Here is a 57,671-nt window from a genome sequence, read left to right as displayed (position 1 = left end):
GTTACTGGCCCATCAAGAAACAGTATTGTAGAACCAGCTTATACCTTTGTGGACGCCGGTGTGACATACCAGTTAACCGACAATACTCGTATTAAAGGCGCTATCTATAACTTGCTGGACGAGGAAATCAGTTACGAAGAATATGGATATATTGAAGATGGTCGTCGCTACTGGTTAGGTTTAGACGTCGCATTTTAATTATCTATCGTTGTAATAAGGTCGAGCATAGTCTCGACCTTTTTTAATCCTGCTTTACTTTGATTCAACAGGTGCGTTTGTCAGCCTGATCAGGTAGTATCTGTGACACGAAATTTTTGGTAGGGCGAAGGATAAATGCTAAAGGTTGCGATCAATGGATTTGGACGTATAGGTCGTAATGTTCTGCGAGCGGTGTATGAAAGCGGAAAACACCAGCAGATCAAGGTTGTGGCGGTAAACGAACTAGCACAGCCAGAGGCGATGGCACACCTACTGCAATATGACACCAGTCATGGTCGCTTTGGTAAAAAAATTTCCCATGACCAAGAACATTTGCATGTTCATCATGACAGCGGTGAATATGATTCCATTCGCATTCTCCATCTCTCCGAAATCGAATTACTTCCTTGGCGTGATTTAGACGTTGATATCGTCTTGGATTGCACTGGCGTATTTGGTTCGCAAGCGGATGGGCAAGCGCATATAGAAGCTGGCGCGAAGAAAGTACTGTTTTCGCACCCGGGTGCAAACGACCTAGATAATACGATTATCTATGGCGTGAACCACGAAACTCTGAAAGACGAGCACCGTGTTGTCTCCAATGGCTCTTGCACCACCAACTGTGTCGTTCCCATCATTAAAGTATTAGACGAAGCCTTCGGCATAGAGTCTGGCACCATTACGACAATTCATTCGTCCATGAACGATCAACAAGTAATCGATGCGTATCATAACGACTTACGCCGTACCCGCGCTGCAAGCCAATCTATTATTCCGGTGGACACTAAGTTGCATAAGGGGATTGAAAGAATCTTCCCGAAATTTTCCAACAAATTCGAAGCAATTTCTGTTCGTGTTCCAACGGTTAACGTCACTGCAATGGATTTAAGTGTCACAATTAGTACAAATGTGAAAGTTAATGACGTAAATCAAACCATTGTTAACGCATCTCAGTGTACATTACGTAACATTGTTGACTATACTGAATCGCCACTCGTTTCCATCGACTTTAACCACGACCCCCATAGTGCGATTGTGGATGGAAGCCAGACTAGAGTGAGTAACGGGCAACTCGTAAAAATGCTCGTTTGGTGCGACAACGAATGGGGCTTTGCTAACCGGATGCTGGATACTGCCTTAGCAATGCAAGCTTCTTCGCAAGTGAAACAGTAATGACGAAGAAGTGATGGAGAATTTTTATTTCAAGCCTTGAAATAAATCCATAATATCTCCATATCTATAACCAGTTTGAAGAATTAACAGGCTTGGCAGGGTTGCCGAGTTTTCAAAAACTTTAATTATTAAATATTTGAGAGGACACATCATGTCTGTAATCAAGATGACTGACCTGGATCTTGCAGGTAAACGTGTATTTATCCGTGCTGACCTAAACGTGCCAGTAAAAGACGGTAAAGTAACTTCGGATGCACGTATCATCGCATCTCTTCCAACTATTAAGCACTGCCTAGAAGCAGGCGCTAAAGTAATGGTTACGTCTCACCTAGGTCGCCCAACTGAAGGTGAATACGCTGAAGAGTTCTCTCTACAACCAGTTGTTAACTACCTAAACGACGCACTAGATTGCGAAGTGAAGCTAGCAAAAGACTACCTAGATGGCCTAGAGCTAAATGCGGGTGAACTTGTTGTTCTTGAAAACGTTCGCTTCAACAAAGGCGAAAAGAAAAACGACGAAGAGCTATCTAAGAAATACGCAGCACTATGTGACGTATTCGTAATGGACGCATTCGGTACGGCTCACCGTGCTCAAGCATCTACTCACGGCGTTGGTATGCACGCAGACGTAGCATGTGCTGGTCCTCTACTAGCGAACGAACTAGAAGCGCTAGGCAAAGCAATGGACAAGCCAGCTCGTCCAATGGTTGCTATCGTAGGTGGTTCAAAAGTTTCTACTAAGCTAACGGTTCTTGAGTCTCTATCTAAAATCGCTGACCAACTCGTTGTTGGTGGTGGTATTGCTAACACATTCATCGCAGCTGCTGGCCACAACGTTGGTAAGTCTCTATACGAAGCAGACCTAGTTGAAACAGCTAAGAAGCTAATGGACGAGTGTGCAATTCCAGTAGCAACTGACGTTGCATGTGCGAAAGCATTCGACGAGAACGCAGAAGCTGAAATTAAGCACGTTTCTGAAGTACAAGACGACGACATGATCTTCGACCTTGGTCCAGACTCAACTGCTGAACTAGCTGAAATCCTTAAAAACGCTAAGACTATCCTATGGAATGGTCCAGTAGGCGTATTCGAATTCAAGAACTTCGAAGCAGGTACTAAAGGTATCTCTGAAGCTATCGCAGCTTCTGAAGGCTTCTCTGTTGCAGGCGGTGGTGACACGCTAGCAGCTATCGACAAGTTCGGTATCAAAGCGGATGTATCTTACATCTCTACTGGCGGCGGCGCTTTCCTTGAGTTCGTAGAAGGTAAAGTTCTTCCAGCAGTAGAAATGCTAGAAGCGCGCGCTAAGTAATTAAAGCAAAGCGGGGGAGTGACTCTCCCGCTTTCTTGTTTGCTGCAACGTGTGAGGAACTCTGCTAGAATAGCCTCAGTTGTGAGCAAACGTTTGCAAGATTTTCAACTTAACAAGTTTTGTTTAAAAACGACAGATAAATAGGATTACATCCATGTCTAAGATCTTCGACTTCGTAAAACCAGGTGTTATCTCTGGCGATGACGTTCAGAAAGTATTTGAAGTTGCAAAAGAAAACAGCTTTGCACTTCCAGCAGTAAACTGTGTGGGTACTGACTCTGTAAACGCAGTACTTGAAGCAGCTGCAAAAGTTAAAGCTCCAGTTATCGTTCAGTTCTCTAACGGTGGCGCTGCTTTCTTTGCTGGTAAAGGTCTAAAACTTGAAGGTCAAGAAGCTCAAATCCTAGGTGCTGTTGCTGGTGCGAAATACGTTCACGCTGTAGCTGAAGCTTACGGTGTTCCAGTAATCCTACACACTGACCACGCAGCTAAGAAACTACTTCCTTGGATCGACGGTCTACTAGACGCTGGTGAAGAGTACTTCGCGCAAACTGGTAAGCCACTATTCTCTTCTCACATGATCGACCTTTCTGAAGAGTCTCTAGAAGAGAACATCGAAATTTCTGCTAAGTACCTAGAGCGCATGGCTAAAATGAACATGACTCTAGAAATCGAACTAGGTTGTACTGGTGGTGAAGAAGACGGCGTTGACAACTCTGATATGGATGCGTCTGAGCTATACACTTCTCCAGAAGACGTTGCATACGCATACGAGAAACTAAGCGCAATCAGCCACCGTTTCACTATCGCAGCATCTTTCGGTAACGTACACGGCGTATACAAGCCAGGTAACGTTGTACTAACTCCAACTATCCTACGTGATTCTCAAGCGCACGTTTCTGAGAAATTCGGTCTTCCAGCGAACTCTCTAAACTTCGTATTCCACGGCGGTTCAGGTTCTTCTCTAGAAGAAATCCGTGAATCTATCGGCTACGGTGTAATCAAAATGAACATCGATACTGATACACAGTGGGCTACTTGGGATGGTATCCGTAAGTTCGAAGCTGAAAACCACGATTACCTACAAGGTCAGATCGGTAACCCAACTGGTGAAGATGCACCAAACAAGAAGTACTACGATCCACGCGTATGGCTACGTGCAGGCCAAGCTTCAATGGTTACTCGTCTAGAGCAAGCATTTGCTGACCTTAACGCAGTTGACGTACTATAATCGTTACTGATTAAGTTACTTAAAAACCCGCTCTTTGAGCGGGTTTTTTTATGTCTATCATTTTCTTCCCGGCTGCTTTCTCCCGATATTTTTATGCGTTAGATTGTATTTGCTAGTGAGATATCTCACCTTTAACGTTTTTTTAAAGAAAACATGGGAATATCAGTCTTAAGAGTGGCGAAATCAGAGTGCATTGCGTAACCTGTAACAAGTCAGTGTCAGAAAGCTCTGATAAAGTCTTGTTTTGCATATCTTTGCGAAACTCTGACTTTGAAAAAAGTCAGAGTTGGGATATTGTGCCAAAAATCTGACACTGTTCAGTGGAGCAATAGGGATGTTGTTTTAGAAAAGAGCCTTTAAAAAACAAGGTTCATAAATTAACGGCAATTGGATTTATATCTCTTTATTTTTGAGGATAAGAATTATGGCAGGTGAATCGGTGGGTATCGATACCACTTTAACGGATGGTCTAACTCAGGCTGAAACTTGGCTGACAAACAATTCAGATCTACTGGTTCAGTACGGTGTGAACATTATCTCTGCGCTGCTTATTCTGTTTATCGGTAATCTTATCGTTAAGGCAGTCGCTGGTAGTGTTTCTAAAGTACTAGAAAAGAAAAACATGGATAAGGCCGTCGTTGAATTTATTCACGGTCTTGTTCGTTACTTGCTATTTGTAATCGTGCTAATCGCGGCTCTTGGTCGATTAGGAGTTCAAACCGCTTCTGTTGTTGCTGTGATTGGTGCGGCAGGTCTTGCTGTTGGTCTTGCACTACAAGGTTCACTATCAAACTTTGCAGCAGGCGTACTTATTGTTGCGTTCCGTCCATTCAAATCAGGCGACTACGTAGAAATCGGTGGTGTAGCGGGTAGTGTTGAAGCAATTCAAATCTTCCAAACCGTTCTAAAAACACCAGACAACAAAATGGTTGTTGTGCCTAACTCTTCAGTTATCGGCGGTGCCATTACTAACTACTCTCGCCATGCGACACGACGTGTCGACCTAGTGATTGGTGTTTCATACAAAGCAGACCTTAAACTAACGAAGAAAGTGATTCGTGAGACGCTAGAGAAAGATCCACGTATCTTGAAAGACCCAGATATCACAATTGGTGTACTTACGTTAGCAGACTCTTCAGTTAACTTTGTGGTTCGTCCATGGGTGAAAACTGCAGATTACTGGGGCGTATACTTTGATGCAATGCAAGGTATTAAAGAAGCATTGGATGAAAATGGTATCGAGATTCCATTCCCACAAATGGATGTTCACCTGAACAAAGTCGACGCTTAATCAAAAGCAGTCGATATTCAAAAGCGAGGCCAATAGGCCTCGCTTTTTTATACTTCGTAAAGGGTGTGATGACCAGCAAGTAAGAGGCGTTTTAGATGTTTACCTGCAAATCCAAATGTGAACTCAGGTAAGCCAGGCGTATAGAGCAACTCTTGATGTTGATAGAGATTGGTATCAACAATGATAGTGATGTATTCCGGTAAGCCTATTGGGCAAACCGCGCCGGGTACGCAACCTAACACTTCGACCATTTCATCGTCATTACAAATAGAGGGACGTTTACCTGTAATCGCTTTAATCTGCTTGGCATCGAGGCGCGAGTCCTTATCTGTCAGATAAACTGCGTAACCTTGTCCTTTGAGTGTTAAAAAGAGGCTTTTGGTATGCGTACCCGTCCAACCAAGCTTTCTCGCAATGCGTATATCTGTCTCAAAGTCTAAGATGGCTTCGTGCTGCCATTCCCGAAAAGGAATAGAGAGCGCGTTGAATCGCTCTCTATTGTTGTTATAAATACGTTTTAGTGACTCCATGTCTTTGCTGCCTTACTACCTTATGATTACCAATACTTATCAATAAGCTCACTCGCTAAGATATATGCGATTGTGAACATCATCATTGCGATTGCAATGTCGATGGTTTTTTTCACTTTTGGTTTAGAGAGTGTTGGACCTAGTTTGGCTGCTCCTATCGATAAAGTGTAGAACCAAACAAAGGAAGCCATAATCGTACCTAGTGCAAAAGCAATGCGATCATGGCCTTCAAATTGTCCACCGATCGAACCTAGAATAACGACTGTATCTAAATATAAGTGCGGATTAAGCACGGTGACGGCTAACGCACCTAGAATAACCGTTCGACGACCTCGAGCTACGATCTCCCCTTTTGATTCCGATTCACTCTCTGGCTTAAAAGCACTTTTTAGTGAGAGCAGTCCATAGAAGCTCAAGAAAGCAATACCACCAAGTGTCACCGACGTCAGTAAGATTTCATTTTGAGACAGAATTGCACCACCACCAAAAATACCTAGAGAGATGAAAATCATATCTAGCACGCTACAAATAGTGGCGGTTGTTAGGTGGTGGTTACGCTTTATGCCTTGATTCAAAACATACGCATTTTGCGCGCCGATCGGAATGATCATTGATGCTCCTAAACCAAAACCTTGCAATAGAACCCACAAGCTCACACTTCACCTCACTTCAAAATAACAAATACATTTACAGAAAAGGGAAAGATAAAGCGTTTATCTAAATAAGTATAATTAATGATTTTAATCTTACATTAGATAGACTAATTTAACGGGAGGCATTTGATCAGGAGTGAGAGGAAAGGTATGCGAGGGTTAGATTACAAATGGATTGAGGCATTAGACGCTATAGTTTATCAGGGTAGCTTTGAGCGTGCTGCCGAGCATTTATTTGTTTCTCAATCCGCCATTTCTCAACGTATCAAGCAGTTAGAGAAGTTTCTCGCGCAGCCTGTTTTAATTCGAAGCCAGCCACCTAAGCCAACGCTAATTGGTAAAAAATTGTTGGGTCTTTATCGGCGAGTACGCTTGCTAGAGCATGAAATTCTCCCCGAACTAAAAAATGATACCAGTACGCGACCTGTGCAACTCTCTTTAGCGACTAATGCAGATAGCCTTGCAACATGGCTACTGCCAGCGCTGCAAAATGTTATGAAGCAGCGTCAAGTTGAACTAAAACTGACTATCTATGGTGAATACCGTTCTATTGAAAAACTCAAAAGTGGCGAAGTGACAGGAGCGATCAGCTTGGAGTCCCAGCCAATCCCCGGATGCAGAGCAGACTATTTAGGTCGCATCGATTATGTTTGTGTCGCGAGCCCAGAGTTCTATCAGCGTTATTTTTCTAAAGGCGTAAATAATCAGACATTGGCAAAAGCACCGGCCGTTTCATATGACCAATATGATGATCTACATAAAACATTTCTTACCGAGCATTTTAACGTCAATCCTGACAGCGTTATTCATCACAACATCAGTAGTTCTGAAGCGTTTCTAAAAGTGGCGTTAGCTGGTGTAGCTTATTGCTTGATCCCCCGCTTGCAAATTACCGACGAATTAGACAGAGGTGTGTTGGTTGATGTGACTCCAGGTTTTTTAATGTCCCATCGGATTTATTGGCACCACTGGCAGTTAGAAACTGGGGTACTACAAGAAATCTCACATGCGATAGTGGGGTATGCGCAGCAGCATCTACCTCAATAAGTTCGTCAGAGCTGCATATCGTTCACTTAAGTGTGTTTTGTTTAAAAATTACGCCAATGTTACATAGTCAAAGTTGTGTTAGAAGTCACTATAGGTGCTTGGATAATCGGCGGAAGTTTCTATTATGAAACCACACGCTTTCTCAGCCATGATAGTGATGTTGGAATCTGAGATTAAGTACTTAATTTTGTATGGATGGATTTATTGAATGAAATTGTATTCATTTTTGCTGGCTTCAGCACTCAGCCTTACCAGTGCTTCAGTTTTGGCGAATACGCCAGAGTTTGCTCATGTTACGACAACGGGGTATGGCGAAGTGACGGCCACACCTGATATGGCTACGTTTTCTGTAAAAGTAGTCGATACGACAATGACGGCCGAACAAGCGAAATTGTCCGTAGATAAAACCGTTGAAGAGTTTCTAAAAAGCTTATCGGATGCCGGCTTGTCAAAAGACAATATTACTAGCTCGAATTTATACCTTGCTCCTCAGTACCATTACCCTAAATCAGGGAAAGCAGAACTTGTTGGGTATCGAGCATCTCGCAGTATTGATGTCACGGTGACGGATCTGAAAAACCTTAACCAATACCTAGATATGGCGTTAGAAGCGGGAATTAATCAGGTCGATAATATTCAACTTAAGGTAAGCAACCAAGCCGAGTATCAGCAAAAGGCACGAATGGCTGCGATTAAGGACGCAAGAGAAAAAGCAGGGTCATTAGCGACTGGTTTTGAGAAAAAGTTGGGCGATGTATGGCAGATCAATTACAGACAGATGCACGTTCAGCCTGTGTTAATGCGTTCAATGGCGATGGATAGTAAAGAAGGAGCGAATAGCTACCAAGATTCAACCATGATCATTCGCGATCAAGTCGATGTCATTTATAAGCTAAAGTAAGGCTTAGCAAACAGTAAAAAGCAAAAGGCAGGGAGTTACAACCCCTGCCTTTGTCATTTCTATTTCACAGTTTAATGCAGGATACGAGCACGGATTGTGCCTTCAATGTTTTTGAGCTTTGTTAGAGCTTCTTCTGCTCGTTCAGTTTCAACGTCGATCACTACGTAGCCTATTTCAGCGGCTGTTTGTAGGTACTGCGCGGCAATGTTAATGCCTTCTTCAGCAAAGATGGTGTTGATCTGAGTTAGAATACCAGGACGGTTCTTATGGATATGAAGCAGACGAGAGCACTCACCACTGTGTTCTGGCAATGACACTTCAGGGAAGTTTACGCTTGAAAGTGTCGAGCCGTTATCAGAGTACTTAGCCAGTTTGCCCGCCACTTCTAAGCCGATATTCTCTTGTGCTTCTTGCGTTGAACCACCAACGTGTGGAGTGAGAATGACGTTATCGAATTTTTGTAAAGGAGACTCGAACGGGTCAGCATTTGTTTTTGGTTCAGTTGGGAATACATCAATTGCAGCGCCGGCAAGGTGACCAGCTTCTAAGCTATGGCAAAGTGCAGGAATATCCACAACGGTGCCACGTGCCGCGTTGATAAAGATGGAACCTGGTTTCATTCGAGCAAATTCAGCTTCACCCATCATGTTTTTCGTTTCCGGTGTTTCGGGAACGTGCAAAGAAATCACATCACATTTGTTCAATAGTTCACTCATGGTATGTACTTGCGTCGCATTACCAAGGGACAGTTTGTTCTCAATATCGTAGTAGTAAACGCGCATACCTAAGTTTTCGGCAATAATACCAAGCTGCGTACCAATGTGACCGTATCCGATAATGCCAAGGCACTTACCACGAGCTTCGTAAGAGTTGTCTGCACTTTTCTTCCAAATACCGCGATGTGCAAGAGCATTCTTTTCAGGAATACCACGCACTAGTAAAAGGATTTGCCCAAGTACAAGCTCTGCCACGCTTCGAGTGTTAGAGAATGGTGCATTAAAGACAGGAATACCGCGTTTTGCTGCTGCGTCTAGGTTTACTTGGTTAGTGCCAATACAAAAACAGCCAATTGCAACCAGCTTGTTCGCCGCATTGATTACCTCTTCGGATAGGTTCGTACGGGAGCGGATACCAATGAAGTGCACGTCTTTTACCGCTTCAATTAGTTCTTCTTCCGGAAGGGAACCTTTATGGTATTCAATGTTGGTATAACCAGCTGCTTGAAGAACTTCAACTGAAGAAGGGTGGAGTCCCTCTAACAAGAGGATCTTAATCTTTTCTTTTTCCAGTGAAACTTTGGCCATTTTTTCTCGTCCTTAAAATGGAAAGGTGGGCTAATGTGGCGCACATTGGGCAAAACTATTAAAAAGGGGATAATTAACAGTTTTGTAGGAAGACAAGCGTTTCCCTGTGCGTCTTCTGTTCAATAAAGTAACAAAAAAAAATTGCTTTGGGTAAGAAAATTACGGAATAAGAGATAATTTTCTTATAGAAAGGAATAAAAAACGGTGCCTTGCAGCACCGTATGTAATGAAATAACAGAAAAGTGAACCAGATAGGTTCATTTTGGGCTGTTATTTATTCTTCAATTTTTGCACCTTCTGGTGTGCCAGTGATCACTATGTCTGCACCACGATGAGCGAAAAGACCCACAGTCACCACACCAGCGATGCCGTTTATTTTGTCTTCCATTTCTTTCGGGTTGGTAATTTGCATATTGTGCACATCCAGAATCACGTTGCCGTTGTCAGTCACAACGCCTTCACGGTAAGCTGGATCACCACCTAGTTTTACCAATTCACGAGCCACGTAAGAGCGTGCCATTGGGATTACTTCAACAGGCAATGGGAACTGGCCAAGTACGTCAACTGCTTTAGTGCCGTCAACGATACATACGAACTTATCAGAGATTGCTGCGACAATTTTCTCACGAGTCAGAGCCGCGCCGCCGCCTTTGATCATTTCACGTGCTGGGTTGATCTCATCTGCGCCATCAACATACACATCCAGCTTCATTACATCGTTACACTCGTATACTTCAATACCAAGCTCTTTAAGGCGCTCAGTTGAAGCGACAGAGCTAGACACTGCACCTTTAATATCATCTTTGATAGTGCCTAGTGCATCGATGAAGTGATTCACGGTAGAGCCAGTACCAACACCGACAATGCTGCCTTTCTCAACATATTTTAGTGCTGCCCAACCAGCCGCTTTTTTCATTTCATCTTGAGTCATGCCAATCTCCTGAATAGATGTTCGTTAACGTTTGCGGGCGTGATTATAGCGGCTTACTTGTCACTTTCCCATTGCCATATTTGGCTTGGGGTCACGATCTTAGGCAATGGAATGTCCCAGCTTTCAATTGGTAAGCGTTCTACATGTTGGCAGTCATGAGCGATACCGACAGGTTTAGCACCCTCTCCAGTTATAAACCAACGTGACAGAGTACGATCGTAGTACCCCCCGCCCATGCCTAAGCGGTGTCCGATGCTGTCGAACCCAACTAAAGGTGTGCAGATTAAATCAAGCTGGCGAACGGGTTTGAGGTGTCTTATATCGAGCTTGGGCTCTAAGATGCCGTACTTGTTGTAGACGAGCTGTTCATCACTTATATATTGAAGAAACAGTAACTGACCTTTAGAAAAGGGATGGATGACGGGCAGATAAACCGATTTTCCCTGTTGCCATAACCATTCAATGAGCGGTTTAGTATCAAGCTCACCGTCTGCAGAAAGGTAGATGGCAATATGTTGCGCCTGCTCGATTTCAGGAAGTTGGGAAAATTGAGTAATAAGGTCGATTCCCGCTTGGTATTGTGTATCACTGCACAGAGCGTTGCGCTTTTCACGAATCAGTTTGCGGAAGTCTTGTCGAGAGAGGTCTGACATAGAGAGAATACCCCAGGGTGCCGTTGAGGATTGTGGCCCTTGAACCAGCTGGTTCAAGGCGGATCAGCAATGACAACCGTAGGCTTCTCGGTGCATGCCGAGCTTGCTCAATAGTTACCAAATACTAACCCTTAGGTATTGCTTATCGGCTCAGGGACTTAAATCCTGCTGACGCACACCCCAGGGTAAATTTTGTATTTACTGCTGTCCTTGCGTAACTTTGCTTAGTGCGTTCTCTAAAGACGCGGTGAGCTTTTCCATTCGCTCAGTAATTTCTTGCTGTTGACCATTAGATTCGTATGACTTGGTGTGCAACTCATAGCAAATATTCAATGCAGCAAAGGTCAGCAGTTGGATTTCATTGGTTACCTTAGTACGTTCGCTCATTTCTTTCAATCGGCGATCCAGATCTTTTGCCGCTGCAACAAGAGACTCTTCTTGTCCTGTCGGACAATTCACTCGTGTAAGTTTGCCTAATATTTCAACGTCGATCGCTTGATTGCTCATGATGAATAAACTCTATATTCGCGCTATCTAAGGTGTTGCTTCATACAACTACCGAGGAGCAAACTATAGGAAAACCGCTATTAAGATTCAAGCATTTCCCATCACAGAAAGAGAAATGATGACGAGATCACACAGGAATTGGGCAAATTGAACAAATGCTGTCCAAAATTGAATTTGATAGCCGTTTCAGACCACTAACCTTGATGGTAGGATATACCAATACATTATTACGCAAGAATGAGCCAAGTTATGAGTGAAATCACCCTTCCTGAATACCAATCTATTGCTGCTGAACTGCAATCTGCAAGCCTAGCAGTAACACCTGCGGAATTACATGGCTTATTTGTCGGCATGTTAAGTGGTGGATTGGCGATTAATGATCAAACTTGGCAGCCTATTCTGTTTGACTACACCAATGATGGGATGGGTTGGCCTTCTACCGCGCTAGCTTTTGCTCAAAGCGTATTCACTGTTACTGTCAATGAACTAACTGGCACGTCGATGGAGCTGTCTTTATTATTGCCAGATGAGCCGGGCGAAGAAGGCTTATTCGCATTAGCCGACAGTGTGTCCGACTTTGTAAACCACTTTATTTCTGGGCTAGGTCTAGCAGGCGTTGCTCTTAATAAAGCATCTGATGACGCTAAAGAAGCACTGGCTGACTTAGAAGAGATTGCCAAATTAGGCATCGATGAAGATGACGATCTTGGTGAACAAGCGCAATTGCTAGAGCAAGTGATTGAGCACATCAAAGCTTGCGTACTAACGATTCATGCTGAATTTGGTGTTCGTCCTGAAAGCAGCGACAAAAAACCTACTATTCACTAATCGTAGACTGTCCAGAGGTTAGTATGAAGCAATATGATGTAGTCATTGCTGGTGGTGCCATGGCTGGTGCAACGTTAGCATTGGCGATTGACCATTTGTCTCAGGGAAAGCTCCGCATTGCAGTCGTTGAGCCTTTTAAAGCACAATCAGATATGCACCCTGGTTTTGACTCTCGCTCAATCGCATTGTCTTACGGTACTGTCAATCTGTTGCGTCAACTACAGCTCTGGACGTCAGTAGAACCGTTTGTCACCCCCATTGAACATATCCACGTTTCTGACCGTTCTCATGCTGGGATGACGGAGATTACCAAGCAAGAGGTTGGGGTTGAAGCTCTAGGGTATGTTGTAGAATTAGCCGATGTTGGGCGTGTATATCAAGAATTATTAGACAGCAGCGAATCCATTACGCTGTTTTGTCCTGACTCCGTTACCGATATCGAGCGCGAGCAAAACTGTACCCATGTGGCGTTGAAAAGTGGTGAGCAACTTGAAGCAAAACTGTTGGTAGCTGCAGATGGTGCTGTTTCGACCTGTTGTCAGAAAATTGGTCTAGAAATTTCTGAGCAAGATTTTGAACAAGTGGCTGTCATTGCCAATATTGTGACTCAAGAACCTCATCAAGGTAGAGCCTTTGAACGTTTTACTGAAAATGGCCCTGTTGCTTTATTGCCAATGAGTGACAATCGAATGTCCTTAGTTTGGTGTTTGCACCCTGAAGAAGCCCAAGCCGTTCTTGAGTTATCTGATCAAGCATTTCTCCAGCATTTACAGAACGATTTTGGTTGGCGTTTAGGCACGATGAAAAAAGTGGGGCGTCGTGCAAGTTACCCATTGCTTCTTCGCCATCGAAAGCAAAATATTTCACATCGCTTTGCAATTGTTGGAAATGCGGCGCAAACGCTGCACCCGATAGCTGGACAAGGCTTTAATCTCGGTATTCGCGATGTAGTCTCACTAGCAGAAGAAATTGTGCAGCAAAGTGAGGATGTGGGTCTTTATCAAGGCCTGATGCGCTTTAGTCAACGTAGAGAAGCAGATCGAAGCGAAACTATTTGGCTAACCAGTGCCTTAGTGCATGTTTTTTCAAATGATTTACCCGCGATGCGAATTGGCCGAAATACTGCCTTAGCAGCGATGGATAACCTTTCTATTTTTAAGCAGCCGCTACTACGCCATACACTTGGCTTGGTAAAACGATGAACGGCCGCACTGAATTAGGTAATAAAAAGCAATGATGCAAAGTGTAGATATCGCCATCATCGGCGGAGGGATGGTTGGGTTGGCACTTGCTGCCGCGTTCAAAGACAGTGATCTGCGTGTCGCCGTTATTGAAGGTAAAGTGCCAGATGATTCGTTGAAAGAATTACCCGATGTTCGTGTGTCTGCGCTGAGCCGCTCTAGTGAGACGATTTTGCGTAAACTTGGTGCTTGGCAGGGCATAGAACAGCGCCGAGCTTCACCTTACCATGGCATGGAAGTATGGGAACAAGATAGCTTTGCCAGCATTGAATTTAATGCACAAAGTATGGCACAACCTGATTTAGGGCATATTGTTGAGAATCGTGTGATTCAACTTGCGCTGCTTGAACAAGTCCAAAAGCTCGATAACGTCACTATGTTTATGCCTGCACGTTGCGCGACTCTCGCGGTCGGTGAGCAAGAAAGCTGGCTGACGCTCGATAATGGCCAAGCCATGACCGCTAAATTAGTGGTCGGAGCCGATGGGGCGAATTCGTGGCTTCGCCATCAAATGGATATTCCATTAACGCATTGGGACTATGGTCATCATGCTTTGGTCGCGAATGTCAAAACTGCTATGCCACACAACAGCATTGCGCGCCAGATATTTACTCCTCACGGACCGTTGGCATTTTTGCCAATGTCGCAACCAGATATGTGCTCTATTGTTTGGTCCACGGAGCCAAATCGAGCAGAGCAGTTAGTGGCGATGAGTGAACATGATTTCAATAAAGCGTTGACGAGTGAGTTTGATGCTCGACTTGGTCTATGTGAAGTAGTGGGAGAGCGTGCTGCGTTTCCTTTGAAAATGCGCTATGCGCGAGATTTTGTTGTCGAGCGAGTCGCGCTGGTTGGTGATGCGGCCCATACCATTCACCCATTAGCGGGGCAGGGTGTGAATTTAGGTTTATTAGATGCGGCCAGTCTTGCTCAAGAAGTATTAGCACTTTGGAAGCAGGGTCAAGATATCGGCAGTAAACGCAACCTAAGAAGCTACGAGCGTTGGCGAAAAGCGGAAGCGGCAAAGATGATCGCTACTATGCAAGGGTTTCGAGATTTGTTCTCTGGCGAGAACCCTGCTAAGAAGCTTGTTCGTGGCATTGGCTTGAGTTTAGCGGGGCAACTGCCGGGAGCGAAAGATGAGATCATGAAGCGCGCGCTTGGTTTAAAGGGACACTTGCCGGATCTGGCGCGTCAGTAAGTGCAAAGCGAACTTCAAATACACAAAAGGCTGGTTAATCCAGCCTTTGTTTTATCAACATTTTGCTAAGCATATGCGCATCGGAGTTTCATTATTTCTTGATTGATCTCTTTGACCGCTCGGAAATGGCGTTGCTCTGCTTTCTCCGGCAGTATTAACTTACCGTTATCAAACTCGAATCTACCGACCCCGTAAATATAAATTCTTCCTTTAAAAAGACGACTTATATGTTTAGCAATCATACTTGGTGTATAGCGCTTAAACAGTCTCATATTTACTTTCCTTTTATCTAACCTAGCCTAGGTATTCTACGTTCTGGACGCGAAAATTATTGTGACAGCAATAGTATTAAATACAGATGTAGGGTGTTGCGTCAGAGAATTGTGTTGTCTTAGACAATTTGACAGTGTCATCTCTTAAATAGCGTGAGGATTACCCCAAAAATAACCTCTCTAAAGGAACCCTTACGCCAATACACTCCTTTTTACGTGACGCATTAAGCAATAGTTTTGTTACAGAATTAAGAATAGAACGAAAACGGTTGTTTGCTAGTTGTTCCTATTAAGGTCGTGCCTCGCGCAACACACTTTACGTTCTAACGATTAGAGGAAATGAAAGAGAAAAAGTTCCACGTAAAAAAAAGCCCGCTTCAGCGGGCGAATAGTCACAGATGCATTACACAAAAGTGGATAACTAACTGCATGAATGCTGTCACTCAGCTAGCTGACTCACTTTATATCGGTTAAGTGCTTGTTTGAAACTTAACCAACAAATTCAGCATATACGAGTTTTATCTTTGTGACTATTTATGTTTTATATGTGATTAAAAATTCTCATGTCTATTTTTGTAGATATGAGCGAGATCACGCAGTGATAGAAACACTACATGTCATTACATTGTTTTTAGACGATTAACGACAGATCTCAGCTACGGTCGGCTGACACAATTGGATAAGATCTTTAATAGAAAGCGCCAGTCCAGCCATGCGATCGCCACTGCTGATCGTGACTTCCTGTTCTTCTAGTAAGCTAGGGTCGAACACGATTGGCATATGACGTTTGAGTAGCAGAGGAGTGACAGTACCAATTTTGTAACCAGTGATGGACTCAACATCGGCTTGATCAACACAAGTCATCCGGCGATATTTCAGTAACGAGCGCACTTTTTTGGGATCAACGCTACGATCACCTGGCGCACAGGCGAGTGCATATTGATTACCCATGTCTCGTAGCAAGATTGCTTTCACCATTTGAGAGGGGCGAATGCCGCGTTGGTGCGCGGCATCCTCAATGGTGGTTGCTGGTCTTTGATGCGGTAACAGACGAAACGGAATGTGTTGGTCTGTGAGAAATTGCATCAAAGGAGTATTGATTGTATTACTCATCATCAAGACTGTAAGGCAGTGATTCGATTGTCCATTCACATTCTGGTTGCGCAACCAAACGAAGACGAGTGTCCTCATCGAGATTATTAGGCAGTACGATCAGGCCAATCGCGTGATTGTCACTGAACTGGTAGTGATTTAATAAAGCACCTACTGAACGCCAGTTTTCACCTACGCTGCGTTCGAGCTCAATTGGTTCGTCACTGAATGGAGCAGAAGTTGCACCTTTTACGATATACATCGCACGTTTATTGGTACCGCGATACTTCGCTCGTGCTACCGTTTCTTGTCCCGTGTAGCAGCCCTTTGTGAAGCTTATGCCTCCTAAAGCTTGCACGTTAAGTGCTTGTGGAATGTGAGCATTCTGCGCGGATGCAGAGACAAATGGTAAACCTGCCTCAATATCGAAACGATTCCAAAGCTCATTTGTCGTAAAGACAGCGTCGGTAGTTTCAACGATTTGCTGTGCTTCTGGCGCACTTAATATCAGTAACCAGCGATCTTGTGCAACTTGCACTGCTGTGCCACCGTCAACTGGGCGAACGCTGCCAGTTGTCTTGCTCATTGTTGAAATGAATTCGTCGGCTTTGACGCCAGCAACACCTAAGATAACGTCATCAGAAGCTTCAATCGTTACTTTAGAGAAAATAGCGTATTTCTTTATTTCATTAAGTTCTACGTCAATCGCCGATTTTGGTTGGATCATGCCGTAGCCATCATGATGATGGAAAAGGCGGAACACGCTCCACACTTTTCCTTTCGCATCACAATGTGCGCCCAGTGTTGATTGGTCTTGTTCTAAAGAAACAACATCGCAGGTAACCTGACCTTGTAAGTATGATTTTTTATCATCACCGATCATGGTGATCATGCCGAAGTTATCCAGCAGTGAGATAGATAACTCTGGAAGTACGTCTTGAGTTGAGAGAGGTAATGCTGAAAAACGAGTTTGCCATTCCATAATTACAATGCCTTTTGAAGATATTTTTCCGCTATGGTATACCCAAATAACCTTGAGATACTAGGGGAGCGATTTACGAATCAACATTTGTCTGCTTTCACTATCGTATTGTGACCCGCACACTAGTGACGTAGCACATCCCTTGTTACACTCCGCACTAACAACAAGACATCTATGAAGGAATAGTGAATGTACACTCCGGAAGAAAAAGCGCGTATTAAATGGGCTTGTCGTCGAGGCATGCTTGAGCTTGACGTAGTAATTATGCCGTTTTTTGAAGAGTGCTTTGATACTCTGAGTGAACAAGAGCAGCGTGACTTTGTTTCTTTACTTGAATGCGATGATCCTGATCTGTTTACTTGGGTAATGGGGCATGGCCGTAGCGAAAATTTAGGTCATGCAGCAATGGTTGATAAAATTGTCGCCCATAACCTCAGCAAAGTTCGTTAATTTTACTGCTTCTCCCTCTCTGACTGCCCGAGTCTTCAATGTTGTACTTTTCTTATTGATGACTTGGGCTGTTATCCTCTCTAGCATTCCGCTCGTATTATCGACTTATTTGTTATTACTGATTGTTAAGGCTCTCTCAAGCCAAGGCCTTGTTCAACCTACAAGTCATGGGCATTGGTATGTGCACTGCGATGGCTCGGTTAGGTTTGATGCCCTTGAGTGTGGCGAATGCTCGGAAGATATTGAGTCCGAAAAGGGTCATTTACAGCGAGTCGATACATCGGCATCACCATTCAAGATAACATTCCAATTGCAATCTGGCCGTGTTGTTACGATTTGGCGTGATAGCTGTGACGATGAGCAGTATCGTCAACTATCTTTGGTATTACGCCAATGGGAAATGAAACAGGGAGCTAATGCTCCCTGCTGATGTAATAGTTTACTTGGTAAAGTTAAAGCTGTTTAGCTGGAACCAAAATCGTTGGGCCGCTGTTTTCCAGTTGGTTCGGATAGTCAAGCGTGTAGTGCAAACCTCGACTCTCTTTACGCTGCATCGCACAACGAACCATCAACTCTGCTACTTGTAAAAGGTTACGCAGTTCTAATAAGTTGTTCGACACTCGGAAATTGCTGTAGTACTCGTGTGTTTCTTGTTGCAACAGTTGGATACGGCGTAAGGCGCGCTCTAAACGCTTGTCAGTTCGCACAATGCCCATGTAGTCCCACATAAACAGACGAAGCTCGTGCCAGTTGTGCTGAATGATCACTTCTTCATCACTATTGGTTACTTTACTTTCATCCCAACATGGCACCTGTGAGGGTAGCTCAACGTTAGTGTGATGTTTTAGAATATCTTTTGCCGCAGACCAAGCATAAACCACGCATTCGAGAAGTGAGTTTGATGCCATGCGGTTAGCACCGTGCAGCCCGGTGTAGCTAACTTCACCAATCGCATACAAATTTATCAGATCGGTGCAGCCATTTCTATCCACCATGACACCGCCACAAGTGTAGTGTGCAGCAGGTACGATTGGGATTGGCTCTTTAGTCATGTCGATGCCCAAATCCATCAAACGTGAATAAATGGTTGGGAAGTGTTTCGTAATAAAGTCAGCAGGCTTATGACTGATGTCGAGATACATACAGTCGGCGCCTAAACGCTTCATTTCGAAGTCGATAGCACGAGCCACGACGTCACGCGGAGCAAGCTCTTTACGTTCATCGAAATCTGGCATAAAGCGAGAGCCATCTGGACGACGCAGGTAAGCACCTTCGCCACGCAACGCTTCAGTCAGCAAGAAGTTACGTGCTTCTGGGTGATATAAACACGTAGGGTGGAACTGGTTAAATTCCATATTCGCCACACGACACCCTGCACGCCAAGCAATCGCAATACCATCACCAGACGACACATCTGGGTTAGAGGTGTATTGATAAACCTTTGAAGCACCACCTGTAGCGAGAACCACAAATTTGGCTCGCACGGTTTCGACATGCTCTTCGTTGCGGTTCCAAATATAAGCACCGATAACTTTGTTTTTATCACCGCCAATTTTGTCTTCGGTGATTAAGTCCAGAGCATTGTGACGTTCGAGAACATGAATGTTTGGATGGTTATGAGCGTTATCTTGCAGGGAGGTTTGCATCGCCATACCTGTCGCATCTGCCGCGTGAAGAATACGACGACGGCTATGACCACCTTCACGAGTTAAGTGGTAGCGAGGTTCATCGTCAGAGTCATCTTCTTCACGATCAAATGGGACACCACCGTCAATCAACCACTGTACACACTCTTTTGAATGCTCAGCAATGAACCTTACGGTCTCCTCATCGCAAATACCATCCCCGGCGATTTGCGTGTCTTCAACGTGTGAATCAATGGTGTCTGACTCATCAAATACGGCAGCGATACCGCCTTGAGCATAGTAGGTTGCCCCTTCGCTGCGTGGTCCTTTACTCAGCACCATCACCTTACAGTGGTTAGCAACGCGCAAAGCCAACGACAAACCTGCCGCGCCACTCCCTACCACTAATACATCACACTCATGTTCACGATTTGTGTTCATATAACTTTTATAATCCCAAGCTAAGGTAACAAAGTTACCTTGTGTATTATTTGCACACCATGTGCATTCCATTATCGCGACATCTGTCGCTAAGGGCTAAGTTGGGAGACCTATCGACGTCCGTGTTACGGCGGTGACTGAGCCACTCTTCTTTTTCATGCAGAGCATGAGCATGCTTCCTAAGTTATAATTTGTAACGCGGTGTTCAGATAGCCATTAGCCATGCAAATGAAAAGTAATAGTTTGTCAATGCCATTGCTTTTCCATGCCCGACCCAGCACAATCTGGGACAGAGATCATTCATTATACCCATTTCCCTCCAAGATGCTCGCTTGTCAAACTTAGACTAAAGTCAGGCAGCGGTGGTCATTTGGGTACAGACATCACATTGTGAAAAAACAATGACAAAAAACTTGAGAAACCATGGAACTTTCTCATTCACGTTAGAGTCACAATAGTGCTCAAGTAAGCAGTGGTGTCAATACTACGTTTTGCATAATTAGTACCCATATCTGAGAAGAGTAGGGGCATAACAAATAGGAGTATCCGCTCGAATGAACGAGCAGCTGACCGATCAAGTATTGATTGAGCGAGTTCAGAATGGCGATAAGCAAGCATTCAACCTGTTGGTAACAAAGTACCAGAATAAGGTATGTAATCTTATTTCCAGATACGTTAGTAATCCTGGCGATGTACCAGATGTAGCACAAGAAGCGTTTATTAAAGCTTACCGAGCTATCCCTAGCTTTCGTGGGGAAAGTGCGTTTTATACGTGGCTGTATCGCATTGCAGTGAATACTGCGAAAAATCACATTGTTGCTCAAGGGCGTAGACCTCCAGCGACAGATGTCGATGCTGAAGATGCTGAATTTTACGAAACAGGTAGTGCACTTAAAGAAATATCGAACCCTGAGAACTTAACGTTGTCCAAAGAATTGCAACGGGTGGTGTTCAGTGCAATCGAAGCTTTACCTGAAGATTTAAAAACCGCAATGACATTACGAGAGCTCGACGGCTTGAGTTATGAAGAAATTGCAGAAGTGATGGATTGCCCGGTAGGAACGGTACGATCGCGTATCTTCCGTGCTCGTGAGGCGGTGGAAAAGAAAATCAGACCTCTTTTGCAACGCTAGTACAAGTAATAACTATGGTGAAAATAATGGCTGACAAAGAAAAACTTTCAGCTCTCATGGATGGAGAATTGGTCGATAAGGCTTTAATTCAAGAGTTAGAGCAAGACCAAGAGAGCCGTGATGCTTGGCAGAACTATCACCTGATTGGTGATGTGATGCGAGGCGAAGCGCCAGCAAAACCTGAGTGGAATATTGCTGAAAGCGTGGCGTTAGCGTTAGAAGATGAACCTGCACACCGTGCGTTTGATTCGCACAGTGCAAATGTTATCTCAATTGCGGATACGCCAAAAGAGTCGCAACCAGAACCGCAAAAAGCAAAACGTCACTTGCCAGGTTGGTTGACGCAGTTTGGTCAAGTTGCTGTTGCTGCATGTGTATCGCTTGTTGTTATTTTAGGTGTACAGCAGTACGGTGGTAGCGATTCAATGTCGCCGCAAACAGATCAATTACCTGTATTGCAGACGGTTCCGTTTGCTGGCAGCGCAGAACCAGTGAGTTTGACTCGTGAGTCTGTAGAACGTTCTGTAGGCGAGGCAAATATGCAAGAGCAGCGCAAGCGTGTTCATGCTATGCTGCGAGACTACGAATTGCAGTTACGAATTAACAGTGATGCATCTCAACAAGATGCAAATCTGAATCCGGATATTGAATGAAAAAATTTCTGATCAGCGCTTGCGCTCTGTTCAGTATGATGTCTTCTCAAGCCTTTGCTGGTGATAAGCCAGCGGAGGCTTTATTGCATCAAATGAGCGAGGCGAGTAAGAATTTAAGTTACGAACTCTCTTATATCCTTATCAAAAAGAACAGCATTGAGCCGTTGCTGTATCGTCATGCCACGCATGGTGACGATCAATATGCTCATCTTGTCTACTTAAGTGGCCCAGTGCGTGAAGTGATTCGTCGCGGAACTGAAGTAAGTTATATCGAAACGGGTTTAGAACCGTTCACCATCGAGTCAGGTAAAATGGTCGCTCCGACTATGCCTATGCTCAACACCAATATCGATGAGCTAAACTTGTATTACGACTATGTAAAAGTGGGTAGAGCTCGTGAAGCTGGTGTGGCAACACAAGTGCTGCGTATTGTTCCTAAAGACGGTCTGCGCTATTCATACGTACTATGGATCGATGAAAAGAGTAAATTGCCGTTACGTGCCGACCTTGTGGACCGCGATGGTGAAATGCTTGAACAATATCGCACTATTTCTTACACGGTAAACCCAAAAATCGCAGAGTTAATGAGTGGCCTGCAAGATGTTCAATTACCTGCTGTTCTCACCATGCCAAAAGGCGATATTGGGACCAGTAATTGGCAGGTTGGTTGGATCCCTGAGGGTTTCGAGCCGAACGAGCTCAACCGCTATCGTATGGCCGTTACTAACCAAATGGTGGAGAGTCAGCTGTATTCTGATGGTCTGTTTAGTTTCTCTGTTTACGTAGCAAACAAAGATGAGCATTCGTTAAAAGGGCAGCTGGTTCGCCAAGGCAGAAGAACGCTACACAGTTTTGTGAGCGGTCAACATGAAATCTCCGTCGTAGGAGACATTCCACCGACCACAGCACAGCGTATCGCCCAATCTGTCACATTTAATGTAACAAAGAGTAAATAACAATGATGACCGCGTTGGCTACCGTGACAGACGTGCATCGTCGCGGCAAGCAATTCGAAATTGATTTAAGTTGCGAACAGCAGACCAGTTGCAGTAGTTGCTCTTCACAGAAAAGCTGTGGAACGGGCGTTGTTACTAAAGCCATTGGTAACAAGAGTTTATCTTGGCATCTGCGCACGGATAAATCGGTGAAAATAGGTCAAGTCGTCGAGATTGGTTTTCCTGAGTCAAGCCTAATAAAATCAGCAATGGCGGTTTATTTACTGCCATTGCTTGGTTTGATTATCGGTGCGATGTTTGGTCACTTCCTATTAGCGCCGCTGACAGCCGGCGGGGAAGGCATCATCATATTGGCATCGGTATTGTTTGCCGCTGGTGGAATGTGGATCGCAAAATGTGTTTCTCGTCCGTTAGAAGATGAATCCAAGCGCCAAGTTACCCTCGTTCGGGTACTTGGAGAGCCAATCCAGTAAGTGCTGTCCCCCTCCACTAAAGGTTATTTGGGTATGTACTTTAAATTACGTGCGCCCGTTAACGAAATTCGGTAGAATCTGCCAACTTGATTGAAATGCCGTCAGTAGATGGCGTTTCTTACTGTCCCTATTTGTAAAGAGTTAGTCACCCTAAATCTATGAAGCACATTCGTAACTTTTCGATTATCGCCCACATCGACCATGGTAAGTCGACCCTATCAGACCGTCTAATCCAAGTTTGTGGCGGGTTAACCGATCGTGAAATGGCCGCACAGGTTCTGGATTCTATGGATCTTGAACGTGAGCGTGGCATCACCATCAAATCTCAGAGTGTGACGCTAAACTACACCGCTAAAGACGGTGAGACGTATCAGCTGAACTTCATCGATACTCCGGGGCACGTTGACTTTGCATATGAAGTATCACGCTCTCTAGCGGCTTGTGAAGGTGCGCTATTGGTTGTGGATGCGGGTCAAGGTGTTGAAGCTCAAACACTGGCTAACTGTTACACCGCGATCGAAATGGATCTAGAGGTTGTGCCAATCTTGAACAAGATTGACCTACCAGCAGCCGATCCTGAGCGTGTAGCGGAAGAAATTGAAGAAATCGTTGGTATCGATGCAATGGAAGCAACCCGCTGTTCTGCGAAGACAGGCATTGGTGTTGATGACGTTCTAGAGAACATTGTGTCAGCGATTCCAGCACCGGAAGGTGATCCAGATGCGCCACTACAAGCGCTGATCATAGACTCATGGTTTGATAACTACCTTGGCGTTGTTTCTCTAGTGCGTATTAAAAACGGCGAACTGAAGAAGAACGATAAGATCAAAGTGATGAGTACGGGCCAAGTTTGGGGTGTAGACCGCCTTGGTATCTTTACGCCAAAACAAGTAGATACCGATACCCTTCGTACTGGTGAAGTAGGTTGGGTTGTTTGTGGTATCAAAGACATTCTTGGTGCCCCTGTTGGTGATACGCTGACTCTAGCGAAGAATGGTTGTGATAAACCGCTACCTGGCTTTAAGAAAGTTAAACCTCAGGTTTACGCAGGTCTGTTCCCTGTATCTTCCGACGATTACGAAAACTTCCGTGACGCACTAGGCAAACTAAGCCTTAACGACGCATCGCTATTCTACGAGCCAGAAAACTCTGCGGCACTTGGCTTTGGTTTCCGTTGTGGTTTCCTTGGCATGTTGCACATGGAAATCATCCAAGAGCGTCTAGAGCGTGAATACGACTTGGATCTTATTACCACAGCACCAACGGTAGTTTACGAAGTTGAGAAGACAGATGGCGATCTGCTGTATGTTGATAGCCCAGCAAAACTACCAGCGATCAATGACATTGAAGAAATTCGTGAACCGATTGCACGTTGTAATATCCTTGTGCCTTCAGAGTACCTAGGTAACGTAATCACTCTGTGTGTTGAAAAGCGAGGCAGTCAAGTTGATATGGTTTACCACGGTAACCAAGTCGCTGTGACTTACGATATTCCAATGGCTGAAGTGGTACTGGATTTCTTCGATCGTCTGAAATCAACATCACGCGGTTACGCATCTTTGGATTACAACTTCCAGCGTTTTGAAGCTTCGAACATGGTACGTGTAGACGTTCTTCTTAACGGTGACACTGTTGATGCATTGGCGATGATCACACACAAAGATCAGTCTCAGACTCGCGGTCGTCAGTTGGTAGAGAAGATGAAAGAATTCATCCCTCGCCAAATGTTTGATATCGCAATCCAAGCGGCAATTGGTAACCACATTATCGCTCGTTCAACGGTAAAACAGTTGCGTAAGAACGTTATTGCGAAATGTTACGGCGGTGACGTAAGTCGTAAGAAGAAACTTCTGAAGAAACAGAAAGAAGGTAAGAAACGCATGAAGCAGATCGGTAACGTTGAGCTGCCTCAAGAAGCGTTCCTAGCCATCCTTCACGTAGGTAAAGACTAAAGTTGAACTTTGTCTCACACTTGTCGGTCTTAAGACGTTAGATATTAAAATAAGTGAAAGGGTTTCGGCTCTTTCACTTTCGTATTTTTAGATAAGGGAATTTAATGGCGAATACATTCTCACTGATGTTGGTTATTGCGACTTTGGTAACTGGCGTGGTTTGGCTATTGGAAAAGCTGGTTTTCGCGAAAAAGCGTCAGGAAAAACTGGCTGAGATTCAAGCTCAGACGTCTAATGGTTTGGATGCAGTGACCTTGCAAAAAGTTGAGCGTCAGCCTTGGTGGGTTGAAAATAGCGTCTCTATTTTCCCTGTGATCGCGTTCGTTTTAGTATTACGTTCTTTTATCTACGAACCATTTCAAATCCCATCAGGCTCAATGATGCCTACCTTGCTGGTTGGCGATTTCATTTTAGTTGAGAAGTACGCGTACGGTCTAAAAGACCCAGTATGGCGTACTCAGCTAGTGGAAACTGGTAAGCCTGAGCGTGGTGATATCGTGGTCTTCAAATACCCACCACAACCAAGTGTGGACTACATTAAGCGTGTAGTTGGTTTACCTGGTGATATCGTGCGTTATTCAAGTGATAAGCAGCTTTGCGTGCAAAGCCAAGGCGAATCGGCATGTAAGCCAGTTAAACTGAGCAATGTTGAAGAAAGTCAGTTTAGCTCGAACGGTATTCCAATGATCCAACTGGATGAGAAATTGGGTAACGTTGAGCACAATATTTTGGTTAACCCTCTTGTGCGTAACCGCGTGGAGCAATATTTCCCACGCAGCGGCACGACAGAGTGGGTTGTACCACAAGGTCAGTATTTTGTGATGGGTGATAACCGTGACAACAGTGCTGACAGCCGTTACTGGGGCTTTGTTCCAGAAGCAAACTTAGTCGGTAAAGCTGTCGCGATCTGGATCAGCTTCGAGTTTGATCGTGGCGCAGATAGTGTTCTACCTTCATGGATTCCAACTGGTGTGCGTTTTAACCGCATCGGTGGCATTCACTAACCATTCAAATATCGAGAGAGTATGAATTCTCCAATTGATAAACTAGAGAGAAAGCTCGGCTACCAGTTTCAAGATGCCGGGCTTATCAATTTGGCGCTGACGCACCGCAGCGCCAACAGTAAGCACAATGAACGTCTTGAGTTTCTGGGCGATTCAATTTTAAGTTTTGTCATCGCTGATGATCTGTACCATCGTTTCCCAAAAGTGAACGAAGGTGACATGAGCCGCATGCGTGCTACTTTGGTTCGCGGACATACATTGGCGGAACTGGGTCGTGAATTCGATCTAGGAGATTATTTAAAATTAGGTCCAGGTGAATTGAAGAGTGGCGGTTTTCGCCGAGACTCTATTTTAGCCGATGCGGTTGAAGCCATTATTGGCGCAATTTACCTAGACAGTGATCTTGAAGTTGTGCGAGGCATTGTACTGAGTTGGTATCAGTCACGCCTTGAAGCCATTAAACCAGGCGTTTCACAGAAAGATCCGAAAACTCGCCTACAAGAGTTCCTACAAGGCAGAAGAAAACCGCTGCCTGTCTACACAGTGACTAATATTAAAGGTGAAGCGCACAACCAAGAGTTCACGGTTGAGTGCGAAGTAGCAGGTGTGGATAAGCCTGTAATCGGTAAAGGCACCAGCCGCCGCAAGGCAGAACAAGCGGCTGCTGAAACAGCACTTGAGCAATTAACAAATGGCTGATAACGAATTCGATATCGATGCGTTTTTCGCATCACAAGGTGAGCCAAGCTCGCCAGAAAACCAACACTGTGGCTTTATTGCTATTGTTGGTCGTCCAAACGTAGGTAAGTCGACACTTTTGAACAAGATTTTGGGTCAGAAGATTTCGATCACCTCTCGTAAGCCGCAAACGACACGCCACCGTATTATGGGTGTGGATACGGACGGCGATTACCAAGCGATTTACGTCGACACGCCTGGACTTCACATTGAAGAAAAGCGTGCGATCAACCGTTTGATGAACCGTGCAGCTAACTCGTCATTGAGTGATGTAAACCTTGTGTTCTTCTTAGTCGATGGTACGCATTGGACTAAAGACGATGAGATGGTGCTGACCAAACTTCAAAAATCGAACTTCCCAGTTGTGCTTTGTGTAAACAAAGTCGACAACGTACAAGATCGTAACGACGTGATGCTACACATGGCGGAGATGTCGAAGAAGATGGACTTCGTGGATGTTGTGCCAATCTCTGCCAAGCAAGGTAAGAACATTGACGTACTGCGTAAGCACGTGCGTAATCACTTACCTAAAGCAACGCATCACTTCCCAGAAGAATACGTGACTGACCGTTCTCAGCGTTTTATGGCGTCTGAGATTGTGCGTGAAAAGCTGATGCGCTTTACTGGTGAAGAGCTGCCATACTCAGTAACGGTTGAAATTGAACGTTTTGATTACAACCCCGAAACCGACGGTTTCCACATCAATGCCTTGATTCTTGTTGAGCGTAATGGTCAGAAGAAAATGGTGATTGGCAAAGGCGGCGAGAAGATTAAAACCATTGGTCGCGAAGCGCGTTTGGATATGGAAGAATTGTTCGGTCGTAAAGTTTACCTAGAAACCTGGGTAAAAGTGAAATCTGGCTGGGCAGACGACGAACGAGCGTTGCGTTCGTTGGGTTATATAGACGATTTATAATCTTGGCTGCGAAGGTGCTTCGCTCCAACATCGATGAAAAATCAGTATCGATTAAAATAAGGAGCCGCTCGGCTCCTTATTTTTTATTTCACACTTTTTAGGCACAATGACTTAGATGAGTAATCTGTCTTCCGAAGGTTTACAGCGCTGTTTTGTATTGCACCGACGCCCTTACAGTGAATCGAGCTTAATCCTTGATGTATTTAGTGAGGAATATGGCCGAATGACTTTAATGGCCAAAGGCGCGCGCAGTAAGCGTTCGAACTTAAAAGGCGCATTGCAACCTTTTACCCCGCTATTACTTAAATGGTCGGGGAAAGGCTCGATGAAAACTTTGCGTCAAGCCGAGCCGATAAGTCTAGGTTTGCCGTTAACGGGCATTAATCTCTACTCAGCCATGTACGTCAATGAACTGATTGGCCGTATTTTGATGGCTGAAGTGCCGATGCCAGCACTATTTCATGATTATTTGCATGCGTTAACCGAGTTGGCGCACAACGAGAACCCTGAGCCTGCACTGCGTCGTTTTGAGTTAGCCTTGCTGTCTGCTATGGGGTATGGCGTGGATTTTTTGCATTGTGCAGGTACCGGCGAGCCCGTCGACCCAGAAATGACCTATCGTTACCGGGAACAGAAAGGGTTTATTGCTTCGGTTAGGCGCGATAACCTCACGTTTTTAGGGAATGAACTGATTGCTATCAGTGAGCGGCGGTTCGTCACTAAAGAGCAGCTAAAAGCGGCAAAACGCTTTACACGTATAGCCTTAAAGCCGTATCTTGGCGGCAAACCTTTAAAAAGTCGTGAATTTTTCATTCAGACCCCCAGAGCACGGAGTAACGGAAAATGAGCTCAATTTATTTAGGCGTCAATATCGACCATATTGCCACTCTACGTAATGCACGTGGTACAAAATACCCAGATCCTGTTCACGCTGCTGAAATTGCTGAGCGTGCAGGCGCGGACGGTATCACTATCCACTTACGTGAAGACCGTCGCCATATTTTGGATCGTGATGTACGTATTCTGCGTGAAACCATTCAAACGCGTATGAATCTAGAGATGGCAGTGACGGACGAAATGGTTGAGATTGCGCTGCAAACTAAACCAGAGTTTGTGTGTTTAGTGCCTGAAAAGCGTGAAGAACTGACGACGGAAGGTGGCTTAGATGTAGTAGGGCAGCTTGAAAAAATTAAAGCTGCGACGAAAAAGCTGACAGATGCAGGCATCAAAGTTTCGCTCTTTATTGATGCTGACCGTCAACAGATTGAAGCTGCGAAAAAGTGTGGCGCTCCGTTTATTGAGCTACATACTGGCCATTATGCAGATGCGACGACAGAAGACGAGCAACAAGCTGAACTGAAGAAGATTGCCGCTGGTGCTAGTTATGCACATGATCTAGGTATTATTGTTAATGCCGGGCATGGCCTGACTTATCACAATGTCGCACCAATTGCTGCATTACCAGAAATTTACGAACTCAACATTGGTCACTCAATCATTGGTCGCGCGGTATTTGATGGTTTAAATAAAGCGGTTGCTGACATGAAAGCATTGATGATTGAGGCTCGCCAGTCATAGGGCTATCTAGATGGCGATTATAGGGTTAGGGACCGACATTGCAGAAATTGAGCGTATTGAAAAAGCGTTAGCTCGTAGTGGTGAACCTTTTGCTCAGCGGATTCTTTCAGAAGAAGAAATGGCCAAATTCTCACAGCTTAAGCTGCAAGGTCGTTATCTTGCTAAGCGCTTTGCTGTTAAAGAAGCTGCCTCAAAAGCATTGGGGACAGGGATCGCAAAAGGGGTCACGTTTCACGACTTTTCCATCTCGAACGATGAGCTTGGAAAACCAGTACTCGCATTGACGGGCACAGCCAAGCAAATAGCGGATGCGATGGGTGTTAACCACATTCACCTGTCCATTTCCGATGAGCGTCATTACGCTGTGGCGACGGTCATTTTTGAATCCTAGCTTGTAAGTCTTAAACAAAATACTAAAAAGCCAGAGCATTTGCTCTGGCTTTTGTTTCTCTTCAATAGATCACTGTTCAAGGTATAACTTTGCGGTTGTTGTTACTTTAATCATTTCATCTTGCAGCTCGAACATTTCAGGCTCAACCTCCTCAAGACTGATCCCTGAGCGCAGTGCTTGCTCAAGCGTCGCACAGAGTGATTTCAGCCTTGGAACGCCACAATATGAACTACTGCCGTGCAGCTTATGGATGACATGAATTAGGTCATCACGAGAGATATCTTCTTGCTCCAGAGCTTGGTCAACGACTGCTTCTACTTCAGGGATGAACTCAATCAACATGCGTAGCATGTCTTTAGCGAGATCCTCTTTATTCGCGCTCTGTTTCAAGGCTGCTTGCCAATCAATAATCACATCCTGCTGAGGCGAAGAAACGGATTGTGGTGCGCTTCCTTCAGGTTCATCAACGTATGAAGGGGCGACTTTGCCAATGCTCTCTGTACAAGCATTTGGGTTCCAGTGAACCAAAACCTGTTGTAGCACATGCTCTTCAATAGGTTTGGTCAAGTAGTCATCCATTCCTGCCGAGAGCAAGCGGTCTCGTTCCCCTGCCATGGCATGTGCCGTTACCGCAATCACTGGCGTGTCTTTATTTAGCTCCAACTCTTTAATGTGCTTACAAGCGGTCACCCCATCCATTTGTGGCATTTGAATATCCATGAAGATTAAATCGTACTTTTTCTCTGTCGCCAGGTTCACCGCTTGCTGGCCATTGCTACAGGCGGTGACGGTTTCTACTCGTTCGCGGAGCAGTGCAGAGATCAGCTTCAAGTTTGCAGGGTTGTCATCCACTGCTAGTACAGTGAGAGGTAAACGGTCCCCTTCGCTTGGCGTAATTGGAGCGCTTAATACCGGTGGCGATTCTACATGTTCGCTAATCAGGCTTTGTAGCAACTTACGGCGAGACAATGGTTTCGTCAGGCACTGGACGTGATGCTCTGTCATTATTTGGTCCGCAAGCGCCAATTCGGTACTCGGTGTCCCTAGGAGAACACTCGGAGCCATGCGTTTCGCTTGTTCTATCCAAGGTGTAATAACTTCCGCATCGTGAGTCTGGTTGGCCGCTAAATTCAACAGTACATAATCATATTGTTCTTCGTTGTTTGGTAGCGAAGAGCGGTAGGTTACTAAAATACCCTCCTGACTTAGAATCTGTTGGGTTACGGACGCGGCTTGCATGTTTGGTTCAATCAGCAGTAACTGCTTCCCAGTCAGAAGTTCCACTTCAATCAGTTCGCTCATTGGCATCTCGGTTGAGTGCAAGCGCACCGTAAACCAGAAGGTTGAACCTTGGTGTAGACGGCTGGTTAAACTGATTTCGCCGCCCATCTGGCTCACCAGTTTCTGAGTGATAACCAGACCAAGACCAGTACCGCCGTAACGACGTGAAATACTTGCATCTGCTTGGCTAAAGGCTTGGAACAACTGCGCTTGCTGACGCTCAGAGATACCAATACCGGTATCACGCACCATGAATTGCAGTTCGACGGAGTCTCCTGATTGAGAGCGCATTTCTACGCTAACATCAATGTTGCCTCGCTCGGTAAACTTGATTGAGTTACCGACTAAGTTCGTCAAAATTTGCTGGATACGTAGTGGATCCCCAACTAAACCTGGTGGAATTTTAGGGTCCACTTTTAGGGTGATTTCTAACCCTTTCTCATGTGCACTTGTGGCTTGTAGGTTAATTACCTCTTCTAAGCTTTCTCGGAAATCAAAAGGAATGTTTTCGAGTGCCAGCTTACCCGCTTCAAGTTTCGAGAAGTCGAGAATGTCATTGATGATATTCAGCAGGTTGTTCGCCGATTTCTCAATCGTCTGTAGGTAATCCGTTTGGCTGTTAGAAAGCTGCGTTTTAAGCATTTGACGAGTAAAGCCAATCACCCCATTGAGCGGAGTACGCAGCTCGTGCGACATGTTCGCCAAGAACTCTGACTTAACCCTGGCCGCTTCTTGCGCGCGTTTCTTCGCGATATCCAACTCAACGTTCTGAATTTCTAGCTGCTCAAGCGTTTCACGTAAGTCGGACGTGGCTTGGTCTATACTGTGCTGCATCTCCACGTGATATTCTGATAACGATACCGCCATGGCGTTGATGCCATTTTTTAGCTGGTCTAACTCACCGTGCATTTTGCCTTCGATACGCACATCCAGATGACCACGGCGAATGCGGTCAACGACATTCTTCATGTGGGTGATAGGTTGGGTCACATCGTGCATTAGACGTGAAGCAAACACACTTGCTAAGCCAAGACCGAGAACCAGAACTAAAAAAGCAGAGAAGACTTCTTGATACTGTTGCAGCCTCAAGGAGGAGAGATCTAACTCGACGGCGATGTAACCAATCGCTTTTGTGCCTTGGCTTTCGTTCGACAACTCCGCTAAGTAGTGACCTTCTGACAAAATGGGGACACGCAATATCAGTGAGTTTTCGTAGATTTCCGAATTACCCAGTTGCGGGATCGGTTTATCTTTGGGAAACATCAAGGCTTCAAAATTAGGATGAAAGTTAGAGGTCACAAAGAGCTCATGATGTTCATCAAATACCGCGATACTACGAACCAGTTTGGAGTTTTTGCGGTGCGCGTAGCTTATCAAGCGACGTACCGCCTCTCGGCTTTCTGATAGTAGATGCGTTTCACTGGCAATCGCCAGCGGCTCAATAATGCTGTTACCAGTGGTGATAACTTGTTTCTCAAGGTCTTGGTAGCGGTTAAATGAGAAAAAGCCGCTCAGTAATAAACCAATAATGAGAGTGGGAGCGAGAGTTAGTGTAATTACACGTGCTCGTAAGCCATATCTGGTCATGTTATCTAATTACATCGGAGTCTGGATATGGGAAAATAACGCATTATTTCTCAAGCGCACGATAAAGCCTTGAGCAAAGAAGTGACGTCACCGAATAAACGGTAAGCATAATCAAGTCACTCGAATCACACAACGGCTGCAATCAAGAATAGTGAAGCCGAAGAGCAATTACACATAAATCAGGCATAGAGCATGGCACGCATCTTTCAACCGAAAAAGAAAACCCAACTCAATACTCGGCACCAAGCAGTGCAAGTAGAGCGTTTAGATCACCACGGCGCAGGCATTGCTTACCTCAAAAAGAAGCCATTGTTTATTGATGGAGCACTGCCGGGTGAGGAGGTGGTCACTCAATTGGTGGAAGAAAAGAGCAAATACGCTCGCGGTAAGTTGATTAAAATCCTTAAGCCGAGTGAAGCTCGTGTGGAGCCATTTTGCCCACATTATCATGAGTGCGGTGGCTGTGATTTGCAGCATCTAGATTATGACCAACAATTGACGTACAAACAGCAAACGTTGCGTCAGCTAATGCGAAAATTTTCAGGCAGTGACATTGAACTAGATGCCCCGTTATTGGGATATTCGCAGGCCTACCGTCGCCGTGCGAGAGTGAGCTTGTTTGTTGATAAAAAAACACGTCAGCTACATTTTGGTTTCCGTAAAAAGCAGAGTAAGCAAATTGCGCAAGTGACCGATTGCCCAGTGCTGGCACCGGAACTGAATGTTTTGCTGCCAGAGATTTACTCAGCCCTAAAAGCGTTCAAAAAGCCGGAACAATTAGGTCATGTAGAGCTGGTACTTGGTGATAATGGGCCGTGTATTACGCTGCGCCACTTGAGCGCTCTGACAACGAGTGAAACTCAATCTCTAACGGAGTTGGCAAAACGTCATGGCGCATCGTTGTACTTAATGCCATCGACAGAACAATTAGACCTTATCGAAGGCGATATGCCTTTTTATCAAGAAGTTGGAGTGAAAATCCCTTTTGCACCAAATAACTTTATTCAAGTAAACCAAGGTGTAAACCAACAAATGGTCAAACAAGCGGTTGAGTGGTTAGACCCACAAAAGAGTGACCGAGTGTTAGATTTGTTCTGTGGTTTAGGCAACTTTAGTTTACCAGTTGCGAAATTAGCTAAGTACGTGGTTGGAGTAGAGGGTGTTGCAGAGATGGTAGAAAAAGCCACAAACAATGCATCTTTGAACCAAATCAATAACGCGCAATTTTATCACGCTAACCTTGAGCAAGATTTTGAAGGCCAATCCTGGGCCGCAGAGCGGTTTGATAAAGTATTATTAGACCCGGCACGCGCGGGAGCGAGTGGGATCATCGATCAAGTTTCTGAGCTTGGCGCACAGCGTGTAGTTTATGTTTCTTGTAATCCTGCTACCCTTGCTAGGGATAGTCAAAGCTTGATAGAGCAAGGCTATAAATTAACGAAATTAGGTATGCTGGACATGTTCCCTCATACCAGTCATCTAGAATCGATGGCATTGTTTGAAAAGTCCTAACTTTAGGACTTTGACCCCTTATTTGTGGTGGGTGGTCATAAAGCCAGCGTGTACGCGCGGTAAAAAGAACTAACCTGGACGGTGTTAGTCAAACCACACGAATATAATAATTAGGATGATGAGATGGTTGCGGTAAGAAGCGCGCATTTAAACCAAGATGAACAGTTTGAACTCGAAAACTGGGTGGCTAGCCTAGGACAAGAGAAAAACACAGCCTCACGCTTAATCGAAGTATATCGAGATTGCCAGACGGTATTAGCTGATAACGAGCAAGCGGAGCTGTTGTTGTGGCGTGGACGAGAAATGATCGAAATTTTGATCACCTTGTCTATGGATCAAGCCACTTTAGTGGCTGCTCAACTGTTTCCTTTGGTTTCAAGTGGTGCTTTTAACAGAGAAATTCTGGAAGAGAAATACAGCAAAGAAATCATAAAATTAATCGACGGCGTTGAAGAAATGGCTGCTATTGGCCAACTCAACGTCAACATGGAAGGCAGTGCAGCGTCATCTCAGGTAGATAACGTACGCCGCATGCTGCTTGCCATGGTGGATGACTTCCGCTGCGTGGTTATCAAGCTTGCGGAGCGAATTTGTAACCTTATTGAAGTTAAAAAAGCGCCTGATGAAGTTCGACGTGCGGCGGCAAAAGAGTGTGCCAACATCTATGCGCCGCTAGCAAACCGATTAGGCATCGGTCAGCTGAAATGGGAAATTGAAGATTACGCTTTCCGCTACCAACAGCCGGAAACTTACAAACAAATTGCCAAGCAGCTTTCTGAGCGACGCATCGTTCGTGAACAGTACATCAAAGACTTTGTTGAAGACCTCACGCACGAAATGGAAGTGTCGGGCATCAATGCCGAAGTGAGTGGTCGACCTAAGCACATCTACAGCATTTGGCGAAAAATGCAGAAGAAGAGTTTGGCATTCGATGAGCTGTTTGATGTTCGAGCAGTACGTATCATCGCAGACAAACTGCAAGACTGTTACGCGGCTTTGGGTGTAGTTCACACCAAATACAAGCACCTACCGAGCGAGTTTGATGACTACGTTGCTAACCCTAAACCAAACGGTTATCAATCGATCCACACCGTAATTCTAGGGCCAGAAGGCAAAACCATCGAGATCCAGATTCGTACCAAGCAAATGCATGAAGAGTCGGAGCTGGGTGTTGCCGCGCACTGGAAATATAAAGAAGGGGCAAGCAGCCGAAGCGGTTATGATGAGAAGATCACGTGGCTGCGTAAGCTACTGGATTGGCAAGAAGAAATGTCTGACTCTGGCGAAATGCTCGATGAGCTGCGTAGCCAAGTCTTTGATGACCGTGTTTATGCCTTTACACCACGTGGTGATGTTGTCGATTTGCCAATGGGGGCAACGCCGCTAGATTTTGCCTATCACATTCACTCCGAAGTGGGACACCGTTGTATCGGTGCCAAAGTCGGAGGTCGTATTGTGCCATTCACGCATAAATTACATATGGGTGACCAAGTCGAGATTATCACTCAGAAAGAACCTAACCCATCACGTGACTGGTTAAACCCATCATTAGGCTTCGTTCATTCTGGTCGTGCGCGTGCCAAAATTAACGCCTGGTTCCGAAAACAAAGCCGTGAGAAGAACCTTGAAGCAGGTCGTGAAATCCTTGAGCATGAGTTAGCCAAAATTGGCGCAACGTTAAAAGATGCAGAGCATTACGCCCTCAAGCGGTTTAACGTCAAAACACCAGATGAATTGTATGTTGGTGTAGGTAGCGGTGATTTGCGTATCAACCAAATAATTAATCATATCAACGCGTTAGTTAACAAGCCAACGGCAGAGGAAGAAGATCAGCAAGCACTGGAAAAACTGCAAGAAGCTGAGCATAAATCACCCGCGCAAAGCCGACCGAAAAAAGACGCAGTTGTAGTAGAAGGCGTCGATAACCTAATGACACATCTAGCACGTTGCTGTCAGCCAATTCCAGGTGACGATATCTCTGGTTACATAACGCAAGGTCGTGGGATTTCAGTACACCGTAGTGACTGTGAACAGCTAGAAGAACTGCGCCATCATGCGCCAGAGCGCATCATCGATACAGTCTGGGGCAGCGGCTTTGTGGGGTCATACATCCTCACCGTGCGTGTTGAAGCGATGGAGCGAGGTGGTCTACTCAAAGACATTACGACACTGTTCGCCAATGAAAAGATCAAAGTGACCAGTATGAAGAACCGAGTCGACTACAGACGTCAACTTGCCATCATGGACTTTGACCTAGAAGTCACCAATATTGAGGTGCTTTCGCGGGTTTCGAAACGTGTGGAACAGATCAAGGATGTCATGACGGTGAAACGCCTCGGCTAAAACTCTCGTCATAGTTATCGTTGTAGCGTTGTTGACTGCACGCACTCGCTCCATCACATGGTGAACCATGCTCAGGAGTCTCGTTTGTTTGTCGCCTAGCTACAACTTCAACTATTTACAGAGTTACACTTGCGTCATATTTGGCTTTTTATCTGCGTTAGCTGCACTTATTCCGACGTGCCGGCTCAGGGGCATCACATAGTAGGCTATGCTCAGGAGTCGCGAAAACTTGTTGCCTTGTCAAAGTAACAATTACTTAGTGAAAGCTGCTGAGAAAATATAATGTAGAAGGTGAGTGGTTTTGGCTGCTCACCTTTTTCTTTAATAGAAAGGTTTAAAGGAACAAAAAATGAGTCATCCAATTGAACAGTTAGAACAAATCATGGCGAAGCTGCGTGACCCCGAAAACGGTTGCCCTTGGGACTTAAAACAAACCTTTGACACCATCGTTCCGCATACAATAGAAGAAACCTACGAGGTGGTGGACGCGATTCAAAATCGAGATTGGCTCAATCTAAAAGAAGAGCTAGGGGATTTGTTGTTTCAGGTGATTTTTTACAGTCAGCTAGCGAAAGAGCAAGAGCTGTTCGACTTTTCGGATGTCGTCGAAACCGTGAACGAAAAACTGACTCGTCGCCACCCGCATGTTTTTTCAGATGTTGAGTTTGAATCTGACGAGGAAATTAACGCGAACTGGGAAGCGGAAAAAGCAAAAGAAAAAGCCCTAGTAGGCAAAGCGGAAGAAAGTATCCTAGACTCAATACCAAACTCTTTACCGGCACTTTCTCGTGCTACAAAAATTCAGAAAAAATGTGCAAAATTTGGGTTTGATTGGGATTCACTTGGCCCGGTTGTCGATAAAGTACGAGAAGAAATTGACGAAGTCATGGAAGAGGCACTGCAAGTTCAGCCCGATGAAGAGAAAGTTGAGTTGGAGCTCGGTGATTTGCTATTTGCGACTGTCAATTTGGCTCGCCACCTTGATAAAAACCCAGAAGTCGCGCTAGGAAAAGCAAACGTAAAGTTTGCGCGACGTTTTAAACAAGTTGAAGGCAAGGTCCAGCAGTCAGGCAAAGTACTTACAGATTGTTCTTTATCAGAACTTGACCATTTTTGGGATGAAGTAAAACAAGAAGAATCGAGGCAGAGGTAAACTGGCAGAATACATAATATAAGGTCAGCTTGTTTGGTTACACGAAAACGGACTTTGGTTTGTCTTTGCTCACTTTGATTTGAAGCAAAAAATAAAAAATTACGGTGTGATAGATTTCACGTTGTGGCGGTAAGGAGCTTCTGGTATATTTATCTCCCGTCCAGAAGCACTCCATTTCCCTCATTCAACCAATTTCAGGTTAAACATGACGACAAATTACATTTTTGTTACTGGCGGGGTTGTATCCTCTCTAGGTAAAGGTATTGCAGCAGCATCTCTTGCGGCTATTCTAGAAGCTCGTGGTCTTAAAGTGACTATGATGAAGCTTGACCCTTACATCAACGTTGACCCGGGCACAATGAGCCCTACTCAGCACGGTGAAGTGTTCGTTACAGAAGATGGCGCAGAGACTGACCTTGACCTTGGTCACTACGAGCGTTTCATCCGTACCAAGATGACCAAGCGTAACAACTTCACTGCAGGTCGTGTTTATGCCGACGTACTTCGTAAAGAACGTCGTGGTGACTACCTAGGCGCAACTATTCAAGTTATCCCTCATATCACTAACGCGATCAAAGATCGCGTTATTGCAGGTTCTGAAGGCCATGATGTGGCTATCGTTGAAGTTGGCGGTACTGTTGGTGATATCGAATCACTACCATTTATGGAAGCGATTCGTCAGCTAGCTGTTGAGCTAGGCCGTGAGCGCGCAATGTTCATGCACCTAACACTTGTTCCTTACCTAGCGGCAGCGGGCGAAGTGAAAACTAAGCCGACGCAACACTCTGTAAAAGAACTTCTATCTATCGGTATTCAGCCAGACATCCTAGTTTGCCGTAGCGATCGCGTTATTCCTGCGAATGAGCGTAAAAAAATCGCACTGTTCTGTAATGTTCCAGAAAAAGCAGTAATTTCAATGAAGGATGTAGACTCTATCTACAAGATCCCTCAGTTGATTAAATCTCAAGGGCTAGATGACCTTGTGTGTGCTCGCTTTGGTATTACTGCTCCTGAAGCAGACCTTTCTGAATGGGAACAGGTTATCTACGAAGAAGCAAATCCTACTGGTGAAGTAACCATCGGTATGGTTGGTAAATACATTGAATTACCAGATGCATACAAATCTGTGAACGAAGCGCTTAAACACGCTGGCTTGAAAAACCGTCTAAGCGTCACAATTAAGTATGTAGACTCACAAGATATCGAAACAAAAGGCGTTGAACTTCTAGAAGGTTTGGACGCGATCCTAGTACCAGGTGGCTTCGGCGATCGTGGTATTGAAGGCAAGATCCGTGCGGCTCAATATGCACGTGAAAATAACGTGCCTTACCTAGGTATTTGTTTGGGTATGCAAGTTGCACTAATCGAATACGCGCGTAACGTTGCGGGTATGGAAGGTGCACATTCAACAGAATTTAACAAAGAGACTAAGTACCCTGTGGTAGGTTTGATCACAGAGTGGGTAGACGAATCAGGTAGCGTAGAAGAGCGTACTGAAAAGTCTGACCTAGGCGGTACGATGCGTCTTGGTTCACAGCTGTGTCACCTAGAGAAAGGGACTAAAGCTCGTGAACTGTACGGTAGCGCGACGATCCATGAACGTCACCGTCACCGTTACGAAGTGAATAACGTGCTTCGTCCGCAAATCGAAAAAGCAGGCCTAAAAGTATCAGGTCTATCTGCGGACAAGAAGTTAGTGGAAATGATTGAGAACCCAGCTCACCCATGGTTTGTAGCGGCTCAGTTCCACCCAGAATTCACCTCGACTCCTCGCGATGGACATCCATTGTTTGCAGGTTTTGTTAAGGCTGCGGGCCAAAACGCACGCGGCGAATTCGAGAAGTAAAAGGATACGGGCGGCGGCGAAGGTTGTGCTGCTGCCCTTTAAGATTGACATTTATATTTGAAACGAGAGGAAACATTAATGTCTAAGATCGTTAAAGTTCTAGGTCGTGAAATCATCGACTCACGTGGTAACCCAACTGTAGAAGCTGAAGTACACCTAGAAGGCGGTTTCGTAGGTATGGCGGCAGCTCCATCTGGCGCATCTACTGGTTCTCGCGAAGCTCTTGAGCTACGTGACGGTGACAAAGCACGTTTCCTAGGTAAAGGTGTTCTTAAAGCAGTTGAAGCTGTAAACGGCCCAATCGCTGAAGCTCTAGTTGGCAAAGACGCTAAAGACCAAGCTGCAATCGACGCAGTAATGATCGAACTAGACGGCACTGAAAACAAATCTAAATTCGGTGCTAACGCTATCTTAGCTGTTTCTCTAGCAAACGCTAAAGCTGCTGCTGCTGCGAAAGGCATGCCTCTATACGAGCACATCGCTGAGCTAAACGGCACTGCAGGTCAGTTCTCTATGCCTCTACCAATGATGAACATCATCAACGGTGGCGAGCACGCAGACAACAACGTTGACATCCAAGAGTTCATGATCCAACCAGTTGGCGCTAAGACTCTTAAAGAAGGTCTACGTATCGGTGCAGAAGTATTCCACAACCTAGCTAAAGTTCTTAAGTCTAAAGGCTACAGCACTGCAGTTGGTGATGAAGGTGGTTTCGCTCCTAACCTTAAATCTAACGCTGAAGCTCTAGAAGTTATCGCAGAAGCTGTTGCAGCTGCTGGTTATGAACTAGGTAAAGACGTTACTCTAGCTATGGACTGTGCTGCATCTGAGTTCTTCGACAAAGAAGCTGGCATCTACAACATGAAAGGCGAAGGTAAAACTTTCACTTCTGAAGAGTTCAACCACTACCTAGCTGAGCTAGCTAACCAATTCCCAATCGTTTCTATCGAAGACGGTCTAGACGAGTCTGACTGGGATGGCTTCAAGCACCAAACTGAACTACTAGGTGGCAAGCTTCAACTAGTAGGTGACGATCTATTCGTTACTAACACTAAGATCCTTGCTGAAGGTATCGAGAAAGGCGTAGCTAACTCTATCCTTATCAAGTTCAACCAAATCGGTTCTCTAACTGAGACTCTAGCTGCAATCAAGATGGCTAAAGACGCAGGTTACACAGCAGTAATCTCTCACCGTTCTGGCGAAACTGAAGATGCAACTATCGCTGACCTAGCGGTAGGTACAGCTGCAGGTCAAATCAAAACTGGTTCTATGAGCCGTTCTGACCGTGTTGCTAAGTACAACCAGCTAATCCGTATCGAGGAAGCTCTAGGTGAGCGCGCTCCTTTCAACGGTCTTAAAGAAGTTAAAGGTCAAGCTTAATTCTTAATTGAATTAACCGCTTAACTTAAAGCTTTTGAAAACGCCTCGCACTTGCGGGGCGTTTTTTATATGACGGAAGCTCTAAGTGAGCGCGCTCCTCCATGTTTCAAGGAAGTGGTCTCAAAGAAGTTAAAGGTCAGGCTTAATTCTTATTGAGTAAAGTTTCGCTAAATAGCTTTTTGAAACCATCGCTACGGCGGTTTTTTGTATTTATAGGTTTGTATTTTTGGCTCTTACTTTGGTCATGGGTAAGGAGCGCTTCCTATGAGCTTGTTTCATTTTGCTGCTTATTTCTTGTAAGGAGCGTGTGAGTCTCCCTTTCTCCCCTAGAGGCAACCTCGCATTTATGCTATATATGTCACCTTATCTAATTCCTTCCGGTACAGAATGTTAGCAGCGATATGCGAATCTTTGTTATAGCCCTTACGCTACTGTTTGGCTTGCTTCAATACACTCTATGGTTTGGTAAAAACGGAGTGTCTGACTACTACACAGTAAAAGATGAAATTGAAGTTCAGCAACAAGTGAACAGCAAGCTACAAGCTCGCAACAATGAAATGTTCGCTGAGATTGATGACTTAAGGCAAGGTCTTGATGCGATTGAAGAACGTGCGCGTCATGAGCTCGGTTTAGTTAAAGATGGCGAGACTTTTTACCGCATTATAGGTGAGGAAAACCATTAAAATGTTGGATATGAACTCATCGCATATCGCAATTGTGCCAGCTGCGGGTGTGGGTAGCAGAATGAAGGCAGATCGCCCTAAGCAATATTTATTGATCGAAGGTAAAGCGGTACTGGAACATACCGTAGAGAAACTGCTTTCCCACCCAAATATTTCTAAGGTTGTCGTTGCCATTACTGACGGCGACCCATATTACCCAGAATTGTCCATTGCTAAGCACCCAGATGTGATTCGTGTAGCTGGTGGTAAAGAAAGAGCAGACTCTGTGTTATCAGGGCTAAACTATGTCAATGAGCATCTGGAAAGCGAGTGGGTATTAGTCCACGACGCTGCGAGGCCATGTGTATTAACATCCGACATTGACCGTTTGATTGATGTTTGCTGCGCCCACTCAACGGGTGGCATTCTCGCATCTCCTGTGAGAGATACAATGAAGCGAGCAAACGCAGTACAAGATATCGATCATACGGTAGATAGAGAAGCATTGTGGCATGCACTTACTCCACAAATGTTTAAAACTCAGCAGCTTACTCAAGCACTGGCTGACGCATTAGAACAGGGTGTAACCATTACCGATGAAGCCTCGGCTTTGGAATGGTTAGGCGAGAAGCCAGCCTTAGTTCAAGGGAATGCGAACAATATAAAAATCACTCAGCCAGAAGATCTTGCGTTAGCCGAGTTTTATCTAAGCCGTGAGCGCGGCGAATAAAGAAAGGATAGAAAATGATTCGAATTGGTCATGGTTTCGATGTACATAAATTCGGTGGTGAAGGCCCAGTCATTATTGGTGGTGTAGCAATCCCTTATGAGCAAGGTTTGATTGCTCACTCAGATGGCGATGTAGCGTTGCATGCGTTAACGGATGCTCTGCTGGGCGCGATTGCTGCCGGCGATATTGGTCGTCATTTCCCAGATACGGATGATAAATGGAAAGGCGCAAACAGTCGTGAATTACTGAAAGACGTTTACCGTCGAGTTAAAGAGCAAGGCTACCGTCTTGGCAATGCTGATGTAACCATCATGGCACAAGCGCCTAAAATGGCACCACACATTGACGCAATGTGTGCGGCGATAGCCGAAGACCTAGAAACCGACATTAGTAACATTAACGTAAAAGCGACGACGACAGAACGTCTCGGTTTTACTGGACGCAAAGAAGGCATTGCAACGGAAGCCGTTGTACTTCTGTTTAAGCAATAACTAGCAATTTGCTCCTCTAAGCTGTGATATCAGCGGAAACACATCATGTCAGACATTTTATCTTCATTGGCTTACCTAACGGGTAAGCCAGTTGCATCGGCAAAAATTAAAGCGCAGCCAGAGCATTTTCAGGTTCGCGAAGATTTAGGTTTTGCCTTTACGGGCGAAGGCGAGCACTTAATGGTTCGTATCCGTAAAACGGGCGAGAACACCAGCTTCGTTGCTAACGAGTTAGCAAAAGCCTGTGGTGTTAAGTCGAAAGACGTTAGCTGGGCGGGTCTTAAAGACCGTCATGCGGTGACGGAACAGTGGTTAAGTGTCCATTTACCAAAAGGTGAAACGCCAGATTTTTCAGCGTTTTTGGCTCAATACCCAAGTATCGAAATCCTTGCAACAGATCGTCACAATAAAAAACTGCGTCCTGGTGACCTAGTAGGGAACGAGTTCGTGGTTACTTTGTCTGAAGTGACAGATATAGCGGATGTAGAGCAACGTCTTGAAAAAGTGAAACAAGTTGGCGTGCCAAACTACTTTGGTAGTCAGCGTTTTGGTAACGATGGCAACAACCTTGAAGAAGCACGTCGATGGGGACGCGAAAACGTTCGTACCCGCAATCAAAACAAGCGAAGCATGTATTTATCAGCGGCTCGTTCGTGGATTTTCAACCGCATCGTTTCAGCTCGTCTAGAGAATGGTGTGTTTGATAAGTTCATTGATGGTGACATTGCACAGACGAATTCTGGCACTCAGTTGATTGATGCAAACAACATCACTGATTTGCAAGTGCAATTTGCACAAGGTGAAGCGGCAATTACCGCTGCGCTTGCTGGCGATAATGCACTGCCTACTCAAGCCGAGGCTCTGGCATTAGAGCAACCGTTTTTAGACGAAGAGCCTGACCTCATGGCGCTGATTCGTGGTAATCGCATGCGCCACGATCGTCGCGATATTGCGCTGAAGCCAAAAGATTTAGCTTGGACGGTTGAAGGTAACAACATTACGCTGACTTTCTCACTGGATGCGGGATCTTTTGCGACCTCTATTGTTCGTGAGTTAGTTAATGAGGTTGAAGTAGAAAGAGAATACTAATGGAACAGGATTCACGAAACCCGAAGCCCTTAAGAGTCTTAATCAGCAATGATGATGGTGTTCATGCACAAGGGATTCATGCCCTCGCTGATGAGTTGAGAGATATCGCCGAAGTGACCATTGTCGCACCTGATCGAAATCGTTCAGGTGCTTCGAATTCACTCACATTAGAACAACCATTACGCGTGACTGAAATTGCCCCAAATATCTACTCAGTGCAAGGCACGCCCACGGATTGTGTGCATTTCGCGCTGAATGAGCTAATGAAAGATGATTTGCCTGATCTTGTTCTGTCAGGAATCAACCATGGCGCTAATTTGGGTGATGATGTTCTTTATTCTGGAACAGTAGCAGCCGCCATGGAAGGTCATTTCCTTGGCGTTCAGTCGGTGGCTTTTTCACTAGTGGGTAAGCGACATTTCGAATCCGCCGCTAAAATTGCACGTCAAATTGTACAACAGCATTTAGCGTCGCCGATTCCAACGAATCGTCTACTGAACGTAAACGTGCCTGACTTACCATCAGAGAATTTAGGTGAAATTGAAGTTACGCGTTTAGGTGCACGTCATCACGCAGAGAATATGATCAAGCAGAAAGATCCGAGAGGCCATGACATTTATTGGTTAGGGCCACCAGGAAAGGAGCAAGATGCAGGAGAGGGCACGGACTTTTATGCAATTGAGCATGGCCGAGTTTCAATGACGCCTCTGCAAGTTGATCTCACCGCTCACGAGTCGCTGCGTGCTATGGATAGTTGGTTAAAGGAAGAGAAGTAATGAGTAACCCACATGCTGACAGGTTGATAGCGTTTCTTATCTCCAGTGGCATCAAAGACCAAAGAGTTCTGGATGCTATCCAACGCTTGCCACGAGAAAGCTTTGTTTCTCAAGCGATGATGCACCAAGCCTATGATAACAATGCGTTACCAATTGGTCAGGGACAAACTATTTCTCAGCCTTATATCGTTGCTCGTATGACCGAGTTGCTTGAGCTAGAATCGGCGAGTCGTGTTCTGGAAATCGGAACGGGATCGGGTTATCAAACTGCGGTACTGGCGCAAATTGTTGATCATGTATACTCCGTTGAGCGAATTAAATCGTTGCAATGGGAAGCAAAGCGTCGCCTGAAGCAATTGGATATTTACAATGTTTCAACTAAGCATGCTGATGGGTGGCAGGGCTGGGAAGCGAGAGGTCCTTTCGATGCTATCATTGTTACCGCTGCCGCTGAAGTGATTCCCCAAGCTCTTCTCTCACAATTAAGAGATGGCGGCAAAATGGTCATTCCTGTTGGAGATACGGAACAACAGTTATTAAAAATAGAGCGTAAGGGAGACGAATATCTCTCTACCGTTGTAGAAATGGTTCGGTTCGTACCTCTGGTTGCGGGTGATTTAGCTTAAGGGTTAGGGATAGGTGAATAAGTTACTACGTCATATTGGTATTAGCTTTGTGTTTGCTGCAGGACTAGTTGGTTGTGCAGCGCATTCCCCTGCACCTGTCTCTAGCCTAAAAAAAGACTATTCAAGCCTTGAAAGAGGGAGTTACAGAGGGAGTTATTATGAGGTAAAAAAAGGCGATACACTTTACTTCATAGCTTATGTCACAGATAAAGATGTAAATGATCTTGTTCGTTACAATGAGTTAACTCAGCCTTACACTATCTACCCAGGACAGAGGCTAAAACTTTGGGCTCCGAAATATGTCGCCCCTAAATATGGTCAAAAAGTTGAACCCGTTGTGGCTCCTGTTGTTACGACACCCCCAGCTCCAGTGACGAAAACATCAACAGCCTCTAAACCTAAACCTTCGAGTAAAAACTCTAGTCAAAAACCTACAGAGACTAAGCCTAAAGTCGTACAAAAACAGCCTCCAAAGAAGGTTGAACAATCGAAAACAAAGGAGTATGTTGGTTCAAAAGACAACCAAAAAGTGAAGCAAAAATCGCCAACTACCACAGTAAAGAGTGATAAAGTCTCAAAGTGGTTGTGGCCAACAAAAGGGAGAGTAATCAAGAACTTTTCGGCGGGAGAACAGGGAAATAAAGGTATCGACATCGCAGGACAGCGTGGTCAACCTATCGTTTCAACCGCAGCCGGCACAGTCGTTTATTCAGGCAATGCGCTACGAGGTTATGGCAACTTAATTATAGTAAAGCATAACGACAATTATTTAAGCGCATACGCACATAATGACAAACTGCTGGTCACAGAAGGACAAAGCGTAAAAAGCGGACAAAAAATCGCCACCATGGGTAGTTCAGGTGCAAAGTCGGTCAAACTACACTTTGAAATTCGCTATCAAGGTAAATCAGTGAATCCAAAACGCTATTTGCCTTAAAACTTTGAAAAACAACTTGCGACATCATTTAGCGACATATTGAGTTGTCATGTCTTGCTAACTCGCCAGGGGGAGGCGTTATGAGTATCAGCAACACAGTAACCAAAGTTGAAGAGTTTGCATTTGACAATGCGTCAGTGAAGACCATTGATAACGAACTCGAAAGATCATCATCCACAGAAAGCAAAGTGACTGCGCGTGAAGAATTTGACGCGAGCAGTAAAAGCTTAGATGCAACTCAGTTGTATTTGGGCGAAATTGGCTTCTCACCTTTACTTACTGCCGAAGAAGAAGTGCTTTACGCAAGACGCGCCCTACGTGGCGACGAAGCGGCACGCAAACGTATGATCGAAAGTAACCTACGTTTGGTTGTTAAGATTTCTCGTCGATACAGTAACCGTGGTCTAGCACTACTCGATCTGATTGAAGAAGGTAACCTCGGCTTGATCCGAGCGGTCGAAAAATTCGACCCAGAACGTGGTTTCCGTTTCTCTACTTACGCAACATGGTGGATCCGACAAACGATAGAGCGAGCGTTGATGAACCAAACTCGCACGATCCGTCTACCTATCCACGTAGTGAAAGAGCTGAACATTTATCTGCGTACTGCGCGTGAACTTTCTCAAAAGCTCGATCACGAACCGACCGCAGAAGAAATTGCTGCTCAATTAGATATTCCAGTCGAAGACGTAAGCAAAATGTTACGCCTTAATGAGCGTATTAGCTCTGTCGACACGCCAATCGGTGGTGACGGTGAGAAAGCGCTGCTGGATATTATTCCTGATGCAAACAACTCTGATCCAGAAGTTTCGACTCAAGATGACGACATCAAATCATCGTTGATTCATTGGTTAGAAGAGTTGAATCCGAAACAGAAAGAAGTGCTTGCACGTCGCTTCGGCCTACTAGGCTACGAGCCTTCGACGCTGGAAGAAGTTGGTCGAGAGATTGGTCTGACACGTGAGCGAGTACGTCAAATACAAGTGGAAGGTTTACGTCGTCTTCGTGAAGTCCTAATCAAACAAGGTTTGAATATGGAAAACTTGTTTAACGTAGAAGACGATTAAGTAATCCGTATTTCACTAGATACACAAAAGGCTATGGTTCCCCCTAGCCTTTTTTCTTTTTTGCTCGTCGGTGTGAGTCTGTTTACAGCATCTTCTTCAAGCGATACAGCTCTTCAAGAGCTTGGCGTGGCGTTAAGTCGTCAGGATCAATACCTGACAGAGCTTGTTCGACCTCGCTAGGCTCTGGAATCAGGCTCAACTGGTTAGCCACATCTACTGCACTTGGACGCGGTGTGTCACTGTTTTGCCCCAGTTGCTCTAGCTGAGATAGCTTGTTACGCGCATTTTTGATGACCGTTTTTGGTACGCCAGCTAAGCCCGCAACAGCCAAGCCGTAAGACTTACTTGCCGCACCTTCTTGAACTGCGTGCATAAAGGCAATGCTGTCTCCATGCTCTACGGCATCCAAGTGAACGTTCGCTAAGTTTGGCAGTTGGTTCGGTAACTCTGTTAATTCGAAGTAGTGAGTTGCAAATAGGGTCATCGCACCAATTTGTGTTGCGAGCCATTCCGCACTTGCCCAAGCTAAAGACAGACCGTCGTAAGTACTAGTACCGCGTCCGATTTCATCCATTAGCACCAAACTGTTCTTAGTTGCGTTGTGAAGAATATTGGCTGTTTCGGTCATTTCTACCATGAAGGTCGAGCGGCCAGATGCAAGATCATCTGATGCACCAATACGAGTAAATATACGATCTAAAGAACCAATCTGTGCGGATTCTGCCGGTACATAAGAGCCGATATGTGCCATCAATGCAATCAGCGCAGTTTGACGCATGTAGGTTGATTTACCACCCATGTTTGGACCGGTGATGATCAACATCTTACGGGCTGGGTTAAGCTCAATTGGGTTCGCGATGAACGGCTCTGTTGTTACTTGTTCTACGACTGGATGACGGCCAGCTTGAATGTGAATTCCTGCGTCTTTCACAAGCGTTGGGCGGCAGTAATCTAACGAATCTGCACGCTCTGCAAGGTTTTGTAATACATCTAGTTGAGACAGAGCAGAAGCTAGGTTTTGCAGCTTCTCAAGGTTTGGCATCAATAGATCAAACAGTTCTTCCCACAACTGTTTCTCAAGTGCTAACGCTTTAGATTTCGAGTTAAGTACTTTGTCTTCGTGTTCCTTAAGCTCTGGGATGATGTAGCGTTCAGCGTTTTTGAGTGTTTGGCGACGTACATAATGCGGTGGAACCAAATGGCTCTGGCCACGGCTCACTTGGATAAAGAAGCCATGAACGTTGTTATAGCCTACTTTAAGCGTATCGATACCGTGTCGTTCACGCTCATCTCGCTCAAGCTGCTCAAGATATTCTGTTGCACCGTCTGCCAATTTTCGCCATTCATCGAGCTCCGCATTGTAGCCTTCAGCGATGACGCCACCATCACGAATAACAACCGGCGGATTTTCTTTAATCGCGCGTTCTAACAGGTCACATACTTCGTCAATCGGAGCTGCATACTTCGCCAATTTCGTTAGGTACGGATGGGTCAAAGAAGCGGTGACAGATTCTAGCTCTGGTAGCTGTTGCATGGCATTGCGAAGTCTAGCCATATCGCGAGGGCGAGCAGAGCGTAATGCAAGGCGCGCTAAGATACGTTCAATATCACCAATTTGCTTTAACGTTGGTTGAAGATCGGCAAACAGAGCTTGTTCTTTAATCTCACCAATTGCATCAAGACGATTGTTTAACGTTTCAATGCAACGCATAGGCTGATGCAACCAACGCTTCAGCATTCGGCTGCCCATCGGAGTTGCACAATGGTCGAGTACTGCAGCTAGCGTGTTATCGGTTCCGCCTGCTAGATTTTGAGTAATTTCCAGATTACGTCGGGTAGCAGCATCAAGGATGACGGATTGATCCTGATGATCAAACGTTAAAGAGCGAATATGAGGTAAAGCCGTACGTTGAGTATCTTTTACGTACTGGATCAAACAACCAGCAGCACATAACCCTAAGGACGCATGTTCTACACCAAAACCAACCAGATCTTTTGTGCCAAATTGTTGATTGAGTTGTTGCTTAGCCGTATCAAGCTCAAACTCCCAGACTGGGCGACGACGGTTACCATTGCGGCTCGCCATTAAATGTACAGGTTCAAAATCTTCTGGGAACAGTAGCTCACGTGGTGCGGTACGTTGAAGCTCGGCTGTCATCGCTTCTTCAGTTTCTGGTTCTGTCAGTTGGAAGCGACCAGAGGTGACATCCAGCGTCGCATAACCGAACTTACCGTTGTGATGGTAAATTGCTGCGATTAAGTTATCGACACGCTCAGAAAGCAGCGCCTCATCCGTCACAGTACCTGGTGTAACGATACGCACAACTTTACGTTCTACTGGGCCCTTGCTGGTGGCCGGATCGCCAATCTGTTCACAGATCGCCACAGACTCACCAAGCTGAACAAGTTTTGCCAGGTAGCCCTCTACGGCGTGAAATGGCACACCCGCCATTGGGATAGGTTCACCTGCAGACGCACCACGTTTGGTCAATGAAATATCAAGAAGCTGAGAAGCTCGCTTGGCATCATCGTAAAAGAGTTCGTAGAAATCGCCCATGCGGTAGAACAGCAAAATCTCTGGGTTCTCAGCTTTTAGCTTGAGGTATTGCTGCATCATCGGAGTGTGTTTTTGTTCAGCTTTCACAGGTAAGTTCTTTTGTTTATTTCCGTAGCGGCTTAGGATACGTGAATCCCTATCAAGTAAAAAGAGACAAAGGGCATTTTGGCTATGGAAAAAACAACAAAATTGAGTGCCGATTTAGGCGCATTATTGGCTAAACACGGGCATCTTTTAACGACCGCAGAATCATGCACTGGTGGTGGTGTTGCAACCGCCATTACTGACATTGCTGGTAGTTCAGCGTGGCTTGACCGTGCGTTTGTCACCTACAGTAATGAAGCGAAAATGGAGATGCTTGGTGTGCAAGCTTCAACGTTAGAAGCGCATGGTGCAGTGAGTGAGCCAGTTGTGATTGAAATGGTACAGGGTGCAATGAAAAACTCCAATGCGACCATCGGTGTGTCCATCAGTGGTATTGCAGGGCCGGGGGGTGGCAGTGAAGAGAAACCAGTCGGCATGGTCTGCTTTGCTTTTGCTGATAACCAAAGTTGGCAGCAAGTCGAAACCATGCATTTTACTGGTGACCGTGCAGAAGTTCGCAAAAAAGCGGTCGAGCATGCGCTGACTCAATTGTATCAACATCTACTCTAGAATTTCTTAAATTGTTTTAGCCCAGCATTGATAAGGGCTAGAGCAAATCACGACTTTAGGTCAGCCAAATTTTTTTCATACAGGTATGGACACTGTATGAATCAACAGTATAATAACTTTCATTGCTGAGCAGTTCTTCTGCTTAAGAAAAATGAATTACTATTCGTCGCCCAAAGAAGATGAATAAATCGGAGAAAGTAATGGACGAGAACAAACAGAAAGCGCTCGCCGCTGCGCTAGGTCAAATTGAAAAGCAATTCGGTAAAGGCTCTATCATGCGCCTTGGTGATAACCGCGCAATGGACGTAGAAACCATCTCAACGGGTTCTCTTTCTCTTGATATCGCTTTGGGTGCTGGTGGTCTACCAATGGGTCGTATCGTAGAAATCTACGGCCCAGAATCTTCAGGTAAAACAACATTAACGCTTGAGCTTATTGCTGCTGCGCAACGTGAAGGCAAAACTTGTGCGTTTATCGATGCAGAGCACGCTCTAGATCCTGTATACGCGAAGAAACTTGGCGTAGATATCGATGCATTGCTAGTTTCTCAGCCAGACACAGGTGAGCAAGCGCTAGAGATCTGTGACGCACTTGCACGTTCTGGTGCTATCGATGTTATGGTTGTCGACTCTGTTGCAGCGCTAACACCGAAAGCAGAAATCGAAGGCGAAATGGGCGATAGCCACATGGGTCTGCAAGCACGTATGCTTTCTCAAGCAATGCGTAAGCTAACGGGTAACCTAAAGCAGTCTAACTGTATGTGTATCTTCATCAACCAAATCCGTATGAAGATTGGTGTGATGTTTGGTAACCCAGAAACAACAACAGGTGGTAACGCACTTAAGTTCTACGCTTCTGTTCGTCTAGATATCCGTCGTACTGGCGCAATCAAAGAAGGTGACGAAGTCGTAGGTAACGAAACGCGCATCAAAGTTGTTAAGAATAAGATTGCAGCACCATTTAAAGAAGCAAACACACAAATCATGTACGGCCAAGGCTTTAACCGCGAAGGTGAACTTGTCGATCTAGGTGTGAAGCACAAGTTAGTTGAAAAAGCCGGTGCTTGGTATAGCTACAATGGCGATAAGATTGGTCAAGGTAAAGCGAATGCATGTAACTACCTGCGTGAGCACCCTGAAGTGGCTAAAACTATCGATACAAAACTGCGTGAAATGTTGCTAGCGCCAGCACTTGCGGAAGCGCCTGAAGCTGGTGAAGCGCCAGAGCAAGCTGAAGAGTTTTAATCTCTCATAGATTAATAAATGACAAAGCCCTGCAATGCGGGGCTTTGTTGTATCTATTGAAATCAAAAATCGAATTATCACAAAGGCCATTGAGAGCCTGTACAGCAAAAATACTTTTAGGATCATCATGTACCAAAAACGCCAGGCGCCAACATTATCGAGCAAAGAGGCTGCTATACAATTGCTTAGCCGTCGCGATCATGGTCAGTATGAGCTTTACCAAAAATTATCGATGAAGGGCTATGAAGAATCAGACATCGACATCGCAATTAATTTTTGCCTAGACCATAACTATTTAGATGATTTACGTTACGCGAAGAGTCAAATTAGACAGCATGTATACAAAGGACATGGAGAGCGTCGAATTCGTCAAGAGTTAAACCAGAAGCGTGTTGCGGAGTCGGTGATTGAGCAAGCTATGGCTGAAGAGCCGCAAGATTGGTTTGAACTGGCTAAACAGGCGGCAGAAAAGAAATTCAAAGGTATTAAAGCCAAAGACCAAAAAGAGTACGCAAAACAAGTTCGTTTTCTGCAATATCGTGGCTACAGTTTTGACCAAATCAGCTACGCGCTGAGCTTTGAGGACGAAGATTAACGGTCAGTCGTCCGCACTGATTTTTGTTTTGCTTCAAATTTTTTCTCCTACTCCCTCTTTTCCTCAAGAAAACTAGTCTCAGCTGTTTGCATGATCTACAATACGGCAAAATTCTAACTCGACTATTTTCAGGAAGAGCTGCATGTACATGAGCACTGATGAGGTTCGTAACGCGTTCCTCAAGTTCTTTGAGAGCAAAGGACACCAAATCGTAGAAAGTTCATCGTTAGTTCCACATAACGACCCAACCCTGCTGTTCACAAACGCAGGTATGAACCAATTTAAAGATTGTTTCTTAGGCTTAGAAAAACGAGCCTACACTCGAGCGACTACGGCTCAGCGTTGCGTACGTGCTGGTGGTAAACATAACGACCTAGAAAATGTTGGCTTTACTGCTCGTCACCACACATTCTTTGAAATGTTAGGCAACTTCAGCTTTGGCGATTACTTCAAAGAAGATGCGATCTCCTTTGCTTGGGAATTCCTAACCGAAGTTCTTAAACTGCCAGCGGATCGTTTATTGGTAACTGTTTACGAAACCGATGACGAAGCGTTTGACATCTGGAACAAGAAAGTTGGCGTACCCGCTGATCGTATTGTTCGCATTGGTGATAAAGAAGGCGGCAAGCCGTACGAGTCTGATAACTTCTGGCAAATGGGCGACACTGGCCCTTGTGGTCCATGTACTGAAATCTTCTACGATCACGGTGAGCACATCTGGGGTGGCCGTCCTGGCACGCCTGAAGAAGATGGTGACCGTTTCATCGAGATCTGGAACAACGTATTCATGCAGTTCAACCGTCACGCAGACGGCACTATGGAACCGCTACCAAAACCATCGGTAGATACTGGTATGGGTATCGAGCGTATCTCTGCAATCATGCAGGGCGTTCACTCAAACTACGAAATTGATGTATTCCAAGCTCTTATCAAAGCAGCAGCAGAAGTGATCGGTTACGAAGACCTATCAAACCAATCACTACGCGTTATCGCTGACCACATCCGTTCATGTTCATTCCTGATCGTGGATGGCGTTATGCCTTCAAACGAAGGTCGTGGTTACGTATTACGCCGTATCATCCGTCGCGCAGTTCGTCACGGTAACAAGCTGGGCGCACAAGGTGCATTCTTCCACAAGTTGGTTGGCGTTCTAGCTGACATCATGGGTACGGCTGGTGAAGAGCTGAAGCGTCAACAAGCTGTGGTTGAAAAAGTACTGCGTATCGAAGAAGAAAACTTTGGTCGTACACTTGAGCGCGGTATGGCGATTCTAAACGAAGCACTAGATAACCTAGACGGTAAAGTACTAGACGGCGAAACCGTATTTAAACTTTACGATACTTACGGCTTCCCAGCTGACTTAACTAACGACGTAGCACGTGAGCGTGAGTTCGCAATCGACGAAGAAGGTTTCGAGAAAGCGATGGAAGAGCAGCGTCAACGTGCGCGTGAAGCGGGTAACTTCGGTACTGACTACAACGCAGCAATCAAAGTTGATACGCAAACAGAATTCTGTGGTTACACAGGTACTAAAGGCTCTAGTTCTGTAGCAGCGATGTTCGTTGAAGGCAACGAAGTAGATTCGCTATCTGCGGGCGACAAAGCAATCATCGTACTTGGTGAAACACCATTCTACGCAGAGTCAGGCGGTCAGTGTGGTGACGCTGGTGAAATCCGTACTGAGTCTGGTGTATTCCGCGTTGAGGACACTCAAAAACTAGGTAACGCAATCGCGCACCACGGTGTAATGGCAGAAGGCGTTCTAGCGAAAGGTGATGAAGTAGCAACTATCGTTGACGCAGAGCGTCGCGCAGCTATCTCTCTAAACCACTCAGCAACGCACTTGCTACACGCAGCACTACGCCAAGTTTTAGGTGAGCACGTAACGCAGAAAGGCTCATTGGTGAAGGCAGACAACCTACGTTTCGACTTCTCGCATCTAGAAGCCGTAACCGCAGCAGAGTTGAAAGAAGTTGAGCGCCTAGTTAACGCGCAAATTCGTCGCAACCACACGATTGAAACCAACGTGATGGACATTGAGTCAGCTAAGAAGAAAGGCGCAATGGCTCTATTCGGCGAGAAGTACGACGACGAAGTACGCGTATTGTCTATGGGTGACTTCTCGACAGAGCTTTGCGGTGGTATTCACGCATCAAGCACAGGTGATATTGGCCTATTCAAAATCACTTCAGAAAGCGGCATTGCTGCAGGTATTCGACGTATTGAGGCGGTAACAGGCGAGGCTGCATTAGACGCTATTGAAGCTCAAAACGCGAAGTACGAAGAGAAACTGGCAGAATCTGCACAGAAAGCAAAAGCGCTAGAGAAAGAAGTGCAGAAGCTAAAAGATAAGATGGCGGCAGCAGAAAGCGCTAACATCATGGGCAAAGCGGTTGAAGTCAATGGTACAAAAGTTCTAGTCGCAGCTCTTGAAGGCGCTGACAGCAAGAACCTACGTACTATGGTTGATGACATCAAGAACCAAATGGGGTCTGGTATCGTACTGCTTGCCAACGTAACAGGTGACAAGGTTGGCTTGATTGCTGGTGTGACTAAAGATCTAACTGGTAAAGTAAAAGCCGGAGATCTAGTTAAGATGATTGCTGAGCAAGTCGGTGGTAAGGGCGGTGGTCGTCCTGACATGGCTCAAGCTGGTGGTACTGATGTAGCCGCACTACCAGAGGCAATTAAAACAGTTCAGCCTTGGTTAGAAGAGCGCTTATAAGCTTTTAACTACTAAAATTACGCTCAATCAAGTTTCTTTGATTGAGCGTAATTTTTTTTAGCAGCCAAGTGGTTTAATTGACCAAAAGTTAACCGAGCCATTTAGGCTATTTGGTTTTTGTTGTAACTACTGCTTATATAATTTTTCTAAAAGGAAATACTGAAGATGTAAGCAGTTCTAAAGAGACTTCGGTCTTGGGAAGGTGAAGACTGGTGAAAAAGCCCCTTATCGTGCAAAAGTTTGGCGGAACCTCAGTGGGTTCAATTGAAAGAATCCACCAAGTTGCTGAACACATCATTAAGGCGAAAAATGATGGCAATCAAGTTGTTGTTGTCGTGTCTGCAATGTCAGGCGAAACAAACAGACTGATGGACCTCGCTAAACAGATAGATAGCGTGCCTACAGCTCGAGAACTTGATGTTTTGCTCTCTGCTGGTGAGCAAGTGTCAATGGCACTGTTAGCAATGACACTCAATAAATTGGGTCATGCTACACGCTCGCTTACCGGAGCACAGGCGAATATTGTGACGGATAATCAACACAATGACGCAACGATTAAACACATTGATACTAAGACAATTCTGGGGTTGCTTGAGCAAGACCAAATCGTGATTGTTGCAGGCTTTCAAGGTGTGAATGAGAACGGGGATATCACCACATTAGGTCGAGGTGGCTCAGATACGAGCGCAGTGGCACTGGCAGGCGCATTGCGCGCTGATGAGTGTCAAATCTTTACCGACGTTGATGGTATTTATACTTGTGACCCACGTGTAGTGAAAAACGCGCGAAAATTGGCGGTTATCGATTTTCCTTCCATGGAAGCGATGGCAAGCCGAGGCGCGAAAGTATTACATTTACCTTCAGTGCAATTTGCATGGAAGAATAATGTGCCACTGCGCGTGCTTTCGACATTTGATGTTAATGAAGGCAGTCTGGTAAAGGGGGAGTTAGGCAATCAAGCCGTCTCTGGTATAGCCATTCAACGTGACCTTGCCATAATCGAAGTCGATAAAGAACATTTATCTAGTGCTACAAAACAATGTCAGATGTTGGGTATCGACATTTGGAATGTGATCGAGGAAACAGAACGGGCAGGTATCATGATAAAACAAGATGCATGTGCCAAGTTCGATCTGGTGTTCAGCGACAAAATCCGTAATAGTGAAGTGGTAAGCCTGTTGACCGCAGTGGGGCTTGAGGCCAATGGAATGGTAGAGCACGCATGCGATTTGTTGGCAAAGCGAGATATTGAGATCAATTTCAGCGCAACGAATGCACTCACTATGATGCTAGTTTTAGCACCCGAATGTGTGGATACAGCAGCAAACATTCTGCATGATGCTTACATTACGTCTAGTGAAGCATTAAACATTCAACAAAAACATGCCTTTTTAGGCTGATTTTCGCTAACAAGGTAGTTTACGAAAATATAACTTTTGTTGGATAATAGCTTTGTAGCAAGAAAATTTAGAGATTACTCAAGGAGCAAAGAATGCTAATTTTGACTCGCCGCGTAGGCGAAACACTGATGATTGGTGATGAAGTGACTGTAACTGTACTAGGTGTTAAAGGTAACCAAGTGCGTATCGGCGTTAACGCTCCGAAAGAGGTTTCAGTTCACCGTGAAGAAATCTACATGCGCATTCAAGCTGAAAAAGGCAATGGCAACGTTGCTTCAGGTAACTACTAAGTCGCTCCTGTTTACAGAGCTTAGTTTGAATGAAAAAGGCTAACCGAAGGGTTGGCCTTTTTAGTTTTTACTGTTTTTGAAAATTTGCAGAAACTATTGTGTTGAGTATGGCTGTGAATTCATCAATAATGTTGATTCGAACTTCAGAAAGTTATTTGAAAATAAATGTCTTTTTTTCAGAGAAGACTCTCTTTTTTTCATCATAATAGAGTGATAAAGTTCGTTTAATAGTCACTTTGATTAAATCAGCAACGGTTAAGCCAGTTTCGTAGATTTTTTCAAAGAAAGTGTTTGACATATTTTCGGTAAAACGTAATATGTGCCTCCGCAAGACGGTGAGGTGGCCGAGAGGCTGAAGGCGCTCCCCTGCTAAGGGAGTATACGGTTTATCCCGTATCGAGGGTTCGAATCCCTCCTTCACCGCCATTCTTGCAACGTTGATTTATCAACAAAAAGTGCGTCCTTAGCTCAGCTGGATAGAGTACCTGGCTACGAACCAGGCGGTCGGAGGTTCGAATCCTCCAGGACGCGCCATATCTCTTTTGAGATATAACAATGAAAACGGTGAGGTGGCCGAGAGGCTGAAGGCGCTCCCCTGCTAAGGGAGTATACGGTTTATCCCGTATCGAGGGTTCGAATCCCTCCTTCACCGCCATTCATTGACTGGCCCGATGGCCTTTTTTTTGTTTCGTAAGAAATGAATGTGATTTACTTCACAACTTCTTAGCAAGAAGATCTGCGCGTCCTTAGCTCAGCTGGATAGAGTACCTGGCTACGAACCAGGCGGTCGGAGGTTCGAATCCTCCAGGACGCGCCACTATTTAATAATTCGTTTGATAAACGGGTTATACAAAGTAAAATAAGATTATTGCGCGTCCTTAGCTCAGCTGGATAGAGTACCTGGCTACGAACCAGGCGGTCGGAGGTTCGAATCCTCCAGGACGCGCCACTTATTAAAGGGTAATGCCCTGATGTTGATGAAAGTCGATATCGAAAACTGCGCGTCCTTAGCTCAGCTGGATTGAGTACCTGGCTACGAACCCGGCGGTCGGAGGTTCGAATCCTCCCG

The 57,671-nt window shown here is 45.2% G+C and carries 54 protein-coding genes, 6 tRNA genes and 1 other RNA gene (1 of these 61 running past the window's edge); 48 read left to right on the top strand and 13 right to left on the bottom strand.

What is annotated here, in order from left to right; genetic code table 11:
* From IJ23_RS23080 to mscS, 5 genes are all read left to right on the top strand, one after another.
* Positions 1 to 198, top strand: partial view of a ligand-gated channel protein gene (locus tag IJ23_RS23080; RefSeq protein ID WP_033907452.1) — the 3' portion only. It extends 1,761 nt beyond the left edge of the window; only the last 198 of its 1,959 coding nucleotides appear in the window; its start codon lies off the left edge, out of view; the stop codon is at positions 196 to 198.
* 135 nt (positions 199 to 333) lie between these two features.
* Positions 334 to 1,371: an erythrose-4-phosphate dehydrogenase gene (gene epd / locus IJ23_RS23075; RefSeq protein WP_033907451.1), complete on the top strand. Its 1,038-nt coding sequence runs from the start codon at positions 334 to 336 to the stop codon at positions 1,369 to 1,371.
* A 151-nt stretch (positions 1,372 to 1,522) separates the two neighbouring features.
* Positions 1,523 to 2,683 carry a phosphoglycerate kinase gene (locus IJ23_RS23070; RefSeq protein ID WP_005384547.1) on the top strand — a complete coding sequence of 387 codons (1,161 nt, stop codon included), beginning with the start codon at positions 1,523 to 1,525 and terminating at the stop codon, positions 2,681 to 2,683.
* Positions 2,684 to 2,837: 154 nt separating this feature from the next.
* Positions 2,838 to 3,914, top strand: coding sequence for a class II fructose-bisphosphate aldolase (gene fbaA, locus IJ23_RS23065; protein WP_005380996.1), 1,077 nt, complete (start codon positions 2,838 to 2,840; stop codon positions 3,912 to 3,914).
* A 424-nt stretch (positions 3,915 to 4,338) separates the two neighbouring features.
* On the top strand, positions 4,339 to 5,205 hold the full coding sequence (gene mscS, locus IJ23_RS23060) for a small-conductance mechanosensitive channel MscS (RefSeq protein ID WP_005380995.1): 867 nt from the start codon (positions 4,339 to 4,341) through the stop codon (positions 5,203 to 5,205).
* Between the two features lie 47 nt (positions 5,206 to 5,252).
* Here the strand turns inward: mscS and IJ23_RS23055 are convergent, their stop codons facing one another.
* The gene (locus IJ23_RS23055; RefSeq protein ID WP_033907450.1) at positions 5,253 to 5,735 is read right to left on the bottom strand and encodes a YbaK/EbsC family protein; all 483 of its coding nucleotides are present in this window, start codon (positions 5,733 to 5,735) and stop codon (positions 5,253 to 5,255) included.
* Positions 5,736 to 5,761: 26 nt separating this feature from the next.
* Positions 5,762 to 6,391 (bottom strand): LysE/ArgO family amino acid transporter, encoded by a 630-nt coding sequence (locus IJ23_RS23050; RefSeq protein ID WP_025998531.1) that lies wholly within the window; start codon positions 6,389 to 6,391, stop codon positions 5,762 to 5,764.
* A 147-nt stretch (positions 6,392 to 6,538) separates the two neighbouring features.
* Here IJ23_RS23050 and IJ23_RS23045 point away from each other — a divergent pair, with 147 nt between their 5' ends.
* Both IJ23_RS23045 and IJ23_RS23040 read left to right on the top strand, forming a co-directional pair.
* Entirely contained in the window at positions 6,539 to 7,435 is an 897-nt protein-coding gene (locus IJ23_RS23045; protein WP_025768836.1) for a LysR family transcriptional regulator ArgP, read from the top strand.
* 208 nt (positions 7,436 to 7,643) lie between these two features.
* Complete coding sequence (locus IJ23_RS23040) at positions 7,644 to 8,336, top strand: oxidative stress defense protein (protein WP_005384550.1); 693 nt, start codon at positions 7,644 to 7,646, stop codon at positions 8,334 to 8,336.
* Positions 8,337 to 8,407: 71 nt separating this feature from the next.
* On the opposite strand, the gene serA is transcribed toward IJ23_RS23040, so the two are convergent.
* The 5 genes from serA to IJ23_RS23020 all read right to left on the bottom strand — a co-directional run bounded on the left by serA (position 8,408) and on the right by IJ23_RS23020 (position 11,731).
* Positions 8,408 to 9,640 carry a phosphoglycerate dehydrogenase gene (gene serA / locus IJ23_RS23035; protein ID WP_017821632.1) on the bottom strand — a complete coding sequence of 411 codons (1,233 nt, stop codon included), beginning with the start codon at positions 9,638 to 9,640 and terminating at the stop codon, positions 8,408 to 8,410.
* Positions 9,641 to 9,914: 274 nt separating this feature from the next.
* Complete coding sequence (rpiA, locus tag IJ23_RS23030; RefSeq protein WP_033907448.1) at positions 9,915 to 10,571, bottom strand: ribose-5-phosphate isomerase RpiA; 657 nt, start codon at positions 10,569 to 10,571, stop codon at positions 9,915 to 9,917.
* A gap of 53 nt (positions 10,572 to 10,624) precedes the next feature.
* On the bottom strand, positions 10,625 to 11,224 hold the full coding sequence (locus tag IJ23_RS23025; protein ID WP_025768838.1) for a 5-formyltetrahydrofolate cyclo-ligase: 600 nt from the start codon (positions 11,222 to 11,224) through the stop codon (positions 10,625 to 10,627).
* A 5-nt stretch (positions 11,225 to 11,229) separates the two neighbouring features.
* A non-coding RNA gene (gene ssrS / locus IJ23_RS24505) (6S RNA) lies at positions 11,230 to 11,414 on the bottom strand.
* An 8-nt stretch (positions 11,415 to 11,422) separates the two neighbouring features.
* The gene (locus IJ23_RS23020) at positions 11,423 to 11,731 is read right to left on the bottom strand and encodes a cell division protein ZapA (RefSeq protein WP_005384553.1); all 309 of its coding nucleotides are present in this window, start codon (positions 11,729 to 11,731) and stop codon (positions 11,423 to 11,425) included.
* Positions 11,732 to 11,980: 249 nt separating this feature from the next.
* Between IJ23_RS23020 and IJ23_RS23015 the strand changes: the two genes are divergently transcribed.
* Genes IJ23_RS23015 through IJ23_RS23005 form a run of 3 tightly spaced genes read left to right on the top strand, consistent with a single transcriptional unit; the run spans position 11,981 to position 15,001 of the window.
* A complete protein-coding gene (locus IJ23_RS23015) occupies positions 11,981 to 12,559 on the top strand; it encodes a YecA/YgfB family protein (RefSeq protein ID WP_033907447.1) in 579 nt (192 codons plus the stop codon).
* A gap of 23 nt (positions 12,560 to 12,582) precedes the next feature.
* Entirely contained in the window at positions 12,583 to 13,761 is a 1,179-nt protein-coding gene (ubiH, locus tag IJ23_RS23010) for a 2-octaprenyl-6-methoxyphenyl hydroxylase (protein WP_033907446.1), read from the top strand.
* Between the two features lie 31 nt (positions 13,762 to 13,792).
* Entirely contained in the window at positions 13,793 to 15,001 is a 1,209-nt protein-coding gene (locus tag IJ23_RS23005) for an FAD-dependent 2-octaprenylphenol hydroxylase (protein WP_033907445.1), read from the top strand.
* Positions 15,002 to 15,066: 65 nt separating this feature from the next.
* On the opposite strand, the gene IJ23_RS23000 is transcribed toward IJ23_RS23005, so the two are convergent.
* The 3 genes from IJ23_RS23000 to ygfZ form a co-directional block, all read right to left on the bottom strand.
* Complete coding sequence (locus tag IJ23_RS23000) at positions 15,067 to 15,273, bottom strand: DUF1107 domain-containing protein (RefSeq protein WP_005380970.1); 207 nt, start codon at positions 15,271 to 15,273, stop codon at positions 15,067 to 15,069.
* A gap of 639 nt (positions 15,274 to 15,912) precedes the next feature.
* A complete protein-coding gene (locus IJ23_RS22995; RefSeq protein WP_033907461.1) occupies positions 15,913 to 16,386 on the bottom strand; it encodes an aminoacyl-tRNA deacylase in 474 nt (157 codons plus the stop codon).
* On the bottom strand, positions 16,379 to 17,347 hold the full coding sequence (gene ygfZ, locus IJ23_RS22990) for a tRNA-modifying protein YgfZ (RefSeq protein WP_033907444.1): 969 nt from the start codon (positions 17,345 to 17,347) through the stop codon (positions 16,379 to 16,381). The genes IJ23_RS22995 and ygfZ overlap by 8 nt, the downstream gene beginning before the upstream one ends.
* A gap of 189 nt (positions 17,348 to 17,536) precedes the next feature.
* On the opposite strand from ygfZ, the gene IJ23_RS22985 reads away from it, so the two are divergent.
* Positions 17,537 to 17,797 (top strand): FAD assembly factor SdhE, encoded by a 261-nt coding sequence (locus tag IJ23_RS22985; protein WP_005380951.1) that lies wholly within the window; start codon positions 17,537 to 17,539, stop codon positions 17,795 to 17,797.
* The gene (locus tag IJ23_RS24500; protein WP_230856650.1) at positions 17,766 to 18,227 is read left to right on the top strand and encodes a protein YgfX; all 462 of its coding nucleotides are present in this window, start codon (positions 17,766 to 17,768) and stop codon (positions 18,225 to 18,227) included. The genes IJ23_RS22985 and IJ23_RS24500 overlap by 32 nt, the downstream gene beginning before the upstream one ends.
* Positions 18,228 to 18,249: 22 nt before the next feature.
* Here IJ23_RS24500 and nadB read toward each other — a convergent pair whose 3' ends face one another.
* Positions 18,250 to 19,863 carry an L-aspartate oxidase gene (gene nadB, locus IJ23_RS22980; RefSeq protein ID WP_033907460.1) on the bottom strand — a complete coding sequence of 538 codons (1,614 nt, stop codon included), beginning with the start codon at positions 19,861 to 19,863 and terminating at the stop codon, positions 18,250 to 18,252.
* Between the two features lie 554 nt (positions 19,864 to 20,417).
* Here nadB and rpoE point away from each other — a divergent pair.
* The 11 genes from rpoE (at position 20,418) to acpS (ending at position 29,657) form a co-directional block, all read left to right on the top strand.
* Positions 20,418 to 20,996: an RNA polymerase sigma factor RpoE gene (gene rpoE / locus IJ23_RS22975; RefSeq protein WP_005380946.1), complete on the top strand. Its 579-nt coding sequence runs from the start codon at positions 20,418 to 20,420 to the stop codon at positions 20,994 to 20,996.
* 26 nt (positions 20,997 to 21,022) lie between these two features.
* Complete coding sequence (locus IJ23_RS22970; RefSeq protein WP_033907443.1) at positions 21,023 to 21,649, top strand: sigma-E factor negative regulatory protein; 627 nt, start codon at positions 21,023 to 21,025, stop codon at positions 21,647 to 21,649.
* Positions 21,646 to 22,605, top strand: a complete 960-nt coding sequence (gene rseB / locus IJ23_RS22965; RefSeq protein WP_005380941.1) for a sigma-E factor regulatory protein RseB — start codon at positions 21,646 to 21,648, stop codon at positions 22,603 to 22,605. Before IJ23_RS22970 ends, rseB begins: the two co-directional genes overlap by 4 nt.
* Positions 22,606 to 22,607: 2 nt before the next feature.
* Positions 22,608 to 23,078 carry a SoxR reducing system RseC family protein gene (locus IJ23_RS22960; RefSeq protein WP_033907442.1) on the top strand — a complete coding sequence of 157 codons (471 nt, stop codon included), beginning with the start codon at positions 22,608 to 22,610 and terminating at the stop codon, positions 23,076 to 23,078.
* A 158-nt stretch (positions 23,079 to 23,236) separates the two neighbouring features.
* On the top strand, positions 23,237 to 25,030 hold the full coding sequence (lepA, locus tag IJ23_RS22955) for a translation elongation factor 4 (RefSeq protein WP_005380934.1): 1,794 nt from the start codon (positions 23,237 to 23,239) through the stop codon (positions 25,028 to 25,030).
* Positions 25,031 to 25,134: 104 nt separating this feature from the next.
* Positions 25,135 to 26,034, top strand: coding sequence for a signal peptidase I (gene lepB, locus IJ23_RS22950; RefSeq protein ID WP_005380933.1), 900 nt, complete (start codon positions 25,135 to 25,137; stop codon positions 26,032 to 26,034).
* A gap of 21 nt (positions 26,035 to 26,055) precedes the next feature.
* A complete protein-coding gene (gene rnc, locus IJ23_RS22945; RefSeq protein ID WP_005380932.1) occupies positions 26,056 to 26,733 on the top strand; it encodes a ribonuclease III in 678 nt (225 codons plus the stop codon).
* Positions 26,726 to 27,688 (top strand): GTPase Era, encoded by a 963-nt coding sequence (era, locus tag IJ23_RS22940; RefSeq protein WP_005380931.1) that lies wholly within the window; start codon positions 26,726 to 26,728, stop codon positions 27,686 to 27,688. The genes rnc and era overlap by 8 nt, the downstream gene beginning before the upstream one ends.
* Before the next feature lie 115 nt (positions 27,689 to 27,803).
* A complete protein-coding gene (gene recO / locus IJ23_RS22935; RefSeq protein ID WP_005384578.1) occupies positions 27,804 to 28,535 on the top strand; it encodes a DNA repair protein RecO in 732 nt (243 codons plus the stop codon).
* Complete coding sequence (gene pdxJ / locus IJ23_RS22930; RefSeq protein ID WP_005384579.1) at positions 28,532 to 29,266, top strand: pyridoxine 5'-phosphate synthase; 735 nt, start codon at positions 28,532 to 28,534, stop codon at positions 29,264 to 29,266. The genes recO and pdxJ overlap by 4 nt, the downstream gene beginning before the upstream one ends.
* 10 nt (positions 29,267 to 29,276) lie before the next feature.
* The gene (gene acpS / locus IJ23_RS22925; protein WP_005380927.1) at positions 29,277 to 29,657 is read left to right on the top strand and encodes a holo-ACP synthase; all 381 of its coding nucleotides are present in this window, start codon (positions 29,277 to 29,279) and stop codon (positions 29,655 to 29,657) included.
* Positions 29,658 to 29,726: 69 nt separating this feature from the next.
* Here acpS and barA read toward each other — a convergent pair whose 3' ends face one another.
* Positions 29,727 to 32,525, bottom strand: a complete 2,799-nt coding sequence (gene barA, locus IJ23_RS22920; RefSeq protein WP_033907441.1) for a two-component sensor histidine kinase BarA — start codon at positions 32,523 to 32,525, stop codon at positions 29,727 to 29,729.
* Positions 32,526 to 32,717: 192 nt separating this feature from the next.
* On the opposite strand from barA, the gene rlmD reads away from it, so the two are divergent.
* The 13 genes from rlmD (at position 32,718) to rpoS (ending at position 47,137) form a co-directional block, all read left to right on the top strand.
* Entirely contained in the window at positions 32,718 to 34,037 is a 1,320-nt protein-coding gene (rlmD, locus tag IJ23_RS22915; protein ID WP_033907440.1) for a 23S rRNA (uracil(1939)-C(5))-methyltransferase RlmD, read from the top strand.
* A gap of 123 nt (positions 34,038 to 34,160) precedes the next feature.
* A complete protein-coding gene (gene relA, locus IJ23_RS22910; RefSeq protein WP_005380915.1) occupies positions 34,161 to 36,380 on the top strand; it encodes a GTP diphosphokinase in 2,220 nt (739 codons plus the stop codon).
* Positions 36,381 to 36,729: 349 nt separating this feature from the next.
* Positions 36,730 to 37,533 (top strand): nucleoside triphosphate pyrophosphohydrolase, encoded by an 804-nt coding sequence (gene mazG, locus IJ23_RS22905; RefSeq protein WP_033907439.1) that lies wholly within the window; start codon positions 36,730 to 36,732, stop codon positions 37,531 to 37,533.
* 205 nt (positions 37,534 to 37,738) lie between these two features.
* Entirely contained in the window at positions 37,739 to 39,379 is a 1,641-nt protein-coding gene (locus IJ23_RS23760; protein WP_021034029.1) for a CTP synthase, read from the top strand.
* Positions 39,380 to 39,457: 78 nt separating this feature from the next.
* Positions 39,458 to 40,759: a phosphopyruvate hydratase gene (gene eno, locus IJ23_RS22890; protein WP_033907438.1), complete on the top strand. Its 1,302-nt coding sequence runs from the start codon at positions 39,458 to 39,460 to the stop codon at positions 40,757 to 40,759.
* A gap of 401 nt (positions 40,760 to 41,160) precedes the next feature.
* On the top strand, positions 41,161 to 41,442 hold the full coding sequence (gene ftsB / locus IJ23_RS22885; RefSeq protein ID WP_005380907.1) for a cell division protein FtsB: 282 nt from the start codon (positions 41,161 to 41,163) through the stop codon (positions 41,440 to 41,442).
* A 1-nt stretch (position 41,443) separates the two neighbouring features.
* Positions 41,444 to 42,151: a 2-C-methyl-D-erythritol 4-phosphate cytidylyltransferase gene (gene ispD, locus IJ23_RS22880; RefSeq protein ID WP_017821625.1), complete on the top strand. Its 708-nt coding sequence runs from the start codon at positions 41,444 to 41,446 to the stop codon at positions 42,149 to 42,151.
* A gap of 14 nt (positions 42,152 to 42,165) precedes the next feature.
* On the top strand, positions 42,166 to 42,642 hold the full coding sequence (gene ispF / locus IJ23_RS22875) for a 2-C-methyl-D-erythritol 2,4-cyclodiphosphate synthase (RefSeq protein WP_005380896.1): 477 nt from the start codon (positions 42,166 to 42,168) through the stop codon (positions 42,640 to 42,642).
* A 45-nt stretch (positions 42,643 to 42,687) separates the two neighbouring features.
* Positions 42,688 to 43,731 carry a tRNA pseudouridine(13) synthase TruD gene (truD, locus tag IJ23_RS22870; protein WP_033907437.1) on the top strand — a complete coding sequence of 348 codons (1,044 nt, stop codon included), beginning with the start codon at positions 42,688 to 42,690 and terminating at the stop codon, positions 43,729 to 43,731.
* Complete coding sequence (gene surE / locus IJ23_RS22865; RefSeq protein ID WP_005380894.1) at positions 43,731 to 44,507, top strand: 5'/3'-nucleotidase SurE; 777 nt, start codon at positions 43,731 to 43,733, stop codon at positions 44,505 to 44,507. Before truD ends, surE begins: the two co-directional genes overlap by 1 nt.
* Positions 44,507 to 45,133 carry a protein-L-isoaspartate(D-aspartate) O-methyltransferase gene (locus tag IJ23_RS22860; protein WP_033907436.1) on the top strand — a complete coding sequence of 209 codons (627 nt, stop codon included), beginning with the start codon at positions 44,507 to 44,509 and terminating at the stop codon, positions 45,131 to 45,133. Before surE ends, IJ23_RS22860 begins: the two co-directional genes overlap by 1 nt.
* A gap of 13 nt (positions 45,134 to 45,146) precedes the next feature.
* Entirely contained in the window at positions 45,147 to 46,070 is a 924-nt protein-coding gene (locus tag IJ23_RS22855) for a peptidoglycan DD-metalloendopeptidase family protein (protein WP_033907434.1), read from the top strand.
* An 80-nt stretch (positions 46,071 to 46,150) separates the two neighbouring features.
* Positions 46,151 to 47,137, top strand: a complete 987-nt coding sequence (gene rpoS, locus IJ23_RS22850) for an RNA polymerase sigma factor RpoS (RefSeq protein WP_033907433.1) — start codon at positions 46,151 to 46,153, stop codon at positions 47,135 to 47,137.
* Positions 47,138 to 47,219: 82 nt separating this feature from the next.
* Here the strand turns inward: rpoS and mutS are convergent, their stop codons facing one another.
* On the bottom strand, positions 47,220 to 49,781 hold the full coding sequence (mutS, locus tag IJ23_RS22845) for a DNA mismatch repair protein MutS (RefSeq protein WP_033907432.1): 2,562 nt from the start codon (positions 49,779 to 49,781) through the stop codon (positions 47,220 to 47,222).
* Positions 49,782 to 49,865: 84 nt separating this feature from the next.
* Between mutS and pncC the strand changes: the two genes are divergently transcribed.
* From pncC to IJ23_RS22785, 12 genes are all read left to right on the top strand, one after another.
* Entirely contained in the window at positions 49,866 to 50,348 is a 483-nt protein-coding gene (pncC, locus tag IJ23_RS22840) for a nicotinamide-nucleotide amidase (protein WP_005380875.1), read from the top strand.
* A gap of 200 nt (positions 50,349 to 50,548) precedes the next feature.
* On the top strand, positions 50,549 to 51,592 hold the full coding sequence (recA, locus tag IJ23_RS22835) for a recombinase RecA (RefSeq protein WP_005380874.1): 1,044 nt from the start codon (positions 50,549 to 50,551) through the stop codon (positions 51,590 to 51,592).
* A gap of 127 nt (positions 51,593 to 51,719) precedes the next feature.
* Positions 51,720 to 52,187, top strand: coding sequence for a recombination regulator RecX (recX, locus tag IJ23_RS22830; protein WP_017633543.1), 468 nt, complete (start codon positions 51,720 to 51,722; stop codon positions 52,185 to 52,187).
* A gap of 142 nt (positions 52,188 to 52,329) precedes the next feature.
* Positions 52,330 to 54,912, top strand: a complete 2,583-nt coding sequence (alaS, locus tag IJ23_RS22825) for an alanine--tRNA ligase (protein ID WP_033907431.1) — start codon at positions 52,330 to 52,332, stop codon at positions 54,910 to 54,912.
* 212 nt (positions 54,913 to 55,124) lie between these two features.
* Complete coding sequence (locus tag IJ23_RS22820; RefSeq protein ID WP_033907430.1) at positions 55,125 to 56,312, top strand: aspartate kinase; 1,188 nt, start codon at positions 55,125 to 55,127, stop codon at positions 56,310 to 56,312.
* A gap of 92 nt (positions 56,313 to 56,404) precedes the next feature.
* A complete protein-coding gene (gene csrA, locus IJ23_RS22815; protein WP_004415691.1) occupies positions 56,405 to 56,602 on the top strand; it encodes a carbon storage regulator CsrA in 198 nt (65 codons plus the stop codon).
* A 334-nt stretch (positions 56,603 to 56,936) separates the two neighbouring features.
* A tRNA-Ser gene (locus IJ23_RS22810) sits at positions 56,937 to 57,028 on the top strand.
* Positions 57,029 to 57,059: 31 nt separating this feature from the next.
* A tRNA-Arg gene (locus IJ23_RS22805) sits at positions 57,060 to 57,136 on the top strand.
* A gap of 29 nt (positions 57,137 to 57,165) precedes the next feature.
* Positions 57,166 to 57,257, top strand: a tRNA-Ser gene (locus IJ23_RS22800).
* Between the two features lie 85 nt (positions 57,258 to 57,342).
* A tRNA-Arg gene (locus IJ23_RS22795) sits at positions 57,343 to 57,419 on the top strand.
* 55 nt (positions 57,420 to 57,474) lie between these two features.
* Positions 57,475 to 57,551: transfer RNA gene (locus tag IJ23_RS22790), tRNA-Arg, on the top strand.
* Between the two features lie 60 nt (positions 57,552 to 57,611).
* Positions 57,612 to 57,670: transfer RNA gene (locus IJ23_RS22785), tRNA-Arg, on the top strand.
* Position 57,671 lies beyond the last annotated feature (1 nt).

Origin of the sequence: Vibrio sp. OY15, assembly GCF_000742455.1 — a bacterium.
In the GTDB taxonomy this organism is placed as follows: Bacteria; Pseudomonadota; Gammaproteobacteria; order Enterobacterales; family Vibrionaceae; genus Vibrio; species Vibrio alginolyticus.
This window is presented reverse-complemented; position numbering and strand designations above follow the sequence as displayed.

Coding starts and splice junctions, on each gene's coding strand:
- ygfZ (WP_033907444.1), bottom strand. CDS start 17,347: ATGGAATGGCAAACTCGTTTTTCAGCATTACCTCTCTCAACTCAAGAC.
- IJ23_RS22960 (WP_033907442.1), top strand. CDS start 22,608: ATGATGACCGCGTTGGCTACCGTGACAGACGTGCATCGTCGCGGCAAG.
- recO (WP_005384578.1), top strand. CDS start 27,804: ATGAGTAATCTGTCTTCCGAAGGTTTACAGCGCTGTTTTGTATTGCAC.
- IJ23_RS23005 (WP_033907445.1), top strand. CDS start 13,793: ATGATGCAAAGTGTAGATATCGCCATCATCGGCGGAGGGATGGTTGGG.
- surE (WP_005380894.1), top strand. CDS start 43,731: ATGGAACAGGATTCACGAAACCCGAAGCCCTTAAGAGTCTTAATCAGC.
- fbaA (WP_005380996.1), top strand. CDS start 2,838: ATGTCTAAGATCTTCGACTTCGTAAAACCAGGTGTTATCTCTGGCGAT.
- IJ23_RS22970 (WP_033907443.1), top strand. CDS start 21,023: ATGGCTGACAAAGAAAAACTTTCAGCTCTCATGGATGGAGAATTGGTC.
- rnc (WP_005380932.1), top strand. CDS start 26,056: ATGAATTCTCCAATTGATAAACTAGAGAGAAAGCTCGGCTACCAGTTT.
- IJ23_RS22995 (WP_033907461.1), bottom strand. CDS start 16,386: ATGAGTAATACAATCAATACTCCTTTGATGCAATTTCTCACAGACCAA.
- lepA (WP_005380934.1), top strand. CDS start 23,237: ATGAAGCACATTCGTAACTTTTCGATTATCGCCCACATCGACCATGGT.
- IJ23_RS23020 (WP_005384553.1), bottom strand. CDS start 11,731: ATGAGCAATCAAGCGATCGACGTTGAAATATTAGGCAAACTTACACGA.
- truD (WP_033907437.1), top strand. CDS start 42,688: ATGTCAGACATTTTATCTTCATTGGCTTACCTAACGGGTAAGCCAGTT.
- barA (WP_033907441.1), bottom strand. CDS start 32,525: ATGACCAGATATGGCTTACGAGCACGTGTAATTACACTAACTCTCGCT.
- rpoS (WP_033907433.1), top strand. CDS start 46,151: ATGAGTATCAGCAACACAGTAACCAAAGTTGAAGAGTTTGCATTTGAC.
- IJ23_RS22985 (WP_005380951.1), top strand. CDS start 17,537: ATGTACACTCCGGAAGAAAAAGCGCGTATTAAATGGGCTTGTCGTCGA.
- pncC (WP_005380875.1), top strand. CDS start 49,866: ATGGAAAAAACAACAAAATTGAGTGCCGATTTAGGCGCATTATTGGCT.
- IJ23_RS23070 (WP_005384547.1), top strand. CDS start 1,523: ATGTCTGTAATCAAGATGACTGACCTGGATCTTGCAGGTAAACGTGTA.
- recX (WP_017633543.1), top strand. CDS start 51,720: ATGTACCAAAAACGCCAGGCGCCAACATTATCGAGCAAAGAGGCTGCT.
- IJ23_RS23045 (WP_025768836.1), top strand. CDS start 6,539: ATGCGAGGGTTAGATTACAAATGGATTGAGGCATTAGACGCTATAGTT.
- relA (WP_005380915.1), top strand. CDS start 34,161: ATGGTTGCGGTAAGAAGCGCGCATTTAAACCAAGATGAACAGTTTGAA.
- IJ23_RS23015 (WP_033907447.1), top strand. CDS start 11,981: ATGAGTGAAATCACCCTTCCTGAATACCAATCTATTGCTGCTGAACTG.
- IJ23_RS23000 (WP_005380970.1), bottom strand. CDS start 15,273: ATGAGACTGTTTAAGCGCTATACACCAAGTATGATTGCTAAACATATA.
- IJ23_RS23055 (WP_033907450.1), bottom strand. CDS start 5,735: ATGGAGTCACTAAAACGTATTTATAACAACAATAGAGAGCGATTCAAC.
- serA (WP_017821632.1), bottom strand. CDS start 9,640: ATGGCCAAAGTTTCACTGGAAAAAGAAAAGATTAAGATCCTCTTGTTA.
- csrA (WP_004415691.1), top strand. CDS start 56,405: ATGCTAATTTTGACTCGCCGCGTAGGCGAAACACTGATGATTGGTGAT.
- rpoE (WP_005380946.1), top strand. CDS start 20,418: ATGAACGAGCAGCTGACCGATCAAGTATTGATTGAGCGAGTTCAGAAT.
- IJ23_RS23025 (WP_025768838.1), bottom strand. CDS start 11,224: ATGTCAGACCTCTCTCGACAAGACTTCCGCAAACTGATTCGTGAAAAG.
- era (WP_005380931.1), top strand. CDS start 26,726: ATGGCTGATAACGAATTCGATATCGATGCGTTTTTCGCATCACAAGGT.
- IJ23_RS22860 (WP_033907436.1), top strand. CDS start 44,507: ATGAGTAACCCACATGCTGACAGGTTGATAGCGTTTCTTATCTCCAGT.
- acpS (WP_005380927.1), top strand. CDS start 29,277: ATGGCGATTATAGGGTTAGGGACCGACATTGCAGAAATTGAGCGTATT.
- alaS (WP_033907431.1), top strand. CDS start 52,330: ATGTACATGAGCACTGATGAGGTTCGTAACGCGTTCCTCAAGTTCTTT.
- ftsB (WP_005380907.1), top strand. CDS start 41,161: ATGCGAATCTTTGTTATAGCCCTTACGCTACTGTTTGGCTTGCTTCAA.
- lepB (WP_005380933.1), top strand. CDS start 25,135: ATGGCGAATACATTCTCACTGATGTTGGTTATTGCGACTTTGGTAACT.
- rlmD (WP_033907440.1), top strand. CDS start 32,718: ATGGCACGCATCTTTCAACCGAAAAAGAAAACCCAACTCAATACTCGG.
- recA (WP_005380874.1), top strand. CDS start 50,549: ATGGACGAGAACAAACAGAAAGCGCTCGCCGCTGCGCTAGGTCAAATT.
- mscS (WP_005380995.1), top strand. CDS start 4,339: ATGGCAGGTGAATCGGTGGGTATCGATACCACTTTAACGGATGGTCTA.
- pdxJ (WP_005384579.1), top strand. CDS start 28,532: ATGAGCTCAATTTATTTAGGCGTCAATATCGACCATATTGCCACTCTA.
- ispD (WP_017821625.1), top strand. CDS start 41,444: ATGTTGGATATGAACTCATCGCATATCGCAATTGTGCCAGCTGCGGGT.
- ubiH (WP_033907446.1), top strand. CDS start 12,583: ATGAAGCAATATGATGTAGTCATTGCTGGTGGTGCCATGGCTGGTGCA.
- ispF (WP_005380896.1), top strand. CDS start 42,166: ATGATTCGAATTGGTCATGGTTTCGATGTACATAAATTCGGTGGTGAA.
- mazG (WP_033907439.1), top strand. CDS start 36,730: ATGAGTCATCCAATTGAACAGTTAGAACAAATCATGGCGAAGCTGCGT.
- nadB (WP_033907460.1), bottom strand. CDS start 19,863: ATGAACACAAATCGTGAACATGAGTGTGATGTATTAGTGGTAGGGAGT.
- rseB (WP_005380941.1), top strand. CDS start 21,646: ATGAAAAAATTTCTGATCAGCGCTTGCGCTCTGTTCAGTATGATGTCT.
- epd (WP_033907451.1), top strand. CDS start 334: ATGCTAAAGGTTGCGATCAATGGATTTGGACGTATAGGTCGTAATGTT.
- eno (WP_033907438.1), top strand. CDS start 39,458: ATGTCTAAGATCGTTAAAGTTCTAGGTCGTGAAATCATCGACTCACGT.
- IJ23_RS23760 (WP_021034029.1), top strand. CDS start 37,739: ATGACGACAAATTACATTTTTGTTACTGGCGGGGTTGTATCCTCTCTA.
- IJ23_RS23040 (WP_005384550.1), top strand. CDS start 7,644: ATGAAATTGTATTCATTTTTGCTGGCTTCAGCACTCAGCCTTACCAGT.
- rpiA (WP_033907448.1), bottom strand. CDS start 10,571: ATGACTCAAGATGAAATGAAAAAAGCGGCTGGTTGGGCAGCACTAAAA.